This is a genomic window from Allocellulophaga tsushimaensis (genome assembly GCF_055383085.1).
In genome coordinates this window covers 3,114,258-3,171,928 of the sequence record NZ_AP039451.1, presented here as the reverse complement: position 1 = coordinate 3,171,928, position 57,671 = coordinate 3,114,258, and the positions used below count along the sequence as shown (strand labels likewise).

Annotated in this window: 51 protein-coding genes (2 of these 51 cut by a window edge); 17 read left to right on the top strand and 34 right to left on the bottom strand. The window is 31.7% G+C overall.

The features are described from left to right. Positions 1 to 1,817 carry the 3' portion of a hypothetical protein gene (locus ACZ451_RS13815; protein ID WP_464213367.1) on the top strand. It extends 115 nt beyond the left edge of the window, so the window shows 1,817 of its 1,932 coding nt (coding positions 116–1,932); its start codon lies beyond the left edge, outside the window; the stop codon is at positions 1,815 to 1,817. A gap of 90 nt (positions 1,818 to 1,907) precedes the next feature. On the opposite strand, the gene ACZ451_RS13810 is transcribed toward ACZ451_RS13815, so the two are convergent. The 3 genes from ACZ451_RS13810 to ACZ451_RS13800 all read right to left on the bottom strand — a co-directional run bounded on the left by ACZ451_RS13810 (position 1,908) and on the right by ACZ451_RS13800 (position 3,701). After that, positions 1,908 to 2,354 carry a cold-shock protein gene (locus ACZ451_RS13810; RefSeq protein WP_464213365.1) on the bottom strand — a complete coding sequence of 149 codons (447 nt, stop codon included), beginning with the start codon at positions 2,352 to 2,354 and terminating at the stop codon, positions 1,908 to 1,910. 242 nt (positions 2,355 to 2,596) lie between these two features. Next, entirely contained in the window at positions 2,597 to 3,211 is a 615-nt protein-coding gene (locus tag ACZ451_RS13805) for a hypothetical protein (protein WP_464213363.1), read from the bottom strand. 4 nt (positions 3,212 to 3,215) lie between these two features. After that, entirely contained in the window at positions 3,216 to 3,701 is a 486-nt protein-coding gene (locus ACZ451_RS13800; protein WP_464213361.1) for an RNA polymerase sigma factor, read from the bottom strand. 171 nt (positions 3,702 to 3,872) lie between these two features. Here ACZ451_RS13800 and ACZ451_RS13795 point away from each other — a divergent pair, with 171 nt between their 5' ends. Then, on the top strand, positions 3,873 to 4,016 hold the full coding sequence (locus ACZ451_RS13795; protein ID WP_464213359.1) for a hypothetical protein: 144 nt from the start codon (positions 3,873 to 3,875) through the stop codon (positions 4,014 to 4,016). Positions 4,017 to 4,025: 9 nt separating this feature from the next. Here the strand turns inward: ACZ451_RS13795 and ACZ451_RS13790 are convergent, their stop codons facing one another. From ACZ451_RS13790 to ACZ451_RS13780, 3 genes are all read right to left on the bottom strand, one after another. Continuing rightward, a complete protein-coding gene (locus ACZ451_RS13790) occupies positions 4,026 to 5,036 on the bottom strand; it encodes an XdhC family protein (RefSeq protein WP_464213357.1) in 1,011 nt (336 codons plus the stop codon). Between the two features lie 26 nt (positions 5,037 to 5,062). Next, on the bottom strand, positions 5,063 to 7,291 hold the full coding sequence (locus ACZ451_RS13785; protein WP_464213355.1) for a xanthine dehydrogenase family protein molybdopterin-binding subunit: 2,229 nt from the start codon (positions 7,289 to 7,291) through the stop codon (positions 5,063 to 5,065). Positions 7,292 to 7,379: 88 nt separating this feature from the next. Continuing rightward, entirely contained in the window at positions 7,380 to 7,841 is a 462-nt protein-coding gene (locus ACZ451_RS13780; RefSeq protein WP_464213353.1) for a (2Fe-2S)-binding protein, read from the bottom strand. Between the two features lie 172 nt (positions 7,842 to 8,013). Here ACZ451_RS13780 and ACZ451_RS13775 point away from each other — a divergent pair, with 172 nt between their 5' ends. Next, positions 8,014 to 9,096: a vWA domain-containing protein gene (locus ACZ451_RS13775; protein WP_464213351.1), complete on the top strand. Its 1,083-nt coding sequence runs from the start codon at positions 8,014 to 8,016 to the stop codon at positions 9,094 to 9,096. 150 nt (positions 9,097 to 9,246) lie between these two features. Continuing rightward, a complete protein-coding gene (locus tag ACZ451_RS13770; protein WP_464213349.1) occupies positions 9,247 to 10,071 on the top strand; it encodes an OmpA/MotB family protein in 825 nt (274 codons plus the stop codon). A 199-nt stretch (positions 10,072 to 10,270) separates the two neighbouring features. On the opposite strand, the gene ACZ451_RS13765 is transcribed toward ACZ451_RS13770, so the two are convergent. From ACZ451_RS13765 to ACZ451_RS13730, 8 genes are all read right to left on the bottom strand, one after another. After that, positions 10,271 to 12,355 carry a T9SS type A sorting domain-containing protein gene (locus ACZ451_RS13765; RefSeq protein WP_464213348.1) on the bottom strand — a complete coding sequence of 695 codons (2,085 nt, stop codon included), beginning with the start codon at positions 12,353 to 12,355 and terminating at the stop codon, positions 10,271 to 10,273. A gap of 280 nt (positions 12,356 to 12,635) precedes the next feature. Next, the gene (locus tag ACZ451_RS13760) at positions 12,636 to 15,929 is read right to left on the bottom strand and encodes a VCBS repeat-containing protein (protein ID WP_464213346.1); all 3,294 of its coding nucleotides are present in this window, start codon (positions 15,927 to 15,929) and stop codon (positions 12,636 to 12,638) included. Positions 15,930 to 16,025: 96 nt separating this feature from the next. Continuing rightward, on the bottom strand, positions 16,026 to 17,768 hold the full coding sequence (locus ACZ451_RS13755) for a RagB/SusD family nutrient uptake outer membrane protein (RefSeq protein WP_464213344.1): 1,743 nt from the start codon (positions 17,766 to 17,768) through the stop codon (positions 16,026 to 16,028). A 4-nt stretch (positions 17,769 to 17,772) separates the two neighbouring features. Then, a complete protein-coding gene (locus ACZ451_RS13750; RefSeq protein WP_464213342.1) occupies positions 17,773 to 21,273 on the bottom strand; it encodes a TonB-dependent receptor in 3,501 nt (1,166 codons plus the stop codon). A gap of 128 nt (positions 21,274 to 21,401) precedes the next feature. Then, positions 21,402 to 22,472: a FecR family protein gene (locus ACZ451_RS13745; RefSeq protein ID WP_464213340.1), complete on the bottom strand. Its 1,071-nt coding sequence runs from the start codon at positions 22,470 to 22,472 to the stop codon at positions 21,402 to 21,404. 104 nt (positions 22,473 to 22,576) lie between these two features. Continuing rightward, a complete protein-coding gene (locus ACZ451_RS13740; protein ID WP_464213338.1) occupies positions 22,577 to 23,176 on the bottom strand; it encodes an RNA polymerase sigma factor in 600 nt (199 codons plus the stop codon). 961 nt (positions 23,177 to 24,137) lie between these two features. Then, complete coding sequence (locus tag ACZ451_RS13735; protein ID WP_464213337.1) at positions 24,138 to 24,542, bottom strand: 3D domain-containing protein; 405 nt, start codon at positions 24,540 to 24,542, stop codon at positions 24,138 to 24,140. A gap of 34 nt (positions 24,543 to 24,576) precedes the next feature. Further along, positions 24,577 to 25,446 carry a pirin family protein gene (locus tag ACZ451_RS13730; RefSeq protein WP_464213336.1) on the bottom strand — a complete coding sequence of 290 codons (870 nt, stop codon included), beginning with the start codon at positions 25,444 to 25,446 and terminating at the stop codon, positions 24,577 to 24,579. Between the two features lie 58 nt (positions 25,447 to 25,504). Here ACZ451_RS13730 and ACZ451_RS13725 point away from each other — a divergent pair, with 58 nt between their 5' ends. Beyond that, positions 25,505 to 26,833: a serine hydrolase domain-containing protein gene (locus ACZ451_RS13725; protein WP_464213335.1), complete on the top strand. Its 1,329-nt coding sequence runs from the start codon at positions 25,505 to 25,507 to the stop codon at positions 26,831 to 26,833. 367 nt (positions 26,834 to 27,200) lie between these two features. On the opposite strand, the gene ACZ451_RS13720 is transcribed toward ACZ451_RS13725, so the two are convergent. The 10 genes from ACZ451_RS13720 to ACZ451_RS13675 form a co-directional block, all read right to left on the bottom strand. Beyond that, a complete protein-coding gene (locus tag ACZ451_RS13720; RefSeq protein ID WP_464213334.1) occupies positions 27,201 to 28,097 on the bottom strand; it encodes an alpha/beta hydrolase in 897 nt (298 codons plus the stop codon). Between the two features lie 38 nt (positions 28,098 to 28,135). After that, complete coding sequence (locus ACZ451_RS13715) at positions 28,136 to 28,756, bottom strand: L-threonylcarbamoyladenylate synthase (protein WP_464213333.1); 621 nt, start codon at positions 28,754 to 28,756, stop codon at positions 28,136 to 28,138. Positions 28,757 to 28,831: 75 nt separating this feature from the next. Next, a complete protein-coding gene (locus ACZ451_RS13710) occupies positions 28,832 to 29,515 on the bottom strand; it encodes a hypothetical protein (protein WP_464213332.1) in 684 nt (227 codons plus the stop codon). Positions 29,516 to 29,554: 39 nt separating this feature from the next. Continuing rightward, positions 29,555 to 30,004: a nuclear transport factor 2 family protein gene (locus ACZ451_RS13705; RefSeq protein ID WP_464213331.1), complete on the bottom strand. Its 450-nt coding sequence runs from the start codon at positions 30,002 to 30,004 to the stop codon at positions 29,555 to 29,557. Positions 30,005 to 30,015: 11 nt separating this feature from the next. Further along, positions 30,016 to 30,300 carry a DUF6958 family protein gene (locus tag ACZ451_RS13700; RefSeq protein ID WP_464213330.1) on the bottom strand — a complete coding sequence of 95 codons (285 nt, stop codon included), beginning with the start codon at positions 30,298 to 30,300 and terminating at the stop codon, positions 30,016 to 30,018. Positions 30,301 to 30,321: 21 nt separating this feature from the next. Then, positions 30,322 to 30,861 carry an SRPBCC family protein gene (locus tag ACZ451_RS13695; protein WP_464213329.1) on the bottom strand — a complete coding sequence of 180 codons (540 nt, stop codon included), beginning with the start codon at positions 30,859 to 30,861 and terminating at the stop codon, positions 30,322 to 30,324. 17 nt (positions 30,862 to 30,878) lie between these two features. Further along, entirely contained in the window at positions 30,879 to 31,331 is a 453-nt protein-coding gene (locus ACZ451_RS13690; RefSeq protein WP_464213328.1) for a DUF1569 domain-containing protein, read from the bottom strand. A gap of 85 nt (positions 31,332 to 31,416) precedes the next feature. After that, positions 31,417 to 31,983, bottom strand: a complete 567-nt coding sequence (locus ACZ451_RS13685) for a Crp/Fnr family transcriptional regulator (protein ID WP_464213327.1) — start codon at positions 31,981 to 31,983, stop codon at positions 31,417 to 31,419. Positions 31,984 to 32,036: 53 nt separating this feature from the next. After that, entirely contained in the window at positions 32,037 to 32,450 is a 414-nt protein-coding gene (locus ACZ451_RS13680; RefSeq protein ID WP_464213326.1) for a hypothetical protein, read from the bottom strand. Between the two features lie 112 nt (positions 32,451 to 32,562). Next, complete coding sequence (locus ACZ451_RS13675) at positions 32,563 to 34,890, bottom strand: ATP-dependent helicase (protein ID WP_464213324.1); 2,328 nt, start codon at positions 34,888 to 34,890, stop codon at positions 32,563 to 32,565. Between the two features lie 269 nt (positions 34,891 to 35,159). Here ACZ451_RS13675 and ACZ451_RS13670 point away from each other — a divergent pair, with 269 nt between their 5' ends. From ACZ451_RS13670 to ACZ451_RS13650, 5 genes are all read left to right on the top strand, one after another. Then, on the top strand, positions 35,160 to 35,702 hold the full coding sequence (locus tag ACZ451_RS13670) for a DsrE family protein (RefSeq protein WP_464213322.1): 543 nt from the start codon (positions 35,160 to 35,162) through the stop codon (positions 35,700 to 35,702). Between the two features lie 109 nt (positions 35,703 to 35,811). Further along, positions 35,812 to 37,083, top strand: coding sequence for an amidohydrolase (locus ACZ451_RS13665; RefSeq protein ID WP_464213320.1), 1,272 nt, complete (start codon positions 35,812 to 35,814; stop codon positions 37,081 to 37,083). Between the two features lie 438 nt (positions 37,084 to 37,521). Continuing rightward, on the top strand, positions 37,522 to 39,102 hold the full coding sequence (locus ACZ451_RS13660; RefSeq protein ID WP_464213318.1) for an FMN-binding glutamate synthase family protein: 1,581 nt from the start codon (positions 37,522 to 37,524) through the stop codon (positions 39,100 to 39,102). A 70-nt stretch (positions 39,103 to 39,172) separates the two neighbouring features. After that, positions 39,173 to 39,949 carry a hypothetical protein gene (locus tag ACZ451_RS13655; protein WP_464213317.1) on the top strand — a complete coding sequence of 259 codons (777 nt, stop codon included), beginning with the start codon at positions 39,173 to 39,175 and terminating at the stop codon, positions 39,947 to 39,949. 27 nt (positions 39,950 to 39,976) lie between these two features. Further along, the gene (locus ACZ451_RS13650) at positions 39,977 to 40,690 is read left to right on the top strand and encodes a hypothetical protein (protein ID WP_464213315.1); all 714 of its coding nucleotides are present in this window, start codon (positions 39,977 to 39,979) and stop codon (positions 40,688 to 40,690) included. A gap of 126 nt (positions 40,691 to 40,816) precedes the next feature. Here the strand turns inward: ACZ451_RS13650 and ACZ451_RS13645 are convergent, their stop codons facing one another. The 4 genes from ACZ451_RS13645 to ACZ451_RS13630 form a co-directional block, all read right to left on the bottom strand. Then, on the bottom strand, positions 40,817 to 41,338 hold the full coding sequence (locus tag ACZ451_RS13645; RefSeq protein ID WP_464213313.1) for an outer membrane beta-barrel protein: 522 nt from the start codon (positions 41,336 to 41,338) through the stop codon (positions 40,817 to 40,819). 145 nt (positions 41,339 to 41,483) lie between these two features. Further along, complete coding sequence (locus tag ACZ451_RS13640) at positions 41,484 to 42,029, bottom strand: VOC family protein (protein ID WP_464213311.1); 546 nt, start codon at positions 42,027 to 42,029, stop codon at positions 41,484 to 41,486. Positions 42,030 to 42,126: 97 nt separating this feature from the next. Further along, positions 42,127 to 43,320, bottom strand: a complete 1,194-nt coding sequence (locus ACZ451_RS13635) for a PQQ-dependent sugar dehydrogenase (RefSeq protein WP_464213309.1) — start codon at positions 43,318 to 43,320, stop codon at positions 42,127 to 42,129. A 284-nt stretch (positions 43,321 to 43,604) separates the two neighbouring features. Beyond that, positions 43,605 to 45,170, bottom strand: coding sequence for a DUF11 domain-containing protein (locus ACZ451_RS13630; RefSeq protein WP_464213307.1), 1,566 nt, complete (start codon positions 45,168 to 45,170; stop codon positions 43,605 to 43,607). A 367-nt stretch (positions 45,171 to 45,537) separates the two neighbouring features. On the opposite strand from ACZ451_RS13630, the gene ACZ451_RS13625 reads away from it, so the two are divergent. From ACZ451_RS13625 to ACZ451_RS13615, 3 genes are all read left to right on the top strand, one after another. Continuing rightward, positions 45,538 to 46,470 carry a M28 family peptidase gene (locus tag ACZ451_RS13625; protein ID WP_464213305.1) on the top strand — a complete coding sequence of 311 codons (933 nt, stop codon included), beginning with the start codon at positions 45,538 to 45,540 and terminating at the stop codon, positions 46,468 to 46,470. Between the two features lie 105 nt (positions 46,471 to 46,575). Continuing rightward, positions 46,576 to 48,204, top strand: a complete 1,629-nt coding sequence (locus ACZ451_RS13620) for an apiosidase-like domain-containing protein (RefSeq protein WP_464213303.1) — start codon at positions 46,576 to 46,578, stop codon at positions 48,202 to 48,204. Positions 48,205 to 48,231: 27 nt separating this feature from the next. After that, positions 48,232 to 49,026 (top strand): 3-keto-disaccharide hydrolase, encoded by a 795-nt coding sequence (locus ACZ451_RS13615; protein ID WP_464213301.1) that lies wholly within the window; start codon positions 48,232 to 48,234, stop codon positions 49,024 to 49,026. On the opposite strand, the gene ACZ451_RS13610 is transcribed toward ACZ451_RS13615, so the two are convergent. Further along, positions 49,027 to 49,482 (bottom strand): nuclear transport factor 2 family protein, encoded by a 456-nt coding sequence (locus ACZ451_RS13610; RefSeq protein WP_464213299.1) that lies wholly within the window; start codon positions 49,480 to 49,482, stop codon positions 49,027 to 49,029. It abuts the gene before it with no gap. 34 nt (positions 49,483 to 49,516) lie between these two features. Next, a complete protein-coding gene (locus ACZ451_RS13605) occupies positions 49,517 to 50,719 on the bottom strand; it encodes a vWA domain-containing protein (RefSeq protein ID WP_464213297.1) in 1,203 nt (400 codons plus the stop codon). A 322-nt stretch (positions 50,720 to 51,041) separates the two neighbouring features. Between ACZ451_RS13605 and panB the strand changes: the two genes are divergently transcribed. The 4 genes from panB to ACZ451_RS13585 are packed head-to-tail and all read left to right on the top strand — an operon-like array spanning position 51,042 to position 53,662. Continuing rightward, positions 51,042 to 51,860: a 3-methyl-2-oxobutanoate hydroxymethyltransferase gene (gene panB, locus ACZ451_RS13600; RefSeq protein ID WP_464213295.1), complete on the top strand. Its 819-nt coding sequence runs from the start codon at positions 51,042 to 51,044 to the stop codon at positions 51,858 to 51,860. Between the two features lie 45 nt (positions 51,861 to 51,905). Next, positions 51,906 to 52,388: a signal peptidase II gene (lspA, locus tag ACZ451_RS13595; RefSeq protein WP_464213293.1), complete on the top strand. Its 483-nt coding sequence runs from the start codon at positions 51,906 to 51,908 to the stop codon at positions 52,386 to 52,388. A gap of 59 nt (positions 52,389 to 52,447) precedes the next feature. Then, positions 52,448 to 53,104 carry an RluA family pseudouridine synthase gene (locus tag ACZ451_RS13590; RefSeq protein WP_464213291.1) on the top strand — a complete coding sequence of 219 codons (657 nt, stop codon included), beginning with the start codon at positions 52,448 to 52,450 and terminating at the stop codon, positions 53,102 to 53,104. Positions 53,105 to 53,140: 36 nt separating this feature from the next. Further along, positions 53,141 to 53,662, top strand: coding sequence for a DUF4252 domain-containing protein (locus ACZ451_RS13585; RefSeq protein ID WP_464213289.1), 522 nt, complete (start codon positions 53,141 to 53,143; stop codon positions 53,660 to 53,662). A gap of 85 nt (positions 53,663 to 53,747) precedes the next feature. Here the strand turns inward: ACZ451_RS13585 and ACZ451_RS13580 are convergent, their stop codons facing one another. From ACZ451_RS13580 to ACZ451_RS13565, 4 genes are all read right to left on the bottom strand, one after another. Beyond that, positions 53,748 to 55,277: a carotenoid oxygenase family protein gene (locus ACZ451_RS13580; protein WP_464213287.1), complete on the bottom strand. Its 1,530-nt coding sequence runs from the start codon at positions 55,275 to 55,277 to the stop codon at positions 53,748 to 53,750. 176 nt (positions 55,278 to 55,453) lie between these two features. Next, positions 55,454 to 55,924: a GNAT family N-acetyltransferase gene (locus ACZ451_RS13575; protein WP_464213285.1), complete on the bottom strand. Its 471-nt coding sequence runs from the start codon at positions 55,922 to 55,924 to the stop codon at positions 55,454 to 55,456. A gap of 375 nt (positions 55,925 to 56,299) precedes the next feature. Beyond that, a complete protein-coding gene (locus tag ACZ451_RS13570; protein WP_464213284.1) occupies positions 56,300 to 57,016 on the bottom strand; it encodes a hypothetical protein in 717 nt (238 codons plus the stop codon). Positions 57,017 to 57,370: 354 nt separating this feature from the next. After that, on the bottom strand, positions 57,371 to 57,671 hold the end of the coding sequence (locus ACZ451_RS13565) for an alpha/beta hydrolase (protein WP_464213283.1). 1,232 nt of this gene lie beyond the right edge of the window; only the last 301 of its 1,533 coding nucleotides appear in the window; the start codon falls outside the window, past its right edge; its stop codon occupies positions 57,371 to 57,373.

Here is a 57,671-nt window from a genome sequence, read left to right as displayed (position 1 = left end):
CTGAGCATTTAATTCCACAGCAAGTACTTCAAAAAAAGCATATTGGAAAAGAAAACCACCCTCTTTCAGAAAAAATTAATAGCTTTTTAGAAGATCAGAATAAGCATACTGATTTTAAACCAACGGGGCTCAATAGAAACGATTATCTAAATATTATTGAAAAGCAGGTACGTGCTATGCAGAAATACCAGAATAGCAAGGGGCGTATTATTGACCCTATAGCGAAATCAGAAAAATATTATACTACGCCATGTTTTGCTCATAGTGTTTCTGTCTTAGTTTCCTCAGGAAAAATAAAAAAAGTAGATCCTTTATTTACAAGTGGCGTAAAGGCACTGAGCGAATCATTACTTGATATGGTAAATGATCAGGTGAATGGAAATCATGGAGATTTCTATACCTGGCCGGTAATGCTAGCCTACGAGAATTTTAAACCCCACGTTACTGAAGAAACTTTAGCTTCATGGAACAAGAGTTTAAAAGCCATTGATATTTCTAAATTATATGAATTTTATAATAAAGAAAGGGCAATGAATTGGATTTTAGTGCATGCTTCAGGAGAGTTTCTTAGAGCTAAAAACAAATTCACTGATTATGAGTATTTTGAAAGAATGCTTGGCTTTCAATTGGGCAATTTCACTAAGTTAGGCATGTATAACGAAGGTGGAAACCCATTATCATACGATTTGTTTGCCAGACATTATTTAGCGGGAGTTTTACAACTCGGATATGATGGAAAGTATGCGCCAGTATTACAAGATAATTTATGGAAAGGTGCATGGACATCTTTATTTATTCAATCACCTTTTGGAGAGCTTCCAACAGGCTACAGAAGCAGTCATCACATTTGGAACGAAGCCGAACAATGTGTTTTGTTTGAAATTTATGCTTCAGCCTACTCAAATTTAGGGAAAAATGAAGAAGCTGGCGCTTTTAAAAGAGCAGCAATGCTATCTCTCAACTCCATAAAGCAATGGATAAGAGAAGATGGTTCTGGTTATATTGTAAAAAATAGATTTCCATTAGAAAAAAAGCATGGCTATGAAAGATACTCAGTACATACCTGTTATAATATGTTGGCCACTTCCATGCTAGCACAAGCTTGGCAATTTGCTAAAGATGACATTAAAGAAAAAGTAGCGCCAGCAGATTTAGGTGGCTTTGTATTACAAACAAAAAAGTTCCATAAAGTATTTGCTAATGTTAAAGGGACATATTTGGAGTACGAATTAAAAACAGATAAAAAATACAATCCAACAGGTATTGTACGGTCACATATTAAAGGGAGTAACCCGCAATTAGGACCGTCTAATGGTATAGCACCATTATTTAGTGGCAAAGGCAACTATATGGCTACAGGACCATTATGGAAAAACGAAGAAAATAAATGGGTTTCTTTAGCGGAAATTGTTCCAGAAACGTCCTCCGTTGAGATTTTAGAAGAAAGTAAGGACGCAGTTCAATTTAAAATTGAACATGAATTAACCTCTTTAGATAAAAAACCACGATTTATTACTGAAACTATTTCTATTAAGGATAATGTAATAACGGTAAACACTAGTTTTAAGGGCTTTGATGGAGAAAAGCGTATTTCTTGGCCAATGCTCGTAAATGACGGAGAAAACGATGTAGAAAGCACTATTTCAAAAAATTCAGTAAAGCTTAATCTATTTGATAAAAACATCAATTTTTCGATAGAGTCACCTAAAGAGGTTAAGATTATTTCAGCTACAAAAACTCTCGAACATGTTAACGGTTTGGTAAAAGGAATATTTGTATCCTTTCCGGGAAATAGTATTACCTATACATTAAAATAATATTACTGTACAAGAAAGCGAAGTTCACAGATTACTAAAACAAAAAAGACTGTCTATAGACAGTCTTTTACTTATTTATATTAAAATATTTTATACTTTCTTTACACGAACTGCATTCATCCCTTTCATCCCTTTTTCCAATTCAAATTGTACAGAGTTACCTTCTACAATTTCTTCTAAACAGCCATTGATGTGTACAAAGAATTTTTCTTGTGTAGCAGTATCTTTTATAAAGCCATAACCTTTTGATGCATTAAAAAACTCTACTCTGCCTTTGTGTATTGGGTCTATTTCTTCTTCCTCTCCTTCTTCTTTCTTTGGGATACCTAAAACAATACTTTCAGCATCTACTTTTACTTTATTTGCTGGATCTGGTGGTGTATCTACTAAATGTCCGTTTTCATCTACATAGACAAACTCTTCAGCCTTTTCTCCACTCGCTTTGCGAGCTTCTTTTTTCTTCTGCTTCTCCTCACGTTTTTTCAAACGCTTTTTCTCTCTTTCTTTTTTACCAAAGGTTTCTTGTGCTCTCGCCATTCATTTAAACTATTTAATTAATATATGCCATTGTGTAGTTCACAAGTAACAATTGTGTTATTGAAATTCTGAAACGAAAAATTGGTTGTTTACAATTTGGTTTATTGTATTGCCAGTTTTATTTAAGGAGTTGCAATAACGGGTGTAAATATAATTTACCACTCATTACAAAGGTAAGTATCTATTTTCAATTTAAAAAATGGATGATATACTATTGCAAACCCGATATGATTAAAATGAATTTATTCTATATTTTCTTCTTCTAAACTTTTAATTATTTTTTCTGCAGAAGTTGTAATCTTCCCATAACACCTATACCCCCATCTTACGAAAAAGAATAAACCAATTAAAGTCATCATAACATAGATATAAAATGACATTTTATACTCTATTAAAAACAAGTCTTTCCCAGAAGTAATCTTTGAAAAAACTGGCATAGTGGTAAAAAATACTCCAAAACTACCTATAACGCCTAGTTTTTGTAGTGTTATCAATGTCTTCTTTTCTTTGGTATATTTTAAAAGTGTTTTTTTAAGGCTAAAATTGGTGATGTTGAGGTTTTTAATTCTAAAAAGCGAACGCATTACCAAAGTTGGGAGCACTAGTAAATACCCCAAAACAAATATACCAGAAGCTTGCAAATACCAGGTATCTAGTTTAGGAAAGTTTGCTAAAATAAAAATAGCAGTTCCAAAACATATCAGTGTTCCAAAACCTTCATATGTTGTAAGCGTTTGAAATTTATTCTTATATTTTTGTTGCGTCATTTCCATAATAATAGTATTAGTTAACTTTTTTTGTTTTTCTAATGCAGTAGACATTTCTGTCCAGGCAGCTTGTATTTCTTCTAATTCCATCTTATTATTTTTGAATTTTATTTTTCAACTTTTGTTTTATTCTAGCTATTTTAGTACCAACATTAGTCTCTGACAAACCAGTTATAACAGCTATCTCTGCGTATTTTTTTCCTTCTAAAAAAAGCAAAACAAGTCCTTTTTCTACAGCATTAAGTGCTTTGATATGCTCATAAAGCATTTTTATTTTTTCTTCAAATTCTACATCATAATTTTCAGTTTGTTGTAATATTACTTGATCGATAGCAACTGAAAAAGGTTTCTTTTTCAGTTTTTTTAATCTAGTCATTGCTGTATTTAACGCTACACGATACATCCATGTACTTATTTTTGATTCGTTTCTAAAAGAATCAAAAGATTTCCAAAGCTGGTAAACAATATCTTGATACAAATCTTTCTGATCTTCTTGATGATCTGTATAGAGGGTCGTTATCTTAAAAATAATACCTTCATTAGCCTTAATAAGCTTTGTAAATGCTTCTTCTTTATTCATGCTAAGCAGTTCAATTTTTCTATTAGTATCTCTATTTCTAAAAAATCACAGATTTTATGATAAAAAATGTTATAATCTAGTTAAATAAAATACATTCTATTGCTTTATCTGTTTATTTTGTAACAATATTTATAAGAGAATTGCGTTGTAAATAATTAAACCTACAATGTTATGAGTTATTTGTCTCCAGAAATTGCTGCACTAGCAAAAAGAAAATCTGAAAAATCTTTAGTAAAAAGAGTAGCCTCTTGTGGCATTTTCCAAGATTATGGTGAAGAAGAAAAAAATACTACAGTAGTAAAAAATAAATCATAGTCTTATTTTTTAGCTGTGAATCCCAGATGTTTTATCTCTTAATAGCATAGGCTCTTGTTTTCTAGTCACTGCTAATATTTCTGATAGTACTGAAATCGCAATTTCTTGTGGTGTAATTGCTCCTATGTTTATACCTGCAGGTCCATAAATACCATCTAGAAAAGACATCGCTATTTCATTATCCTTTTCTAGTAATTCATTTAATAATTTTTCTCTTCTACGAATTGGCCCTAACAGTCCTATATACAAAGGTTTTGTTTCTTTTAATGCTAATAAAAAAGCTAAGTCTTTAGAAAAACTATGATTCATTAATACAATAGCCGTTTCTTGGTCTACCAAGCTAGTATTAAAATCTGTAGGTAATACATTTAAAAAATAATGTGCTCCAGGAAAATCAGCTATACTTTTCGCTTCTGATGGATTTGCTATTACTGTAATATCCCAACCCAGCATACTCGCTTGTAAAGCTAATTGTACAGCGTCATGTTCTGCTCCAATAATAATTAGTTTTAGACTTGGTACCATTACTTGTTCAAATACATCTAATTCGGTATTTAAATTATAATGAGCTTGTAATGCAAAGGAATCATCTACAAATTGGACTTTAGAACCTAATCCTATTGCTGTAATTTCTTCTTCTTTAAAAAAAGAGCTTATTTTAAATTTTGCTCTTTTCTTTATAGTATTATTAAAAATTTCAATGAAAGAAGCATTAGGCTCAAATGGTTCTAATAAGATGTACAATATACCTTCACATCCTAATCGATACCTACCATCATAGGTCATTATTTTAGGAATTCCAGTTTTAAAAACAGTATTGGATTGTAACAGTACTTCTTTTTCTACACAACCACCACTAACAGCCCCAACCGTTTTTCCATTAGACAATAACAACATTCTAACACCAGGTTTTCTATAGGATGAACCCTGTAATGCCACAATAGTTGCTAAAACAGCTTGTAGACCATTTGCATGAGCTAGAATGTAAGCATCAACAATTTTTTTAAATTCATGCGTCATGTATATATGCTTCTCCTAATAAACGATTAGCCAAGAATTTCTTTTGAAGCTACTTTAAATAATTCTGGGTTTTTCATAAAAGGTTGCTGCGTAAATCTGTTACCAGTTGCCGCTTTTAATGCATTTGCTACAGCTGCTCCTGCTGGTGGAAGTGTTGGTTCTCCTAAACCAGTTGGTGCAATATCATTTTTAATAAAATGTGTTTCTACTTTTGGGGCTTCCATCATTCTAATTAAACGATATTTATCATAATTACTAGCACTTGGAACACCATCCTCAAAAGAAAAATCACCAAACATGGCATGCCCTACTCCATCTACAACGCCTCCTTCTATTTGGTTTAATGCTCCTAATGGGTTTACCACGATACCACAATCTACTACACAGGTGACCTTTTTTACAACAGGTAAGCCTCCTTCTATTGCTACATCTGCAACTTCTGCTACATGGGTATTATGGCAATAGTATGCTGCAAATCCTTGATATATGCCTTCTTTTTTTGTACCAAAACCAGATTTTTCTACAACCAAATTAATGGCATTTTGTAATCGTTCTGGTGAATATTGAATATTTTTACTTTCTATATTTTCCTTAGCTTTTTCTAAAAGATCTAATCGTAGTTGTACCCGATCTACTTCCATAAGATCTGCCAATTCATCAAAAAAGCTTTGTTCAGCAAAGGCTAAAAAGTTGGTATGTGGCGCTCTCCATGCTCCAGTAGTGACATTACTTTGATAATTAGAAACATCTACTTGATAGTTTTCTACTGCTCCTGCAGGGAAGAAATTAGACATTGCTTTCCAAAAATTAGTATTTATAGCTGCTTCTTTTAAATAATAACCTGTTAACTTACCATCTTTAACAGCTGCTTTTATTCTATATTTTATAGAAGGCCTATAAACACCTGTGGTCATGTCATCTTCTCTTGATGAGATTAACTTTACAGGTTTTCTGATAGCATCTGAAATTTCTGCCGCTTCATATACAAAATCACCAAACAATCGTCTTCCAAAACCACCTCCCATGCGAGTCATTTCTAAATGAATGTCTTCTACATTTCTATCTAATAATTCTGCTACCATATTTGCAGCAGGTTCTGGAGTTTGTACAGGACCTACTAAATGAATTTTTTCTGAAGTTACGTCAGCATAAAAATTCATAGGTTCCATACAATTATGAGGTAAAAAAGGCGATTCATAGGTGCGTTCTAACACTTTATCTGCTTCTTTAAAGGCTTTTTGTACATTACCATCTTTACGCAAAGTTTTAAAGTCTTTACCATCCAATATTCCTGCTAACTTTTTGTTTTGAAATTCTGTGTTTTCTAATGGAGTATCTTCCTTCCAAACAGCTTTAATGGCCTTTTTAGCTTTCATAGCTGTCCAAGTATCTTTAGCTATTACAACCACTTTTTCTGATGTGCTAAGCTTTACGGTCCAATTAGCAACTCCTTTATCTAAAAGAGCTTTTGCCTTTTTTCCTATCTTAATCACATCTACGACGCCTGGTATTTTTTTAGCTTCTGTAGCATCAAACGATTCTAAAACCTGACCAAAAGCAGGAGGTCTTAAAACAGTTGCATATACCATACCTTCTGTCTTATAATCTAAACCAAAAAGAGGTTTACCAGTAATAATTTTATCGATATCTACATTCTGTGCATCAGTACCTATAATTTTATAATCTTTAGGTTCTTTTAGCGTTACATTTTCTGGAACTTCTAAAAGAGCAGCTTCTTTTACCACATCCCCATACCCTAGTGTCTCTCCTTTTGCGTTGGTTATAATACCTTCATTAACGGTACAGGTAGATGCTTCTACTCCCCAACGCGCAGCAGCAGCATTGATAAGCATTTGTTTTGCTGTAGCTCCAGTTTGGCGTAACGCATCCCATCCGAAACGTATGGATTGGCTACCACCAGCAATTTGCCTTGTATAATTTTTTGTATCGAGTACACCTTGTTTTACAAAAACATTCTCCCAAGCCACATCTAGCTCTTCCGCTATAATCATTGGCATAGCTGTTTTTACGCCTTGTCCTATTTCTGGGTTAGGAGAAAAGATGGTTACGGCGCCATTAGCAGCTATTTTTATAAAAGCATTAAAATCGTTATAATCTAGTTTAGAAATATCAACAGGTACTTTTACATTGTCTTTACAGGCTGTAAAAAGATTAAATCCAATTAATAAACCACCACTTGCTAAAGATGATGTTCTTATAAATCCTCTTCTACTAAATGAAATAGGTGTAGCCATGATTGTATTTTTTAGGTATGAATTCCTGAAAAATCAGGATAATTTTATTTTAATTTTAAAGTATTCTAATCCTTAAGATCATAAAGAACTATGACATGTTTTCAGCAGCTTTTTCAACAGCTCTGTATATTCTGTTATAAGAAGAGCATCTGCATATATTACCATGCATCGCTAATTTAATCTCATCCGAAGTCGGGTTTGGGTTTTCAGCTAAAAAAGCTGAGGCAGTCATGATTTGTCCTGCTTGGCAATACCCACATTGTGGCACATCAACCTCTTTCCAAGCTACTTGTACAGGGTGCGAACCATCTTCTGATAATCCTTCTATAGTGGTTAATGATCTTCCTTCTACCTGCGACATTTTTAAAGAACAACTACGCGTGGCAACACCATCTAAATGTATCGTACACGCACCACACTGTGCAATTCCGCATCCAAATTTTGTGCCTACTAGATTTAAATGATCTCTTAACACCCATAAAACTGGTGAATCTTCGCTAGCTTCAACGGTTGTAGCTTTTCCATTTACCTTTAGTGTATACGTTTTCATGAAGAATAAGTTTTTAGTATTGCTCTATAAAAGTAGTAATGTTTCGTTTAACTTGACTTTAAAATAAAGAAAAGTCATTTGCTTTAACATTTTTTAACAATATAGCACAATAACTACAGATACTTTTATCAATTTTCTATCGTTTTTAAATTGAACATTTAAAATATTGAAAATGAAATTTAAGTTTCTTGCCTACGCATTAGTATCAATTCTTGTCTTTTCTTGTGGAAACGCTGAAAACGATGTCTTTTTTAATCCAAATCAAGGACAAGGCCTAGGTGAAGGCCAAGTTGTAGATCCTTGTTTAAATTTAGGAGAAAATGAATTGGTTTTATCAATACAAGACCAATTTACAACTTTACCTGGTAAAGTTTCTATTTTCTTTAAAGTCTCTAATAATGATGGTGGTCCTGTACCCAATTTAACTGCAGATCAGTTTACGATTTACGAACAAGGAAGAAATGATGATTGTTTTAATACCATTTCTTCATCAGAATCTTTGGCCAGAATATCGCCTAATTCTCAAATTTTTTCTAATAATACCCTTTTAGTACTAGATTTAAGTAATAGCGTACTAAGCAGTAGTTTAGAAGAGTTAAAAACTGCTTCTGTTAGTTTTATAGAAAATGTAATGCCCAACACCAATCAGGAGTCATTTAGAATGGCCATTTACTGGTTTGATGGGGAAAACGAATTGCATTTATTAAATGCGCTCACAAATTCTCAAGAAGAACTTATTACTGCTGTTAATGGTATTACTCCAGATATTAGCAATGACCCATCTACAGATTTATTTGGAGCTGTTATAAAATCTACTGAAATAGCAGAGCAACTTTTAATTGATAGTACTTCTGATGCCATTAAAGCCGCTTCAATTGTTATATTTACAGATGGTACAGATCAAGCATCTCGTTTTACAGACACGGCAGCTTTAAATAGTGTAAATAATGCTAATCCAAACATTTCCTTTTTCACTATAGGTTTAGGCAGTGAAATTGATACTGATATATTAACAGATATTGGAAAAACCTTTAGCGTTTTCGCAAATAACAAATCAGAATTAGAGACTACATTTAGTGATATTTCAACTAGAGTATCGGAACAAGCTAATAGCTTTTATTTATTTGAATATTGCAGCCCAAAAAGGGATGGTAGTGGTGAAAATAACTTAGCGATACAAGTTAAAAACGGAAATTTACAAGGTTCTGTGCAAACTAAATTTAGTGCAAATGGTTTTCTTGGAGGATGTGAATAAAACAACAATAAAAGCAATTTAAAAAAATTACAAGCCACCTAAAAATAGGTGGTTTTTTGTTTTTTATCGATAAAAAAGATCTTTTTACCAGATATCTTCGTAAATGTTAATGAGAAAAATATCAAAACGAAATTACTAAACATTTTTACAATGAAAAAACTAGCATTAATTACATTAGCAGCAATAGCGGTAAGCTCTTGCGTATCAAAAAAGAAATATGTTGCTTTAGAATCTGATTATAATTCTACTAGAAGTGCTTTAACGAAAACACAAGTTGAAAAAGAAGAATTAGAAACTAAAATGGCTAAAATTGAAGCAAGAGTAGCCGAATACAATGAAAAAATTAACTCTTTAAAAGAAGTAAACGACACCCAATTAACTTCTATTGATGATGTTGCTGTAATGAGCAATGTTACTAAAGAAAAAATGAGAGCTACCTTACAAAAGGTAGATCCTGCTGTATTAGCAACTGCTAAAACTATGGAAGATTCTATTAATATTGCTGTTTCTCATAATCTTAAAAAATCTATAGCTGATGAGGAAGATGATATTAGTATAGATATTGATAAAACAGTAGTAATGATTAATATTTCTGATAAGTTATTATTTAATAGTGGTAGCTATAGAGTAAGTAACAAAGCTAATGATATCCTTCAAAAAATAGCAGAAGTGATTAATTCTGAGCCAAGCATGGAAGTTATGGTAGAAGGCCATACAGACTCTAGAACAATACAAACCCCAATGTTTCAGGATAACTGGGATTTAAGTGTAAAAAGAGCGACTTCAATTGTAAGAAAGCTTCAATCTGAATATAATGTTTCTCCAGAGAAACTAATTGCTGCTGGTAGAAGTAGTTATTTACCCCTTGTAGATAATGATACCAAAGAAAACATGTCTAAAAACAGAAGAACTAAGATTGTTATTATTCCTAATTTAGATAAATTCTTTGCGCTTTTAGACTCTGAAACGCTGTAAAAATCTACTCTTTTATACTAAAGAGTATCTAAAAGTATTTCTCTAGATAATGTAATTTAATTAAACTATTATCGATTACTACTTTTAAAAATACGCTAGGAATTATCAATAAATTCCACAAACAAATTAAAAACAATAAAGAGGGCGTCTGATATTTCAGACGTCCTCTTTTTTATACTAACTTTATTAGCCGTATTGATTAGTTTTTAACAACTTTAGATACACTCAGTAATTTACCCTCTTTTACTATTGAAACGATATAAATACCGCTTGCAATACCAGATAAATCTACATAGGTTTCAGATGATGAAGTATTAGCCGTTGCAACTACCCCACCACTTAAACCATTCACATTAATTGATGCTCCAATAAAACTTTTATCCATACTTACATTTATCCCATTCACAGTTGGGTTAGGAAAAATTGAAATATTTTCACTACTTGGTAAATCTCCAATAGCATTCAAATCAATACTTAGGCCATCCGGAATCCGGAATCTAACACTAGCAGTATTTGCTGTATTTACCGTTGAAACTTGAGTTACACCACCACCAGAACAAAGCGCTCTTACAACAATTGTATATTGAGTACTTGCGTTTAAGTTATTAATTGTAATTGGTGAGCTAGATCCTGATGCCCAAATAGCTCCAGTACCTGCTATGCCTGAACCTGAGTAATTTCCTGGGGCAAAAGTTCTTACTTCATATGTAGTGACCCCGCTTAAGTTGTTAAACGATAAAGTTGCACTTGTACCAGATCTGGTAACACTTAATCCAGAAACTGCTGCATTAGCACTACATGCTGTAGGAGTACCACCAGAATTACCACCATTGTTTCCTCCAGTATTACCGCCTGTACCACATTGTTCAACAAATCTCCAACCAGTTGCGGTACGCTCATACAATTTATTATCATCTTGATTTACTACAAATTGACCAGGAGAATAGCTATTTGGATTTCCGTTATATGCAGGAGCCGTTGCACAGGTATTTCCTCCGGTATTACCACCATTATTCCCTCCATTATTTCCTCCTGTAGTACATTGTTCAACACGTCTCCAATTAGTAGGAGGTGCTACACGCTCATATAAGACATTATCCTGCTGATTAACAACAAATTGACCTATAGAATAGCTACTTGTATTTCCATTAAATGCAGGAGCTGTAGCACAAGTGTTTCCGCCTGTATTACCACCATTATTTCCTCCAGTATTCCCTCCTGCACTACATTGCTCAACAAATCTCCAACCTGTTGCAGTGCGTTCATACAATTTATTATCGTCTTGATTTACTACAAATTGACCAGGAGAATAACTATTTGGGTTTCCATTATATGCAGGAGCTGTAGCGCAAGTGTTTCCTCCAATATTCCCGCCATTGTTTCCTCCTCCGGCAGGTGTATTCTCTACATATCTAGTCCAAAATTTTTGAATAGTGTTTGCTGCATTTCCAATATTGAAAATCCACCATATTTCAGCAGTATCTGAGAAATCAACTCCTCCTCTAACCGAAATCGTTGGATTTTCATAAGAAGATGTAAAATTATCACAAACCGCATCTGCTTGTCTCCAAATATCTCGAGCAGCAGTGTTAGGGTTATTAGCTCGTTTTGCATCAGCTAACCATTGTGTACTATTATTTTTATAGCCAGGCGTATTATTCGACACGTTTCCATTTGCAATTCTTTGGTAATCAGTATTATTACGAACCCATGTTAATTTAAATGGAGTAGTTTGTCGTTCATTAAAATCTAAATTGCCTGCAGGATTCCAACTATGTTGTACAACAATTACATTTTGTCTAACCCTAGCTGCACTAACACCGTTATTTTCGTCAACTACTGCTTTAAATACATCATAAGTAAAGTCAGATTGCCCGGCTTCTTGAACAAATACCTTATGACCAGCATTCAATACCTGAACAACTTTTGCCTTAACACGGTTTAAAGTAGCATTTCTTTCGTTGTGAAGATCTGACCAAAATTGATTCTTAGCTCCAAAAAGCGTTGTGTATAATCCAGGCGTAGCTGCTCCAATATACGTACCACCTTGACGGCCGTAGGCTCCAGCAACTGCATGGTAATCTATACCTGCCAAATCAGGATGTCTTAACATGCATCCTAAAGCCGCAGCTGCATGTACATCATCTTCATCTGGCCTTAGGTCAAAATTAGCCAGTAAAAAATCATTGTTCTTGTCAAAAAATTGACGTTGCGCTATCGATGTTATTGTACTCATAGCAAACAACATCAATACTAAAAAGTTTTTAAAGTTTAGTTTTTTCATCTTTAGTTGATTGTTTTTGTTAATATGATAACATAAATATAGTTATTACATCATTATTCTTAAACTTATTAAACTTTTGTTATGTATTTTTGATTATATGTTGTATGAGTAAGGTAATAATCACATATTTAGTATATCTTAATAAATATTTTACAGTAATTTCTTATTAAAAATATATTTTAATGATTGGGGTGCTTATAAAAGCAACCAACTAAAGTAAATTTAAATTGCTAAAAGAAAACGGTCTTTATATATAATCTTTTTATAAGATCTAAGTATCTTAACTGTTTATTCGAATAAATTGCAGATAATCATTATTCTTTCCTACAATAATATATGAAGTATCTTTTATGGTGATACGAGCCATATCTTTTACATCGCCATTGGCAAAAAAACCACTTTCTATAGCTGGTGTAGGTTTAAAATTTCCTTTTCCATTTCCTTTTAAAAATAGACCATTACTAGCATCATTTCGTGGCGTTTCAACTTCAGAAGCATGTAAATTACCTGCTATTAAAGCATCTAATTCTCCATCTTTATCAAAATCATCTACCAATATTTGATGAATACTTGAAATTTGGGCGCTATTAGGTAACTTATAAAGAACAAAAGTGTCTCCTCTATTTTCTATATACACGCTGGCAAAAGATTTTACTTGATAATGGAGCGATTTCTCTAGGTCATCTTCAGTATAAACGTCTTCTAAAGTTGCTGTAGAAAAAGAAGCATAATCTTTAAATTTTTTCTTTATTGATGGTACTTGTTGCGAAGAACATTCTCTTCCTCTTAATGGGTATTGTTCACCTTCGTTATAATAACTTAAAACAATATCACTTTTCTTATTCCCATCAAAATCATTAAAATAAATATCAAATGTTTCTTTATCATTAGCATTATACTTATAATTTAACCCTAAGTTACCTGCCATATAATCCATATCGCCATCTTTATCAAAATCTCCTTCTGCAATACTAAACCACCAGCCTCTAGAGTCATTTAAACCTAATAATGTTGTTACATCTTTAAATTCTCCTTTATCATTCTTAAAAACGGTAATAGGCATCCATTCACCTGTTATCATAAGATCTACCCAACCGTCATTATTATAGTCTGTCCAAATAGCATCTGTAACCATTCCTAATTGCTCTAACCTAGGAGCTAATTCTTTTGTTTTATTTATAAATTTAGCTTCTCCGTTTGCACTCACATTTTCTAAGATATAGCTATTAGCTGGCAACGGATAATTACCGGGTATGAGTCTACCACCAACAAAAAGGTCTAAATCTCCATCTTTATCAAAATCAGTAGCTTTTACCCTAGACCCACTGGTAATCATTTCTGGAAGTGCATCTAAAGATTTTTCAAAGTCACCTGCCCCATTATTAATATATAATCTATCCTGCAACTGTTTTGAGTTTGCTTCAAACTCATTACCTCCACTAACTATGTAAATATCATTATCACCATCAGCATCAGCATCAAAAATTAATACACCAATATCCTCTGCACCACTGTCTACAGAAAAAGCTTCTATGGATTGTTTTATAAAACCAGTTTTAGATTTAAAATATACAGTAGCCATATTTTGTGATGAGCCGCCTATTATAATATCATCTAATTGATCTCCATTTAAATCTCCTACTGCTAAGCATGGCCCTAGCATAGATGTTTGATAAGGTAAAAGAATTTCTTTTTCAAAATCATTATAATAATTTTCTATGTGCTTATGTTTAATATAAACAGTAGTGTCATTTTCTGTTTTAAATAGTTTTTTATTGTCAAAACTTTCTAATTTAGATTCAATAATTGCATCATTATAATCTATAGTTAAAAACTGATTTGGTTTTACATTTGTTTGAATCGCTATTTTACCATCTGGCCATTTAATTTTTAAAGTATCAATTGTATTCGATTTCCCTAAACCAAAATGTAATTGTGGCGCAACAGAAGATTGAAAACCACGTGTAAGTGTCATTTCTTGAAACTGTCTGATCTCATTTGTAATCACATATGCCTTAACTCCTATTCCAAAATTATTTTTTTCAGTTCCTTTAAATCTTAAGCTTATATAATTATTGTTATTTGAACTCTTATTTTCAAAAATTGAAGCAGAATCATCAATATTATTTGTAATAATTTCTAAATCACCATCATTATCTAAATCTACATAAACACTGCCGTTAGAGAAACCTTTATACGAAATTCCCCATTCTGAATTCATTTTAGAAAAAGTAAGGTCTTTATTGTTTTTATAAATAAAATTATCAATTTTTTCGGATGGAATAGCTAATGCCATTTCTAAAGAGTTATCCTTATTAACTTTATTTTTAATTTTGGCAAAATAATCTTTGTTATTAATTTCTCTACGGGTACCATTAGAGATAAAAATATCTTTAAACCCATCATTATCTAAATCTGCTATTAAAGGAGACCAACTCCAATCTGTAGAAGAAATTCCTGAAAGTCTTGATAGATTACTAAAATCTGGAAGTGAATTGTTTATATTTCCATTATTTATCTGAAGACTATTTTGCATATATTGATAATGGAATTCATTATTTACGGTACTCCAAAATAAATCTGGATTCATACTCGCCATATTAGCTTTTGAACGTCTGTTACTATTTGCATTCATATCTACTTGAAATACATCTAATAAACCATCATTATTAATATCAGAAATATCGACTCCCATTCCATAAAAAGAAGTGTTTTTAGTTACTTCTCTAACATGATCTGTAAACGTTCCGTCTCCATTATTTAAAAAAAAGTAATCTGGTGTACTAAAATCATTAGAAATATATAAATCTGGATAACCATCTTGATTCACATCTCCAACAGTAGCACTTAAAGTAAGTCCAAAGTTTTTTAATTTAGATTTTCCCGTTACGTTTACAAATTTGCCATTTTCGTTTGCATATAGTTTGTCCATCTCTACCCCCTTAGGGTATTGTTTTTTAACACTGTAATAATTATTTGGAGCATCAAAAGGTGTTGGTGGGTAATTAGCAACATAAACATCTAAGTCTCCATCTAAATCATAATCAAAAAAAGTAGCTTGTACCGAGTTTCCATTGTTAGCAAGACCAAATTCTTCAGCTTTTTCTGTAAAAGTAGTATCTCCATTATTTATATAAAGTTGATTCTTTTTATCTCCATACTTACCTCCAACAGAACAGTAAATATCTAATAACCCATCATTATTTACATCTGCCATTGTAGCACCCGTATACCATCTATTATCTCCTGAAACACCTGCTTTTTTTGTAATATCTTCAAATTTTAAATTCCCTTTATTTAAATATAATTTATTAGGAACCATATTTCCTGTAAAGTAAATATCAATTAATCCATCATTATTAATATCACCTACAGAAACACCACCACCCATATATATATAAGCATATGTGAAGTAATTTAAAGAATCATTTTCTGTTAAAGTATTATTGAATTTTACTCCTGTAACATCCGGTTTTAACTTATAAAACATCTTATTGCCTTGTTCTTGCTCTTTCTCAGAAGTACAAGAAAGTATAGCAATTAAGATAAGAAGTAGTACTATGAATCTTTTCATTATTTTTTTATGTATAAATTATAAAACAATAATTTAAATTAAAAAGCGAAGTGCTTATACACTCCGCTTCATTAATCATATCATAAACCTTACATTTTAGAATCCTGGATTCTGATCTAAAATACCTTGACTCAAATCTATTGCATCTATAGGAATTGGTAATAAATCCATATTACTTGTGTACGTACCAGCTTTTGTTCCGAAATTAGGAATTGTACGAGATTCATTAGCAATATATTCATTTATTACTTGAGCTGCATTACCCCATCTCCTTAAATCAAAGATACGATGACCTTCCATTGCTAATTCTAAACGACGTTCAAAACGAACAGCTTGTATTGCAAATGCTTGATCTGGAAAAGAGGCGTATGGTGCTATATTATAATTAGCTGCCGGACCAGAACCATCAAGTGCTTGTACTGGAGTCATTGTAGCTGCTCTATTTCTTACTCTATTGGTGTAGTCTAAAGCAAGTGCTAAATTATTTTCTTCAGCTGCTGCTTCAGCAGCTAATAATAATACATCTGCAAAGCGAATAACGTTATAATTTATACCAGAATGTTGTTGTCCCCATGCTCCTGTGCCTTGATTTGTGCTTAATTCGTCTGATTGATAAACATTTTTCTTAGACAGGTACGGACCAGAAATATCTTGAAAACTTGCTCTAATCCAATCTTTCCCTACATTACGTCCAAAACCATTAAAATCAATATCTCTTCTACCTACAGTATAATCTAATCTTGGATCTAAATTTCCGGCATGTGGTGTAAATGGAGTTGGTATTGGATTGCCATCTGCATCTTCTATATTATTACCTTCAGCATCCGTTTCAAACGAATTTAGACCTGCATCATTAGTCACATCTACATCATTAAAAGTATCTAGTAATGGAAGACCACTTGCATCTGTTTGGTATGCATTTACTAAATCTTGTGTAGGTTGATAAAAACCACAACAAGAATTAAAAGGTCCTCCACCAGGAAAAGCTAAAGTACCAGCACGATTACCATTTAAAGATTGTCCAGAATCTGCTGCAAATTGAATTGCAAATACAGATTCAGGTCCATTTTCGCCAGCGGCATTAAAATTATCTATATACTCAGTATTTAGAGCATAAGGGCCATTATTAATTACATCATTTAAGGTTACTAAAGCTTCAGCATAATTTCCTTGAAAGACTTGTACTTTACCCAAATAAGCTTTGGCGGTCCAAGAAGTTGGTCTTCCTGCTTCACTTTGTGTTTCTGGAAGAACTGCTATAGCTGCTTCAAAATCAGCCTCTATCTGTTCCCAAATTGGGCCTATATTAGGTTGATTAAATTCTTGATTATCAAAATTTTCTAATGAAATAAAAGGAACATTACCATAAGCTTTTTGAAGTTCAAAATTAAAATGAGCTCTCAAAAAACGGGCTTCAGCTGCTTGTTGTATAAAATCACCTTCAATTTGTGCTATTTGAGATAAAACAGCATTTGCTCTATTAACACCAGCAAAGTCTGCTCTCCAATATCCATTAAAATAAGAGTTTCCTGTTTGCCAATTATATGTTTCAATAGCAAATAAATCTGCCTGATCTCCATCTGTACTCCCTTTATGGGCATCATCAGATATAACATCTAACCACCAATTGTCACCAGTAGCAGTCCAGTCACTAGCACCTATATTATTTCTAATACCATCTAAAACAGAATAAGCACCAGTAAGTAAAAGATCTACTCCATTTTGATTTGCTAACTGTTCTGGAGATAATACTCCTACATTTTTGTCTGTTGAGAAATCATCACTACAAGACATAATCATGAGTAAGCCACTCGCTAAATAAATTAATTTCTTTTTCATTTTTTTACAATTTTAAATTAACACCTAAAGTATATATTTGCGATAAAGGGAACGTATTTAGATCTACCCCTATAGTTGTATTTTCATCACCTCCGTCTACTCTACGTGGAGGAAGTTCTGGATCTAAACCACTATATCCTGTTATGGTAAATAAGTTAGTCCCAGAAATATAAAAACGTAACTTATCTAAGCCTAATTTATCGATTACAGAATCTGGAAGGCTATATCCAATTTGTAAATTTTTCATTCTTAAATAAGAACCATCCTCAATAAAAAATGAGTTTGGTGCCGTTTCATTATTCAATACACTTCCGCTAAGTGCAGGTAATGAACCATTAGGATTAGTTGCTGAAAAAGCATCTAGAGTTCTTACACTTCTGTTTCCATTAAAAAATGTTGGGAAATCGGTAAATATTCTTTCATAGTTATAAATATCATTTCCAACTGATCCGTTCATAAATGCACTTAAATCCCATCCTTTATAGGCAAAATTTAAATTAACACCAAATGTAAAATCTGGATGTGGAGAACCAATAAATGTTCTATCATCATCATTAATAACACCATCACCTTCTACAGATAAAACATTACCATTTTCGTCTAATGTTATAACAGGTTGATCTCTATATATTAATCTACCAACACCATCAGCTGGCGTATCAAAACCTTGATCTGGTGCTGCTGCTACTTCTTCTTCAGTTCTAAAAATACCAATTACTTCTCTACCGAAAAAAGAAGATATTGGTTGCCCATTTTGAGTTCTTGTAATAGCACCTCCTCTAAAACCTCCATCTCCTGATATAAAGCTAGATAAATTAGAAACTTCATTTTTAAAAGTAGAAACATTAGCACTAATACCATAGGTTAAACCACCATTTGTTTCTTTATTATAAGCTAAGCTAAGATCCCAACCTTTATTCTCTACAGAACCTCGATTTGTAAATGGTGAATCGCCATCTAAACCAGTACTTGGGTTAATATTATTATCTCTAGCAATTAAACGATCTGTTGTAATATTAAAGCGTTCTACTGAAAATGTCAATGCATTATCTAAAAATGAAAATTCAGCCCCAATATTGGTTGTATTACTTCTTTCCCAAACGAGATCAGGGTTCCCTAATGATGATAAGAATGCGCCTGTAGTTGCTGTACCTGAACCATTAAAAGTATAATTGGCCGTACTTTCGCTTAAACCAGCTAAGTTAGATGTGAGTAAATTACCTGGTAAGCTCTGGTTACCTAACTCACCATAAGAAGCCTTTAATTTAAAACGATCAATAAAATTTACTTCCTGAAAAAAGTCTTCATCACTAACCAACCAACCAGCACTAACAGATGGAAAAGTATCAGACTGATTATCTCCTAAGAAACGTGACGATCTATCTCTACGCAATGTAGCAGTAAGGAAATATTTGTTGTTATATGAATAGTTTGCAGATCCAAAAATAGAAAAAATTGTACTAGAGTTATCAAAAGCAAAATCAACATTTGGTGTGCCTGAACCATTATTTAACAAGTAAAAATCAGGTGTTTCAAATAAGAAACCAGTTCTACTTACACCAGATCCTTTTCCTCCAGTCCTCAATGATTCTATACCAACTAAAGCATTAATAGAATGGTCACCAAAACTTTTGGTATAATTAGCAGTGTTTGTCCAAACCCACTGAAAAAAATCTTGATTGGCTTCAGAAAGTGTATTGGTTCCTCTAGCTTCTGAAAATTCTGGATCTAATGCTAAAAACCTTCTTTCATTAAGTGCATTTAAATCTCCACTTATATTCGTTTTTAAAGTTAGTCCATCGGCTATATTAACAGAAGCATAAACATCTGCAATTAAACGAAATTGTTTAAAAAAGTCGTTTCCTGCTCTATTTAATTCAGCAATAGGGTTTCTTACATTAGATAAACCTGCGGCAGCATTGTATGTACCCGCAAAATTTCCATCATCATCTCTAACGGGTACTAATGGACTACTTCTATAAGCTGTATTTATAATCTCATCATTTATAAATCTAGAGTTACTAAAAGAAACATTCACATGTTCACCTACTGTAACATATTTTCCTAATTTAGATTCTGAATTTAAACGGATAAAAGCTCTTTTAAATTGTGAGGTAACAACAACACCTTGCTGATTTAAATACCCCATAGATAGTGAATATCGTCCTTTGTCATTACCATTAGAAATTGATAATGCTACATTTTGAATTGGTGCATTATCAAATACTTCTTCAAACCAGTTTGTACCTCCAGGTTGTATTGTTGCTGCTACCGGAACTCCTAATAATGAGGTAGGAACAACTGGTTCTGCACCACTACCATACTGAGGGTGTGAAACAGCTACACCATCATTACGTAGGCTTTCAAAAAGTACTTGTCCGTGTTGTTGGGTATTTAGTAATTCAGGAAGATTAGATACTCTAGCACTCCCAGTATAAATATCTAAACTAACATCTAATTTATCTTGTCCGTACTTACCACTTTTAGTTGTAATAATGACAACACCATTAGAAGCTCTTGCTCCGTAAATAGAGGCAGCACCGTCTTTCAACACATTAAATTGTTCAATATCTCCTGCTCCGATACTATTTAATATGGAACCATCTGTAGTTTGTACCCCATCAATAATGTATAACACGTCAGCATTATTAAATGTTCCCAAACCACGTATACGAATTGTGGGTCTACTACCTGGTTGACCAGCTGTTGCTACAGAAACACCAGAAACTCTACCTTGTAGAGCCTCACCAACATTTGCTAATGGAGCTTTTACAGCCTCAGTTACATCTACAGAAGCAACAGAACCTGTTAAATCCCCTCTTGTTTGTGTTGCATAACCAAGTACTACTACTTCATCTAATTTAGAAGCGTCTTCTTCTAATTGAATATTAATTGAAGATTGACCATTAACCGGCACTTCTTTACTTGTAAAACCTACATAACTAAATACTAAAGTAGCATCAAGATCAGCTTCTATAGAAAAGTTACCATCAAAATCTGTTTGTGTACCATTAGTAGTCCCTTTTACTAATACATTTGCTCCTGGTAACGGAGCTCCATCAGAATCAGTTACAGTACCAGTAATTACTGATTGTAGTGGCAGTTTAGAATCTAAACTCTGAACTGTTTCTGCTTTAACTACTTTTTTCACAACAACTTGTCTGTCGTCTATTTTGTAAGTTAAATTAGTGTTGGCAAAAGCTAAATCTAAAATATCCGAAAGTTTTGCTTTTTTTATATTGATAGTAACTTTATGATTATTTTTTACAAGATCATCTTTATAGAAGAAAATGAATTCGCTCTTATCTTGAATTTCTTTAAATAAATCTTCAAGTTGTACTTCATTAACATTAATATTGATTTTGGTCTGTGCATACACAGAGTTAGCATAAGCAGAACTAAGACCAACAGTAATTAGTATTAAGAATATCCTCATAATAGTCATTAGATTAGGCCTCAAGGCACTTTTTACCCCTAAGGAATTAGGGTTAAGAATTTTATTCATAATTTTGTTTTTTAGTTAATATTGCCGTGAATCACGGCGATGTTTTTTTAGCCAGAAGATGGACCAACATCTTCTGGTTTTTTTAAATAGTGTTGTTTTTTAATTCATGAATTATTATTTAGTTTAAGTTAGTTAGTTAATAAGTTGCTTATTGTAATTGTTTTATTTTCTTTATTATATTCAAAATCTGTAGTTTCTTTAATGATATCAACTACATTTTCTATATTCTCTTTTAAATCTAAATAGCCAGAAAAGGTTTGTTTTGCTAATTCTTTATTATTTATGACGATGTTTACGTTATAATATCTAGATAATCTTTTCATTATATATTCCATATTATCATTCTTAAAAAGAAATACTCCTTCTCTCCAAGAAAAATAATTTTCCACATTTACTTTTTTAGAAGAGATTTTGTGCATGCTTTTATTGTAATCAGACTTTGTACCTGGAGTGATTTTAATAGTCTCATCCGTTTTAAAAAAAGAATCACTTTTATATCTAATTTGTACACTTCCACTTTTAAGTGTAGTACTAATCATATTTTCATCTGAATAGTTGCTAACATTAAAAACAGTGCCTAAGACCTCTATTTCATGATTTTCAGCCATTACTATAAATGGGTGTAACTTATCATGACTCACTTCAAATATTGCTTCTCCTTCTAAATAAACCTCTCTTTTCTTTCCACTAAAAAGTACTGGATACACTAATTTAGAACCAGAATTTAACCATACTTGACTTCCATCTGATAATTCAATTTTAGACCTTTTGCCATAGGGTACCACTATAGTATTATATACCACTTTATTATTTTTGGTAGCTGATCTATTAATGGTTTTTGAATTATTTATCGCTATTTGCTGACCTGTATTTGAATATTTAATTGTAGAATTATCTTCTGCAATATCTATATTTTCAGTATCATTTAAGATAAGTTTTATAGAATCAAAATCTTTACTGTCTACATTTTTAACATTTTTCACATACTCATCAATTGAGGGTTCATTATTGCTATGAACAAAAAATAAAATACCAAGTATTATGGATATTGATGCTGTGATTCCAAGGCTAAGTTTTCTTAGGTTTTTTCTCCGCCTTTTATATGAAAATATTGAAGTAATTATTTTACTCTTCAATTGTTCTTTTTCGTCTTCAGAAAAAGAAGTGTAATTTAATTTAGTTGGTTTTTTGTTTTCCATAATTTAAAAAGATCAAGGCAAACTTTTATTATTTTATAATAATGAACAAGTTTAACTTACCTTACTTATATAAGGAACACTTTATACTTTTATAGACACTTTTTTTAAAAAAAAATATTTTTAATCAATAAGAGGAAGAGAAAAAGAGCCAAATGCTGTCTTAAAACCTTAATGCCACGGTAAATAATTGTTCTAGAAGTTTGAACAGAAACATTCATGATCTCAGCTATTTCCTCATAAGGTCTATTTTCATTGAACCGTAAGAAAATACCTTTTTGTTGTCTTGTAGTAAGAAAATTAATTGCTTTTTTAAGTTTGAAATTTATTTCAGAAGAATTTTCAGAACTAATTATTTTTTCTTCAAGTGGTTCAGAATAACCAACTTGAGGGTTTATTTCAAATTGATAATCATCAGTAAATGAAATAGTTTTAGTTTTATATTTTCTATTAATTTTTCGTTTTAATGATTTTAATAAATAATATTTAACATTATCAGTATGTGCTATTTTCCCTCTATATTTATATAAATCTATAAACAAATCATGAATGCAGTCCATTACATACTCTTTATCATTAGACATGTACATTCCATTAGAAATTAAAATATCAATATATAAGTCATATAATTTGCCAAAGGCAATAATATCGCCTGTCCTTAACCTTTCCCATAAAGCAGTATCAATATTTTCTATATTATCTTTCAAAATTTTAACCGATTTAATTTTTATCTATACTATCTATTAACAAAAGAGTAGTCTTCCAAAATTTTGAAAGAGATATCGTGCACTAATCTCATAAATTAAAGAATTAATAAGTTCTTTAAGATTAATATAATAGGTATAAAACACATTGTAATTAGATGAAAAAATTTAGCCTATATCACAAAGTATAACTTTAGAATGTTTTTCTTAAACTTATTGAAATTATAAAATTTCAAAAGCACTATAATCCTAAGTTTTAAATGAAGTATTGTAATTATTTTTCATGAGTAATTTGAGTTTTGAGTTAATTTATTATAATATAATCGAATTGTATTTTAACACGTATATTACGTTATAAAAGTGTAAAAAACACCCTTCTATATTGTAATATTAAGAAAATTTTATGAAAAAAATAAAAATTTAACGTAAATATCTATTCAAGATTGTATCCAACTTTATTTTATGAATTGTAATTATCCCATCATATTATTTTGAATTTATGAATTTTTGTATGTAAATTTTAACATATTCATATATCATAGAAAACAAAAGGAAGTTACCGGTAGTTATTGTACTTGTATTGATATTTTTATCTTTAAAAATTTCTTTTTCATAATAAATTAGCTCAATAAAAATGAAAATCCTATAAAATAAAAATAGCTTTAATAACAAAATGTAGTAACTATTTAGCTTATTTTTTTTGACTTTTAAAAAAGCTTTGTAATGAAATAGTAGGGTTTAGAGACTAATTAGGTGTTATCTATTTGTAAGATCACATTATTTAAGATTCCTACTTAAAAAAATAATATGAAAGTCATAGATGAAATTATTCAGAAAAGTGCTCTTGGAATGTTTCCTAAAATTTATAGGACCTTCATTTTATTAGTATTCTACAGTATTATTTTTTGTCTTTGCATGATGCTATATATGCTTTTATTTCAACATCATGCATCACGTATAGGGTTCAGTTTTTAATTGGAACCATACTATCTTTTGCTTTTGCATAGTATATAGTAAGTTTGCGCTTTCCCCATTTGATAGCGCTATCCTTATCTATACCCATATAAACATCTATCCGATTTTTCCAACGTTTGTTCATCTTATCTTTTACTAAAAAAGTATCTGGAAATGTATCTATCCGTACCATGGTATTATATGTTAAGCCTTTTGAAAGTAGATCTCTTGATACCGCAATAATTTTCATATCTGCATGCAATGTATCGCCCCAAGCAGCTATGTTTGGATCTATTGTTGTTGTTTGCTCTGGTAAAGAATTGTATGCTGTAGCTGTTACAGACAGCGGAATCCAATTATAAAGCTCTTTAGGTTCTTTTTTATCTCTTGCACAGCTAAATAAAAATAGAAGCATCAAAACGATAGAAAGCTTAATAAGGTTCTCTATTTTAAGGCAAAGGAACATAAGAATCGTCATTATCCATCATTGGAAATGTTTTATTTTTCCAGTCGGCTTTAGCCTTTTCAATTTTTTCTTTGGCTGTAGAAACAAAATTCCAATAAATATGTCGTTTTTCCGAAAAAGGTATTCCGCCAAATAATAATAAATGAGAATTAGGATTTATAATTGTTTTACAGGTATCTTCTACTTTAGAAACAACGATATTCCCTTTTTGTATTTCTTCCCCACATGCATTAATACTTCCTTTTACAATACAAATTCCTATCTCGCCTTTTAGATGATCTTTAGTATTGAGGTGAAAAGCGTCTGTATTTTTAACTTCAATCATAAACAATTCTGAATGTACTGGTACTGGTGATTTTCTACCATATCCATTTCCTGCGATCAATTTAAATGTTGCGGATTCCTGTTTCCAAGAAGGGAGGTCATTGTTTTTAAAATGATGAAACTCTGGTGCAATATCTTCTAATGCTTTTGGTAAAGCAATCCAAATCTGATATCCATGAGCTGTAAAAGAAGTTCCATTTCTTAAATGCTCTGGTGTTCTTTCGGAATGGCTTACTCCTTTACCAGCAACCATCCAATTAACATCACCTGGTTTTATAACCTGTTTAGTCCCTATGCTATCCTCATGTAGTATCTCACCTTCTAACATAAAAGTAAGGGTAGAAAGTCCAATATGTGGATGCTGATCTACATCCAAATAATGGTTAGGACCTAATATAGTTGGCCCCATATGATCTATAAATATAAAAGGACCTATCATTCTTTTCTTTCTAAAAGGGATAAGTCTCCCTACTATAAAATCGCCTATATCTCTAGTTCTTTCTTCTATAATTAAACCTATATTTGACATCAAAAATTATTTATATTTATAGTTTTAAATATACAATAAATACAAGTCTTAATTTGCTATGAAATTGTTCAAAAAAATATTGCTATTTGTATTAGTTATAGTAGTAATTACCGCTTTTTACAATTACCCTAAACTAAACCTTATTTCTGGTTTTGCGTCTAAAAATATGGCCTCTAATGTCTTTATTGCAAAAAGAAGTGCCGAATCTGTAACAGAAAACGATAATAATATTCCTTTAATAAAACTTGCTAAAACAGTTGTTTCTGAAAAAAGTGTAGTAGCAAATGTTTTTGGTTTAATGGATAGAAAAACAATAAACAGAGGTGGTCTTGGTTGTGTTTTAGTAAACAACGATTATAATGAAGAAACACCATTTTATGCGCCAGAAAGAAATCGGATAAAAAATAATTTACCTTTTCCATATGGTAATAATGGCATTATAGATACCATTTTACCAAATGTTGATTACACACAGTTACAGAAATCCATAGCTTACGCTTTTAGCGATCCTGATACTCAGAAAACAAGAACTGTTTTAATAGTGCATAAAGACCAGATTATTGGAGAAAAATATGCAGAAGGCTTTACAAAAGACACCCCTATTTTGGGTTGGTCCATGACTAAAAGTATAACTGCTACACTTTATGGAATACTACAAAAAGCTAAAAAAATTAACATAGATAATTATGCCCCAGTAAATTCTTGGTTAGTAGATGACAGAAAAAACATTACTATAAATCACTTATTAAGAATGCAAAGCGGTTTAGAATGGGATGAAGATTATAAAAGTATTTCTGATGTAACCAAAATGCTTTTTTTAGCTTCTGATATGACTAAAGCGCAAGAAGAAAAAAGGGCTATTGCAAAACCTAGAGAGATTTGGAACTATTCCTCAGGCACTTCTAATCTACTAATGGGCATTTTAAGAAAGCAATTTATATATCACGAACACTATTTAAATTTCCCATATAATACCTTAATAGATAAAATAGGCATGCATTCTATGCTCTTAGAAGCCGACTTAGAAAGTAATTATGTTGGTTCTTCGTATGCATGGGCAACAACAAGAGATTGGGCTAAATTTGGCTTACTGTATTTACACCGAGGAAATTGGAACGGAGAACAGATTTTTAACTCCTCTTGGGTAGATTATGTAACAAAGCCTACTGAAAACTCTAATGGGGTGTATGGAGCGCATTTTTGGTTAAATGCTGGGGGTAAGTATCCAGATGCGCCTAGGGATTTGTATTCTGCAAATGGTTTCCAAGGGCAACGCGTATTTATTATCCCATCTAAAGACTTAGTTATTGTACGTACAGGTTTGGCAGGAGAGGATGGTTTTGATTTTAATTCCTTTTTAAAAAGTATCTGTGATGCTATTCAATAAAGTATTGATAATTAGATGAGAAAGTGTTTAATACACCGTATTCATTTTTCACTTTTAAAGATTATTTTTCATTTTTAATTTCTGAAAAATACTTAAAACCAGCATTTTATGGTATTATTTAATAGTTATAAAAGTATTTTTTCATTTTTAAAAGCTTATTTTCAGTCTAAGCTATTTTTAGGATTCTATAACTCTTTTTATGCCGTTACTTTGTAGCTCAATATAAATTGATTGCTAAAAAATTGTTATGAAAAAAATAATATACTTTATTTTACCGCTTACTTCTTTTATAGTATCAAGCATACTATTTGTTGTATTATTAGCGATGCATGTATGCAATAATTAGGTATGCTATAACTGAAGAACTTTATATTTTGCTATTGTTTAAGATAAATTTTACAATCGCATCATAATATGCTTTACCGCCTACTGCTCCTACATTGTTATGGCCAGCATCTTGAACTGGGTACCATATTTTATTTTTAGTTTTTAAATTCTTAAACAATTGTTCTCCATAATTAAATGAGATCCTTTCATCAGCAGTACCGTGTGCCATAAAAATGGGTTGTTCTATATGCATAACAGATTGGATCGGTTTTACTTTAGATGGGTTAAAATTTGCAATTTTAGCTGCTCTACTGAGCGCGTAGTTAGACATGAAACGAATTCCTACGCCTTTCATTAATGCTTTTTTATAATCAAAAACAATCTGATTTAAATCAGTAAACGTACTTTCTATAATACCAAATTGTATTCTTGTGTCTAATTCCAAAGCTTGTATAGCAACAGCACCACCTAAAGATACTCTAAAAATTCCTATAGGGATATTACTATTTTTGGTTTTAATAAAATCTACAATACGCTTAATATCATTTTTCTCATAATACCCATAAGTACAATACTCCCCACCACTTTTACCATGAGCTCTACTGTCAAAAATAAGCGTAGCTATTCCGCTTTTAGATAAATTTGTTGCCATAGGTATAAAACTTTCTTTACAGTTCCCTATACCATGTGCTATAATAATTACACTTTTTACAACAGTATTTTTTGGTGTTATATAATATGATGCTAATTTTATACTATCAGTTGTAACTATAGTTACTGCTTCACTATTCACTAAATTTGTATCTGGTTGTATATCCATATTCCATTTTCCCAATTTAACAATTGCATATGGAGCCACATGGTGTAATCCATAAAACCCTAAAGAAATTAGTATCAGCACTAAAACGCTTAAAAAAATCAAAATCTTTTTTTTCATGTTAATAAAACTATATTCTTTTTTGTGGTTTGGTTGTATTATAAAATAGCTACACTTCCTTTTCCTTCTCTAATTACAACAGGTTCTCCTTCCGAAAGATCTATTACTGTAGAAGCTATATTATCACCATAACCACCATCAATAACAATATCTACTAGGTTTTGCCATTTTTCATAAATCAGTTCAGGATCAGTTGTATACTCAATAACCTCATCTTCATCATGTATAGAGGTAGAAACAATAGGGTTTCCCAGTTCTTCTACTAAAGCCTTTGCGATACTATTATCCGGAACACGAATTCCTACGGTTTTTTTCTTCTTAAATGCTTTGGGTAAATTATTATTACCTGATAAAATAAACGTATAAGCTCCAGGCAACGCTCGCTTTAAAATCTTAAAGTTTGGTGTTGAAATTTGTCTGGTATAATCAGATAGATTGCTTAAATCTGCACAAATAAAAGACCATTTAGCCTTATCTAATTTTATACCCTTTATTCTCGCTATTTTTTCAAGAGCTTTAGTATTTCTAATATCACAACCCAAACCATAAACTGTATCAGTAGGATAAATAACTAAACCTCCTTTCTGCAGTACATCTACTACTTTCTTTATTTCTTTAGGATTAGGGTTTTCTGGATATATTTTAATAAAATCTGCCAAATGAATATCATATTTACTACTAAGATAGTGTAATTTATACGCTTTAAATAACAACTAACTCATGTAAATATGCAATTATTCCTTTTTTTTTAAAATTTTATAGATCACACAAAAATGAGCAAAAAGAGCAATAGGTACTATAAAAGTGGGAAGCCATATAAAAGGAAAATAAAATATAGCCACATTAGGCTGTTGAAATGCGAATTGCTGGATTGGTAAAGGCGCAGAAAGTATTGCATTTAAAATGATAAAAAATAACAAACCCAAGCAAATAATATTCCAACAAAGAATCCATACATTATTTAGCTTCTTTTTTACAAAAGCACAATAGACTATTGGTGCTGTAAGTCCAGCAAGGATATCAAAATTACGACCAGAGAACGTCATTAATTCTGGAACGGCCTTCCAAAGAAAAAGCCAATACAATATAATTTCTACAGGAACTCTAACAATGTGGAGCAATATTAAAAATTTATGATCTAGACTAAGTATCCATACTTTCCCTTTTTTAAAACTAAAAAGACTAATTATAACTACCAAAGTAAAAGGCAATGCAATAGCAAATTTTATGGGCTTATCATAAACATCAAGGTAAAAACCAGAATAACTTAGTATTCCCTGTACTAAAAGCCATAGAATTAATACCACTAATACCTTATTAGCATAATTAGTAGCTTTCCAAAATAGAAATAATGTTGCAAGTGTTGTTACACAAAAAACAATAGTAATATACAAAGGCACTCCGAGCGAATCTGCCATAGGTAAACCAAATAAAATTAGACACTAGAATTTTAAAATTTACTCCATTTCAAAATCATCAAAATAGCTATAATCTTTAGTAATTAAGCCGTCTTCAATGGTGAAAATAGTGCAGATTGGCAATTTAAACGTAGAACCATCAGGAGCAGTACCTCTTGAGATAAATTCAACTACAATATGGTTTTTACCAGAAGGGTAGGTAGCAATAACTTCATCCTTAATATCTGGAAAAATAGCATTAAGTTCCGTATACTTCTCTACAATTTGTTGTCGTGTCTGTTTAACAATTCCTTCTCCTAAGCTGGGGTCTTTAAAATCAGCAGTTTCCGTATACATATTAGCCATTTTAGACCATTCATGATTGTTAAAATGGTTAAAATAATCTTTTACCAAAACAACAAGTTCAGCATTAGTTTCTTCAGTTATTTGAGTTGTTTTTTGATGACAAGAAATAATTAAAAAGAATAATACGTAGCATACATTTTTCATTTTTTCCGAAATTAATTTTTGGTTCTTATTTTATGTGGACTTGTTTTAGGGATTCGCTCTATAATTTGATGTGCTTCTAAATCTAATTTAACTGTTACTACATACCACCCCACTTTACCATCAAAAGAACTTTTAAGTTTTTTAACGGCTAATGTATTTAGATCTTGGTATGTAATTTCTTTGTGTTCCTTAAGGGTTTTAAGTATAAAATCTTTAATAACAGTATACTTAGAAAGCGCTATATTAACTCCTTTTTTACCTTCGGGATGTAGCGTCAAAATTTTATCATTTCCCATAATAAATTAACGGAATTGCAATTATTTCTCTAATTCTTCTTTTAAATTTGTTAAGCCAGTAGAAAAATCATTCCCTATCATTCCTTCAATATCCATAACTAAAAGCATTAAATTCATAGGGTAATCCATATGACCTTCAAAGCCCCATTTAACTTTGGTTTCATTAGCAGAGACTTCTTCTGTTGTTACATAAGCTTTATCAGTAGCTTCAAAAGGTTCAAAAAAACGGAGTTCTGTTTCCATGCGCTCTCCATCTTTTATTGCTATAATCTCTTGTTCCCCTACTCCTACATCTTTATTATCGCTTTTCCAAGCAGAAACAAATCCTACAGTACCATCTACACCTTTATAGGTTTTTTCCATATTAGGATCCATAGCCGCCCAAGTACTATAATGATCCTGATTTTTTAAATGTCTTAAATAGTCAAAAACTTCTTGTTTAGGTTTTTGAATCATAATTTCTTTCTCTACTGTGTAATCCTTTTTCGTAAATGCAGCTAGGACTAAAGGAATAAGTATTAGAATTATTAGAATTAATACAACTCTTTTTACAATTTTCATGACTTTGTTTTTTAAGATTAGCTATTAAACTGTGTTAAATGATGATCAAGATGCTTATAGAATAGGGTATTCCATTCAGAAGCCGATAATTTTCCAAAAGAATGTGATTCTCTGTTATCAAAATGGTCTTTTCCAAGCTCTTGTGTTTTATGTAGATACGCAATAAGGCGTTTCTTCTCCGTATCAAAATCTTTCTCAGTAGCAATTAGAAATTCGGGAGCGGTACGACTGTTCTTTTTGTATGGCTTTGGACCAACAACACTATTTTTAACAAATAGTTTTAGCATCAACTTTGTAAAGCCATTTGGTTTAGGATGTTTATCTTCATAAGCCATTTCATAAGCAACATTACAATGCGCTAACATTTGTGCTACATTCATTTTCCCCCAAAGTGGTGTGGTTGTAGGCTTTAATTTTTCAATACGCTGGATAACTTCCTCAGTGTCAGTTTGGTTAAATATATTTTTCATATAAAGTTGTATATTGGTTTGTTACTTTTCCAAAATTAATAGATTATACTTAGACAAAACTTGCCATAGGGCAAGAAAACATCTTTTATAATTTTATGGCCTCTTTTCGTATTCTACTTAAAGAAGTAGCTGTAATACCCAAATAAGTCGCTATATATTTTAGTGGAGCATGCTTTATAACTGTTGGTTTTTCTTTGATTAATTTTAAATAACGAGTAGTAGCATCTTCCGTAATTATAGAAACCGAGCGCTGTTTAAATTCAAACAAACTGTTTGCCATCCAAGCACGTCCCCATTCGGAAAAACCTGGTATCGTATGAAACAGTTCTTGAAACGTATCAAAATCCAATTTCCAAGCAACACAATCTGTTATAGCTTCTATATTTTCTGAAGTAGGGATTCTTTGAAACAATGAAGAAACTTCTATTACAATTTCATCTTCAGTAAAAAAATTAGTGCTTATAGCCTCACCGTTATAATCATGAACATAAGAGCGCATTACCCCACATTCTAAGATAAGGTATTCATTTGCAATCTGCCCTTCTTTTATCAGATAATCGCCTTTTGCATAGTGCACTTTTTCATGCGCATTCAAAATACTTTTTACCTCATCAGCAGATAATAATGGATGTTCATATATGTTGGTTAACACTGGCTTAGCTTTTAAAAAAAAGTATTACAATATAATAAAACTTCATTAAAATACTAATAAGCCCTTGAAATAATAAGTATCATTACCAATCCAAAACCAATAATTGCCGCTATCAAATTTAGAGTATTAAGACTGGTTGATCCTAATTTATGATAAGACTTCACATCTTTTACTTTATTCATTAGGAACAAAAGGAAAAAAGGAATAAGTAGAAATAAGTAATATAACCATTCTATAGGTTCTAAAGGAATTTCTGATTCCAGAAAAAAAATAAAAAGATTTAATAGTAAAAAATAGAAATACGAAGAAACTAAAATCCAACCCATTTTGTTAGGTACAAAAAGACCTATAAGTAATGGCATTAATAGTAATATTGTTATGAAAGAATTTGATATTTTAAGTGTTCTATAAACAGAAGCAAAACTATAACTTTCTAAAAAACACATCGCATCATAAAGCTTTTTCAAGCTAAGAATATTTGATGTTAAAATAAATACAAAATAACAAAACAAAAATCCATAAAAAACAAACCTATAATTAACTTTAGAAAAATTCATTTTTTAGATTTTGAATACAAACTCAACCAATTACCTCTAGCTTCGCAAAACGCAAAAGCAACTTCTTTACATCACCATTCTGAAATTTTATTTCTGCTTTTTTATCATTTCCAACACCTTCTATTTTTAATACTTTTCCATGACCAAACCGGGTATGGTTTACCATAGCTCCAGCAGCTAAATTAGGATCTACTGTATTTGTATTCCCAACAGGTTTTGCTAATTCTGGTTTTAGCTTACGAAGTTTGCGCAGCTGATTTTCATTGGGTTTAATACTATTTGGAGGGGTACTATTGGTAGGTTTTACTTGTCTTAATTTACTCTTATCTACTTCTCCCCATATATCATTATCTAGTAGAGATTTATAACGGTAATTACTTGTAACTGGCGTTAAGTTCTCTATGTATTTTTCATCTATTTCTTCTAAAAACCTACTGGGTTCAGCATCTATTAATTTCCCCCAACGATACCTGTTTTGTGTATAGGTTAAATACGCTTGCTTTTCTGCTCTTGTTAATGCAACATAAAACAGCCGGCGTTCTTCTTCTAGTTCACTACGGGTATTCATACTCATCCCAGAAGGGAACAAATCTTCTTCCATGCCTACAATATATACATGTGGAAATTCTAAGCCTTTAGCCAAATGTATGGTCATTAAAGCCACTCTATCATCATCACCAGTATCATTATCTAAATCTGTTGCCAAGGCTACATCTTCTAAAAACTCACTGATATTACCTGTAGCATCTGCAATTTCTTGTTGGCCTTCAACAAAATCTTTAATTCCGTTTAAAAGCTCCTCAATATTATCCATACGCGCAATACCTTCAGGAGTTCCATCTTTTTTAAACTCCAAAAGTATTCCTGTTTTTTTAGCAACATGCTCAGATAGGGTAAACGCATCAGCCGTTTCGTTCATGATCTGAAAACTCTTAATCATGGTGGTGAAATCTTGCAATTTACGGGTAGTACCTGCGTTTATTTTTAAATTGATTTTATCTAAGTTTTCAATCACCTCAAAAATAGACCTACCATAATGGTTTGCTGCAACGGTAAGCTTTTCCATAGTACTCTGACCTATACCACGGGCTGGAAAATTAATAATTCGCTTTAGTGCTTCTTCATCTTTTGGATTAATCACCAAACGCAAATAAGACAATACATCTTTAATTTCTTTACGTTGGTAAAATGATAAGCCTCCATAAATGCGATACGGAATATCGCGTTTCCGTAAGGCATCTTCTATAGCTCTAGATTGCGAATTGGTACGGTATAACACTGCAAATTCTCCATTAGACATCTGGTTTTGCATTCTACTCTCAAAAATAGAACCCGCAACAAACCTACCTTCTTCTGCATCTGTAGCACTCCGGTGTATTTTTATGGGAGGGCCATCATCATTAGAAGTCCAAACTACTTTTTCTAATTGATTTTTATTTTTCTCAATAATAGAATTTGCAGCATTTACAATATTTTTAGTAGACCGGTAATTCTGTTCTAAGCGATACATAACAACGTTATCATAATCTTTCTGAAAATTAAGAATATTACTAATGTTAGCCCCTCGGAACGAATAAATACTCTGTGCATCATCACCAACAACGCATATATTTTGAAATTTGTCTGATAATGCTTTTACAATTAAATATTGCGAGTGGTTGGTATCTTGATACTCATCTACTAAAATATACCTGAAACGATCTTGGTATTTGGCTAAAACTTCTGGAAAACGATTCAAAAGCTCATTGGTACGCAATAAAAGATCATCAAAATCCATAGCTCCTGCTTTAAAACAACGATCTACATAATTCTGATAAATATCACCCATTCTTGGGCGTTTAGACATGGCATCCGCCTCTACCAAATCTGGATTATTAAAATAAGCTTTTACGGTAATTAAGCTGTTTTTATAGGATGAGATTCTATTTTGAACTTGTTTGTATTTATAAATATCTTTATCTAGCCCCATTTCCTTAATTATGGAGGCAATCAAACGTTGCGAATCTTGTGTGTCGTATATGGTAAAGTTGCTGGGGAAACCTAGTTTATTTCCATCATAGCGCAACAACTTTGCAAAAACAGAATGAAAAGTGCCCATCATTAAGTTTTTAGATTCAGAAGCACCAACAATAGCAGAAATACGCCCTTTCATTTCCCGAGCCGCTTTATTGGTAAAAGTCAACGAAAGAATATTAAAGGCATCTACCCCTTGACTCATTAAATACGCAATTCTATAGGTTAAAACCCTAGTTTTACCAGAACCAGCCCCAGCAATTACAATTAAAGGACCGTCTTTATGTAACGTAGGAGCTCTTTGCGCTTCATTTAATTCATTTATATACTTCTCCAACAGCTATTTTATTTTAATTTAAACAAACGTGAATTTAATGATAATAGACCTGATTCTAAAAACATCATTTTAATAATTATGAACAATACGAATAGATTTTGTTGAATTTGAATATATTTGGTATGATTGTATGTAAAATATGATAAACGAGCTTGATATATTAAATTTTAAATGTTTTTTAAAACTTAGCAACTCTCACTTATACTTACAAACTAGTTTGTCTTAAGACAAACAATTAAACTAGCGTTAGTGAATAAACTTAATCTAATATGAGACAAATCTACTTTTTATTTTTTTTAAGTTTGATGGTGCTCAGTCAAAATACTATAGCGCAAAGCCCTGAAAAAGGCCCTATTATTAATGGGTATGGTCCTGTTTTTAAAATAGATAATGCAGCTATTAAAGCAGATGTCACAAAAGAATACAGAGTCGTTTTTGATGTTGTAAATACTCCTGAATCTGATGATAAAATAAGTCATTGGATAGAAACTGCTGCACGTTTTCTAAACATGCACGCCCAAGGTGGTGTTCCTAAAGAAAATATGAAAGTAGCTTTAGTTTTTCATAGTAAAGCAACAAAAGATATCTTAAATGATAAAGCATACCAGAAAAAATATGGAACTAAAAACCCTAACGCTGGTTTATTAAAAGCATTAATAGAAGCAGATGTACAACTTATATTATGTGGGCAATCTGCCGCTTATCACAAAATTGCTAAAGAAGATATTGCTCCTAATATTCAAGTTTCACTTTCTGCTATGACGGCTTTAATTCATTTACAAGATGATAATTATAGATTGATTAAGTTTTAAATGTGAAGCTTTTTTTTAGAACTTGATCTTCTTATATTTAAATTTAAATAAACTAGTTTGTCATAAGACAAAACAATTAAAATAGCGCAAGCAAATAAACACTATACAGATGAAAAAAATACTCTTATCCTTATCCCTATTAACTGGCTTTATAGCTATAGCACAAGGCCCAAATTTAGAAAAAGATTATAAAAAAGTTGAAGATAAAGTAATTGATTGGCGCAGAGATTTTCATCAAAACCCTGAATTATCTAATCGGGAATTTAAAACGGCCGAAAAAATAGCAAAGCACCTAAAGTCATTAGGCATTAAAGTACAAACTGGCGTTGCAATCACTGGAGTTGTTGGTATTTTAGAAGGAAAAAAGCCAGGGAAAGTTATTGCATTACGTGCAGATATTGATGCTTTACCCGTAACAGAACGAAACGATTTACCTTTTAAATCTACTGTTAAAACTGAGTTTTTAGGGAAGAAAACTGGGGTAATGCACGCTTGTGGACATGACACACATACTGCAATTTTAATGGGTGTTGCCGAAGTTTTATCTAAAAATAAAGATAAGATTAAAGGAACCGTAAAATTTATATTTCAACCTGCTGAAGAAGGAGCTCCTCCAGGAGAAGAAGGTGGCGCTTCTTTAATGATTAAAGAAAATGTATTAGAAAACCCTAAAGTAGATGCTATTTTTGGACTTCATATCAATTCTGGAACAGATGTTGGCACCATCCGTTATAAGTCTGGAGGTACTATGGCTGCCGCGCAACGTTTTGTCATCAATGTAAAAGGAAAACAAACACATGGTTCTGCACCATGGGCTGGTGTAGATCCTATTCTAATCAGTGCAAAAATTATTGATGGCCTACAAACCATTATTAGTAGAGAAGCAGAATTAACAAATGAAGCAGCCGTAATTACCGTTGGTAAAATTACTAGTGGCGTACGTTTTAATATTATTCCAGAAAGTGCGGAGCTTATTGGTACTATTAGAACTCTAGATTATGACATGCAAGATTTAATTAATCGCAGAATGGAAGAAATGGTTCCTGCTCTTGCAAAAGCATATGGTGGGGAAGCTACAATTGATATTCAAAGCACTACTGAAATTACCTATAACGATCCTGATTTAGTAGTACAAATGCTCCCTACCATGCAGCGAGTGGCTGGAGCAGAAAATGTACAAATACAAAAGGCAATTACGGGAGCAGAAGATTTCTCATATTTTCAGAAAAAAGTGCCTGGTTTCTATTTCTTTTTAGGGGGAAAAACACCAGGGTCGGAAGCTTTTCCACACCACACACCAGATTTTAAAATAGATGATAGTGGTTTGCTTTTAGGTGTAAAAACCTTAACAGAAATGAGTTTGGATTATTTGAATAAGTGAGTAATGAGTAATGAGTAATGAGTAAAAATAATTTTTTTCAACTCTTAATCTTACTTTAAACTCTTAACTTTTATAAACTTATAAACTAGCAAAGCGAATAAACTCATAAACTATTAGTCCCATAAACTCCTACACTTTTGTTATAAACTTATAAACTAGCGAAGCGAATAAACTTTTAATATGATAAGTCATCAGTTCGAGTGTTTTTTTGTAATGAAATGTAGAAAAAATGTATCGAGAACCCATTCTTGCTAATGTAGGTTCTCGATAAACAAAATTTAAAGAAGAAAATATTTTAAATTTAGCACTCGAACTGACGTAAAAACTTAATTTATACATAATAAAATAAACTCATAAACTAGCGGAGCGAATAAACTCATAAACTAAATTGCCTTATGGCAATCAAATAAACAAGCATAGCACATAAACTTTTATATAATGATTAACTTTCTTACAAGTCTCCCATGGTGGGTATGGGCTTTACTATTTTTAGCTATCGTGGCGATAAGAGATGTATTTTTTCAAAAAAGCCATACCATTACTCATAATTTTCCTATAGTAGGCCATATGCGGTATTGGTTAGAGAGTATTGGTCCAGAAATGCGTCAGTATTTTGTAGCTAATAATAGAGAAGAACTTCCTTTTAATAGAATAGAACGTGGTTGGATCTATGCTTCCGCTAAAAAAGAAAATAACTACGAAGGTTTTGGTACGGATAGAGATATCTATGCACATCAGCATATTTTTATTAAAAATCAGATGATGGCTTATAAAGTAGATGAAAATCATCCAAATACAGAAGACAAAAGTTTTTTACCTTGTGCAAAGGTCATGGGTGCTTATAATCAGCGTAGAAAACCATTTCGCCCAGCATCCGCTATTAATGTTTCGGCAATGAGTTTTGGATCGCTTTCTGCTGCTGCAGTAGAAGCTTTAAATAAAGGTGTTTCAAAATCTGATGCCTACCATAACACTGGAGAGGGTGGTTTATCTCCCTACCACAAGCAAGGTGGAGATGTTGTTTTTCATTTTGGTACAGGTTATTTTGGTGTCCGAACTAAAGACGGGAATTTTTCTATGGAAAAAATGCAGGCCTTAGTAGCGCAAAACCCTTGTATAAAAGCCATTGAAATAAAATTATCGCAGGGCGCAAAACCTGGTAAAGGAGGAGTTTTACCAGGTGCTAAAATTACTCCAGAATTGGCAGAAATTCGCGGTGTAGAAGTTGGTAAAGATGTGCTCTCCCCTGCTACGCATAAAGCTTTTAGTACGATACCAGAATTGCTGCAATTGATAGAAGAAATTGCAGAAAAAACCGGACTCCCAGTAGGGATTAAAGGTGCTATTGGAAAATTAGACCAATGGGAAGAATTGGCAGATTTAATGCTAAAAACAGGGAAAGGACCCGATTTTATTACCGTAGATGGTGGCGAAGGTGGTACTGGAGCTGCGCCACCCAGTTTTGCAGATCATGTATCCTTACCATGGGTCTATGGTTTTTCTAGTTTGTATAAAGTATTTCAGAATAGAAATTTAACCGAACGCATTGTTTTTATAGGCAGTGGCAAATTAGGCTTTCCCGCAAAAGCGGCAATGGCATTTGCTATGGGGGTAGATTGTATTAATGTAGCCCGAGAAGCCATGATGAGTATTGGTTGTATCCAAGCACAAATATGCCATACCAATCGTTGCCCTGCTGGGATTGCCACTCAGAAAAAATGGACTCAAAAAGGGATTAATATTCCCTTAAAATCAGAACGACTTGCGCAATACTTTAAAACCTTTAGAAAAGAACTTATAGAAGTCACCCATGCCGCTGGTTATGAACATCCTTGCCAATTTAAAATGTGTGATATTCAGGTAAATGTAGATGATATTGATTTTAATAGGGATTTGAAAAAAAGCTATGGGTATGAAAAAACTCCAGTCCCTTTTGAAAGTATGCAAAAACTAAAAGACTGCATGCATATAGGTGGGAAATATTGTACTGTTGAAAAACGAACTGCTACTGCCAATTAAAAATTTATAAAAAAGAGCCCAAACCAGACTGAAATATTAAATTTGTTGTTTAAAATAAAAATATTAAAAAATGAAACATACTTTACTTGCATTATTCCTTTTAGCCAGTATTTCATATATCCAAGCACAGAAAAAAGCAGAATTATTACTCCAAATAGATAGCTTAAAAACAGAATTAGCTGAGGTAAAGACTGAATTAGCCACTGCTCAAAAAAATGTAAAAGTAAGTAAAACTGAATCGGAAGCCTATAAAACCCAAGCCAATGAATTGCAAAAAATAAACAATGGTTTAATGACAAATTTGTCTAAAATGACCAATTCATCTATGGAAAAATCTAACAATATAGGACAAACATTAGAAAGTCTTAGAGCTAAGGAGAAAAAGCTAAAATTATTTAGAGATGAATTTAGTAAGAACGATTCTATTATGTTAGCAGTCTTAACAAATTTTAAACAAGCATTAGGAAATAACGAAGAAATTAGTGTTTATGAAGGTGCAGTTGTTGTAAAATTAAATCAAACTGCTCGCGAAGCAATAACTGCTACCGATAGTATTGGTATGGCTCCTGCAGTAGGTTTCCTAGAAAAAGTAGCTTTAGTGTTAGCAAATAATCCAAATATGTCAATTACAGTGGAAGGATATACGAATACTGGTGAATTAGATCAGGCGGCGAATCAAGCAATAACAGTAGTTACAATACTTGAGCAAAAATTTGGGATCGACCCAAATCGTTTTACAGTATCAGGAAAAGACGGTGGGTTTATAGAATCTATTTTAATTAATGTACATCCAAAATATGAGGCTTTTTATTTTAAAGTTCGTGAGGAATTGAAGGAGAAGAGATAATTATTTTATATTTCAAAAAGGAAATAATTGAAAACTAAAAAAAACCTAAACATTAAGAATTGGAAAAAATATTTGTTTGAATTTCTTTCAGTTTTCTTCGCTATTAGTTTCGCATTTATTTTAGAAAGATGGAATGAAGACAGAAAAAACATACTTGCCGAAAATAAAATCTTAAATGAGATTTATAATGGATTAGAACGTGATAGCCTAGATTTGGACTATGATGAACAATACTACAAAACAACATTTGATGGACTCAAATATTTTAATAAAATAATTGACGGTCATATCATAAAAACAGATTCATTAGTTAATTTTTATTATTTTATAACTCGTGATGTTTTAGTTGTTCAAAATAAATCAGGCTATGAATCATTAAAATCAAAAGGCTTAGAAACCATAGCAAACGACTCTTTGCGAAGTAAAATAATAAACCTTTACGAGGTTGATTATGATTTATCCGAAAAATTTAATGAACAGTTTCAAGAAAATAAATTTTCAGAAAATTACTTTCATAAAATAAATGATGTAATAGCACCAAATTTTGAATACGACTCTTTAGGAAATATTAAAGGAATTAAATTACCGTTGATTATTGAGGAAAAACAACGAAAATTATTAAAAAGTTATTTTTGGAAAATAGCAATAACTAAAGGGGAACGATTTCGAACTAACAAATCTCAAAAAGAAAAAATAGGTAAATTAAGAAAGTCCATAAAAAAGTACCTCGATGATAATTAAGTGTAAAAATTATTTGTGAAAAAGTTAAGTTAAAACCAGTGAAACATTACTGGGTTTTTAGCTAATATATTTAAATAACATATCTAGCATAATTAATCAAAAAAACACTTATTATAGATTTTATTTTTACCGCCCTCTAAGCCCTTTTCCAGAATCAAAAGTATACAGTAATCCAATAGTAATCGTAGTCCAACTCGCATTTTCAAATTGTATGGCAGTGTAAGATACATTTATTTCTGTTTGGGCACTCATTAAATAGCCAATAGTAGGTCTGTAGTATAATCCACTTTGCTCAGTATCATTTAAGCTAAAACCGTAGCCTAATTTGCCTCCAAAAGAAAAAGAATTAGAAGTCCAGACACGAACATCAGCTGCTACATTTGAAAATTGTAAACTTGGTAAATCTAAGTCGCTCGTGCCTTCTTTAAAAGTTTCTGGGAAAGCGTGAATAATCCCAACACTTGCGCCCAGATCTAATACTTCATTTACACCAAAAGAATACCCTATATCTGCTCCTACTACAACGCCTGTTACGGCATTAAAATCATTGTGGGGCAGACCTGCCTGAATGCCTATTTTAAAACCTTCTTGTGCTGATACTAGTGTAGAAATACTTAAGAAAAGAAATATAATGATACTATTTTTCATGATTATGGTTTGGTTTAGGTTATTCAACTAACGCAAAACCATCATAATTCGCATAAATTATTTGCTTTTTGTTGTTAAACGCATCAAAATAGTCTAGAAACAACGTTTTTATGTTGTAGCTTTTATAAAGGAAAAAGTAGCTTCCTTACTCTTTTTTATAATTTTCTATTAATTCTATAAAAACGCCAAGGGCTTTGGCGCTATCAGCATAAGCATATTCACCACCATTCCAACCACCTTGTTGGAGTACTGGCATTTTTTGTTGCTCAAAAACTTCTACGTAGTGCTCCCCTATTCCTGCTACTTCAAAAGCAATATGATGAACTCCTTCTCCTTTTTCATGTAAAAAAGTTTTCCAATGACTAGCTGCTTCCCCTACTGGTTCTATTAGCTCTACTTTAATATTTTCTAAAGTGATAAATGCTAATTTTGCCTTAGCATCTGATGCTTTTCCCAAATACTGCGTTGGGTTATCCTGATGTCCTTTTGCTAGGTTTATTTTTGGTTTACTTTCTAAACCTAGTACCGCAACCCAATTTTCTAATGTAGCTTCTATATCATGAACTACAATCCCAATATGTAACATGTTATGATCTGGCACTACGCTATCTGGAGTTTGCGTTTCTCCAACTTTAAAAGCTACTAAAGCTACGGCTAGAAATAAAAAGAATAGTATGCATACTTTTTTCATATCACAATTGTTTAAAATTAAATAGGTGATGTTTTCTATTTAAAGGAATATTCTGGAAGAATCCTATCGACCAAAAAAATATTCTAAAAGCTGTTACTTAATTTTCTTTACTGTAAGAAACTCTGTAAATAGCATCTGCAAAATCATCAGAAATTAATAAAGACCCATCTTTTAGCTGTAAAATATCAACTGGTCTTCCAAACCGCTCTTGCGTTTCTTCATTTAACCAACCTTCTATAAAAGGCTCGTAAGAAACTGCTTTATTATTTGCTACAGATACTGAAGAAATTTTATAGCCAACTTTAGAAGAACGGTTCCAAGAGCCGTGTTCTGCAATAAAAGCCATTCCTTTATATTTTTCAGGAAACATATCTCCTGTATAAAATTTTACGCCCAAAGGCGCAACATGTGCTCCTAGTTTTTGCTCTGGAGCAATAAAGTCTGTACTAGGGTATTTGTGTCCATATTCTGGGTCTTTAACGGTACCACCATGCCAATAAGGATAGCCAAAATGTTGCCCTACAGCTGTAACTTTATTTAACTCACAAGGCGGAATACTATCTCCTAGCATATCTCTACCATTATCTGTAAACCACATTTCTTTAGTTTCTGGATGCCAGGTAAATCCAACTGAATTCCGAACTCCTCTTGCAAAAATTTCTCTACCAGTACCATCTGGATTCATCCGCGTAATTGTAGCAAAACGTTCATCTTCAAGAGAGCGTTCACAGATATTACAGGGTGCTCCTACTGGTATATATAATTTTCCATCTGGTCCAAAAGCAATATATTTCCAACCATGATGAAATTCCGTTGGGTAGTCGTCATAAATTACTTCAGGTGTTCCAGGATTAGCTAGCTTATTTTCAATATCGCTATATTTTAATAATCTATTTACTTCAGCCACATAAAGTGCTCCATCTTTAAATGCTACGCCATTAGGCACTTTTAAAGTAGTATCTAATTCAATTATTTTATCCGCTCTAAAATCATGGTCTAAATCTTGTAAGGCATATAATTTATTTTGCCCTCTAGAGCCCACAAAAATAGTCCCATCATCACTCATTGTCATAGATCTTGCTCCATCAATACCTTCTACAAAAGTTTCAATTTTAAAGCCTTTAGGCAATTTTAGGTTTTTTAAGGGTAAACTAGAAATAAATGCTTCTTTAGGAGTTTTATTAGGTGTAGGTTCTTTTTTTTCATCTTTACATGAAGAAATCACTAAAAGTAAAACAAGAAATAATACGCTTTTTTGTAAAGTAGACTGTAATTGCATGTTTGTGAGCATTTTTAGATTGTGATTGCAAAATTAATCCAAAAACTTAAGACCAGTAAATTTTGTTTTTGACCTGATATAATAATGAGAATTCTAAATAATAATTTACGAAAAAATAATTTTAACGAAAATAAAAATCAATATGATATTACTTTGAGGAAAGAGACCTAGCTACCATGAAAAAGAAATAACCAAAAAGTAGGCCGCAGAACAATGGCTTGTTAGCCATTTTAAGAAAGCTTTCTTTTAAGTTTTAAAATGATAAGAATTTTTAAAACATGTTTACCTGTAAACTTTTAATTGTTTATTCTATAGGTAATTCTTCGGTTCGTAATCATAATACCTGCTACTATCGTAGCCGCAACATTTGCTACATTATTCCCAAAAGCATTGTCTCTAGAACCTGCAAATACCGAAGCAATATTGGAGAAAGTAGTATTAGGAGTACCATTTACAGTACCTCTAATTAATATGGTTTCTGTAACTCCATTTGATATTATGGAATAGCTTAAAGAACCTGTCCATGGGTTCCATGTTGTTCCTCCGTCTATAGAAAATTCTGGGGAATTAATTTGTGCAGGCACAACATCATTTACAACTACATTAAAAGCAATATCTGGTCCATTATTTGTAACATCAATTGTATAGGTAAGTAATCCTCCAGTAGCAATTGTTGGAGAAGATACCGTTTTAGTAGCCGATACGTCTGCCAGTAATCGAAGCTCTCCACAGCTTGCGTTTGTACCTGAACAGTCTTCATCACCAGCAGGTAAATCACTATTTCCACTAGCACACCATACAATAGATACATCCCAAAACCCAGCATTTTGAATATCTCCGTTGGTTATATTAACAAAGCCATTACCCAATATGCCTTGGTTAGAAGAATCGTTTTGAAAAGATCCATTCTGTAGTTCAACGCAACTATTAAAATGAAACAAAGTTCCTTCATTTTTAAAATTCCCATTAGTGCTAGTAAGTACGGAATTTGATGTACTTATGGTTCCTCCTGGTTTTATTTCGATATTATCAGATGTCTCTAAGGTGCCATTATCTAAAATTAAAGATCCTTCATCGTCAACTAATAGACTGAGGCTACCAGGCATAATAACATCGTGGTTTATCACTACAGTATCTCCGTTATTTATTTCATCTGAAGGACGACAGCCACATGGTGTTACGCCAAGATCTGTAGACCATATACTATTATCATTCCAATTGCCATTAGCTATGGTTGTATATGTAGTCCCCGTAACAAATGTAATGCTTAGTTCTGGAGCATTTGCAGCACTCCCATCAAAAGAAAATGCAGATCTAAGTCCACTCCCTTGAAACAAAAAAGTAATTGCATTTCCATTAGACCAACCAGGGCGGCTAATAAGTTCTTTAATAATGGGAGATAAGTTTGGAGTACGTTGTGCTGCACCACTTTCGCCAATAGTATTCCATGATACTATATTAGACCAAGCTAAAATAGCACTGGTACTTGGTCTAGTAGATACATTAAAATCGGTTGCTGAAAATGTAGCAGCATTATCTGTTGCCTCTCCACTAATTAAAAGCGTTGTATTAGCAGATTCTGTATTACTTGCTGTAAATTGTATACTAGCATTTAATATACTAGCACCTTGAGGAACTGTAATATTAGTATAGCGTAAACCAATGATTTGACTTGTGCTTCCATCAACAATCATTTCTAAATCGGCATCAGTAACAGTAACAACACCAGTTGCTAAGCTTTCCTCTGCATCATCACTACTCGTTACTATTTGACGATTAATAGTGGTTTGACTGATTAATAATAATGGTAAAAACAAAAAAAAGATCACTATTGTGTAGTGATTATCTAATTTGATCATCATTAATGTTTAAATTTTGGCGTTTTAAAATTAGTATATAAGGTTCAATCAAAATAAAATTTGTTGTGTGTTATCATAAATTAGAGGTAAACTGATAGATATGAGCAATTTGCATCATTTTTTAATGAAAATTAATTGAAAATATTTTTTTGCAAAAGAAAATTCTTACCATTTAAATTACTGAATATGATGTTTTTAGCTAAAAAGGACTCCATTTGATAATAATGCTACATCAAAAAAACATCACGTGTATTTATTTAAGTTAAAACAAGGCTTAAATCATTAAATTTTCAGTAAAGAAAAAGTATTCATTATATTGTAATAAAATTCTAAAAAATAGAACATTTAATATCTACGAATTCCATCTAAAATGATAAAAAAAACTTCTATTTTAATTGTTATTATTATACTAAAGAGTTCATTTTGCACAGCCCAAGTACAGTCAGACACTACTTTAATTAAAACACATCTAACAAAAATCACCAAAACAGCTAAGGCTAGGAATTATAAGAATCTAGAAAGTTTAAATAATATAGCTGCATATATTTTAGGAGTATTTCAAGAAAATACAAAACAAGCATACTACCAAAATTTTAAGGTAAAGGGAAATACTTATAAAAATGTAATCTGTTCTTTTGGCGATCCTACTAATCCAAAAATTATTATTGGCGCACATTATGATGTTTGTGGAGATCAAGAAGGAGCAGATGATAATGCTAGTGGAGTGGCAGGCTTATTAGAGCTAGCAAGGTTATTAAAAAATAACACTAAGGCATTAAAATATCACATAGAGTTAGTGGCTTACACTTTAGAAGAGCCTCCTTTTTTTAATACGCAACAAATGGGGAGTTATATACATGCTACATCATTAAAAGAAAATCATACTCCTGTTTTTGGGATGATAAGCCTTGAGATGATTGGGTATTATTCTGATAAAAAAGACTCACAACAATATCCAATTCCTGCTTTGTCTGATCTGTATGGTACAAAAGGAGATTTTATAACAGTAATAAGTCCTCATAAAAAAGGGATGTTCGAAAAAGCGTTTTCTACCAAATTTAATGCGTTAGACCATATTAAAACAGTACTTTTTAGTAGTCCTGTCCCAATAAAAAGCACACAACTATCAGATCATTTAAATTATTGGAATATGGGGTATGATGCTGTAATGATTACGGATACCGCTTTCTTGAGAAATAAAAATTACCATACAAAAGCAGATACTATGGAAAAATTAGATCTTTTAAAAATAGCTAAAGTTATAGACAGTGTTTACGAAACAATCATAATCTTACAAGACTAAATTAAGAACATTTATGATAGGATAAAACCGATTTCTAACGTATTATATTTCATTTTTTTTAGAAATTGCTAATACATTATAAAACCCATTTATACAGACTATTAAATGAAATACTTTTTCTCTTTTTTTCTTTTTCAACTAATTTTCCAAACTTCTTTAGCACAATACCAAGAATATCAGTACAAAACCAATCTAAAACAGACCATTAAACAATGGGAAGTTATAGATATTAGCATACAAGCAAAAGCTATTCTTGATCCATTTATGGATCAAAGTATAGTGGTTTTTACGCATGTTAGTGGTAAAACATTAGAACTTCCGCTAATCTACAATGGTAAAAATAAAAAAAGAAGCCATTGGCTTATTCGGTTTTCTGCTGCTGAAACTGGTACTTGGTCTTTTGTAACTAAAAGTAAGCATCGTTCTCTAAATTATAAAAAAGGTAAAATTACAGTTGTAAACAATGTAAAACATAAAGGAGGGCTTAGCTTATCTAATACCGATAAAAGAAATTTGTATTTTGAGTCTGGTGAGCGTTACACTCCCATTGCTTTTGAATGTGATTGGCTGTATGCCTTAGATTATCATAATGACAAAAGCTTACCTAAAACCAATCATTTACTAGACCTTATTAAAGAAAATGGTTTTAACCAAATTGTAATGAATGTTTTTTCTTATGATGTAAGTTGGAAAAAAGATGAAAAGTTAGCAATGCATCCCGAGCATGAATTTGGAGGACCAGATGATATTTTTCCTTTCTTAGGAACAAACAAAAATCCAGATTTTGAACATCTAAATATAGATTTTTTCAAAAAGTACGATCGTACTATACTTGCAATGCACAATAGGGAATTATTTGCGCATATTATGATTTATGTTTGGAATAAGCTTGTAGCTTGGCCAGATATGCAATCTAAAGCAGATAATATGTATTATGATTATGTGATAAAAAGATACCAGGCATTTCCAAATGTTTTATGGGATGTTTCTAAAGAAGCCTTGTATTATGGGAGAGCAGATGAAGCTTATATTTCTGAACGTATAACTCGTATTAGAGAAAAAGATGCCTACAAACGTTTAGTTACAGTACACGATTATGGTTTTTGTAAAAAACATGCGGATGAGGTAGATTATATCTCTTCGCAAGATTGGAGTCATAATATTTACAATAAAACATTAGAAGCCTATAATACTTTTAAAAGTAAACCCATTTTTAATATAGAACATGGAGGCTATGAAACTGCTGATTATACGGTTTTTACAGGAGATTATACCAATGCAGAAACCTGTTTAAGGCGTAATTATATGTGTTTGTTTGCGGGTGCAGGCACCACTTATTATTGGCAAGGAACTTCTTGGAATGTATTGGTATACAATCCGTTTGAACAAGCTGCTGAAAGTTACAAGCCAAAATTTGAATATTTTAAGCACTTAAATACCTTTTGGAAGCAATTTACAGGCAAGAATTTAAAACCAAGTCCATGGCTCAATAGTAGTGGTTATGCACTTGCTAATGAAGACGGACTTACGCTACACTATATTCCAAAAGAAAATTTTCAATTAAAATTAGGCTGGCTAACGAGACCAGAGGAAGGGAAAACAAAAACTTTTTATTGGTTTAATACTCAAACAGGCGAAACAACTCCTATAAAAGAGGCTAAAGAAAAAAGCTATACAAATCCGTGGCGTTATAAAGCTGATGCCATTTTTGTAGCTAAAGCAACTAAAAACTAAAGCAGAATAGTACTTTAAGAATTTAATATGAAAAGAATTACGATTTTAACTATTGCTATAAGCACTTTAGCCACTTTATCATTCTCCTTAAAAGAGATACATGATGATAAAAATACTTGGAAAACATTATTTAATGGTAAAAATCTTGAGGGTTGGATACCCAAAATATACCATCATGAAGTTGGTGATAATTATGCGGATACCTTTAGGGTTGTAAAAGGCGTAATACAAGTAAATTACGATAAGTATACCGATGGATTTGGAGAACGTTTTGGGCATTTATTTTACGAAAAACCATTTTCTTCTTTTCATTTAAAATTTAAGTATCGTTTTACGGATCAATGGATGAGTGAAGCCCCTATTTTTACCTATAGAAATAGTGGTGTGATGTTTCATTCTCAGGCTCCTGAAACCATTTTAAAAGAACAAAATTGGCCTATTTCTGTAGAATACCAATTATTAGCAGAAGAAAAAGAAGGAGAAGCAAGACCCACTGGGAATATGTGTTCTCCGTCTACAGAAGTTTTTTATAAAGGTGAAATGGATCCACGTCATTGTATTCCATCCAATTCTAAAACATACCAATGGGATAAATGGGTTAAAGCAGATCTTATTGTATACGGTGACTCTCTTGTAATTCATAAAGTAAATGGAAAAGAAGTGTTACGCTATACAAAACCTCAAATTGGAGGAGATGTTGTAAAAGGACATAACCCAGCTGATAAAATTGATGGAAAACCACTCACTGAGGGTTATATTGCATTACAAGCGGAAGGTCAAGGCGTAGAATTTAAAAACATTAAGATAAAAGAACTTAAATAATTACTCACAGCCTTCTTTTCGCCTCGTATCAATTAAATAAATAATTTTCCAACCCTTATCAGTTTTAAGGAGTTGAAAAGAGTTAACACCACAATGACTAAAAGCGTCATTAAAATAAAATTGATACGATACCCAAGCATTTGCCATCTTCCCATCTATTTTAATATCAAAATGGGTTAGTTTTTCTTTAAATGATGTTGTCTCAGGGATACTAGCAATTGCTTTTAAAAAAGCATGAAAATCATCTGTCTTTACTTCATCTTCGCCATTTTTATTTTTAGCAATAGTTTGTAAAATAATTGAAGGAGAAACGGTTTCCTTAATCAAAGTAGAATCTTGCTGATGAAAACCTACAAAAAAATCTTCAATAGTTTTTTGAACATTATGTTGCTCACTATGTTGCGCATAACTTGTAACATGTAATGCAATAAAAAATAGAATAAGTAAATGTTTCATCAGTAGTGTTTTTTATCAAATTTAAAATAAAATATCACTCAGAATACTTTGTAACGAGCCTTACCAATAAATTATTTAATTTTTCTACTTGGTATTCTCCCACACTTGCTTCTAAATGATCATTACCAATACCACTATCATTAGTAATAAAAACATAAGTGCCATTTGTGGCAACAGCAAAAAAGCGCATTAAAAATTCCGTTTCTTTATCAATACCACTTGCGGTTATCGGAATTATTTTTATTCCCATTTTTGCAGCTTTTTCAATAGTATTATGAAGATTATCTATAACTTGATTGTTATGGTGAGGGGGTGCATCTAGTAATAAAAATGCAATTTTTGTTTTAGTGCTATTAGACCATTGCAATTCGGTTAATGCATTATCTAATGCAGTATGTACTGCTTCAGGAAAATCGCCACCACCATCTGCGCTTTGTGCTTTAATAAAATTTAATGTACTAGTAACATCTGTAGTGAAACCTGAATTACGCACCACATAGTCATCTCCTTCATCTCTGTAAAAAACTGATGATGTTGCAATTGTTGTATTAGGTCTATTTTCTTTTACTTTAGTGATCACATCTAGGAGATCTTTCTTTAAAAACTCTAATTCATCAGACATAGATCCTGTAGCATCTACAATAAAAGAAAGCTCTATTGTATTATTTTTTTCATTTACACCTGTATATACGATCTCATTTATACCTTCTGAAAAAGGAATAACTGGTCCATTTCTAAATTGCCCATCTACATAAAGGGAATACGAGGTGTAATCTATATTATTTTCTTGCTGTCTGGTTCCGGCAAAAAGTTCTGCTTTTCCAAAATTATCTGTTTTAGCTTCCCATACCACATTACCTTGCTTTTGTAATCCTACACTAATATTACTAACCGCATTTCCTTGGCTATCTTTAAGTACTACTGCTACTCTGTTTTCAGTATAAAAACTCCAATAATTTGGCATTTGCTTAAAATCCTCTACTCTTAAAAGATTTGTCCAGAAAGACCATTGGTCTAAATCATTCCATTCCGCAGCAGTTATTAACCCAGCTTCTTCTTGGCTTTGATTACCTTGTCCCTCAGTACCATTATCTACAGATGAACTACCTTCAGAATCTTCAGCAAAAGAATCTGTGCTAGGTTCTTCAGATAAAGAATCACTTGCTGCATCAATACCAGAAGAACATGAAGTAATAAAAAATAAACATATTGCTAAAAAACCTAAATACTTTGTCATCTTGTTATTTCTTTGAGTTGTATTTAAGATGTAAAATATAGCAATTGGTTGCGTAATTAATAGTAGCTATTATGATAAATAAAAAGCAATAAACCTCAGTACAAGCCCTGAAGTTGATATAAGTCATCGACAAAAGAGTCGAGGGTATTCAACCAAAACCTTGTTAAAAAAGTAGGATGAATTTTAACTTACAATTTTGAGTACGTCATGAAGATTTCTAAAGATTGAGTTTCACTAAAAAACATTTATTAAAGTTTTAATGCTACAGTACTTTTTTGGTGAAACTATTTCGTTATTTTTAACCAATTAAATTTCATACAGTATGTCTGTTGCAAAAAAAGAATACAAAAGAGTTACCGTAAAGTCTCTTGTAGACATGAAACAAAACGGTGAAAAAATATCTATGCTTACTGCCTATGATTATTCTATGGCTAAAATAGTTGATGCTGCTAATGTAGATGTTATTTTAGTAGGAGATTCCGCTAGTAATGTTATGGCGGGCCATGAAACGACTTTGCCCATTACACTAGATCAGATGATATACCATGCATCTTCTGTTATAAGAGCAGTGGAAAGAGCATTAGTAGTGGTTGATATTCCCTTTGGCAGCTACCAATCGGATTCTAAAGAAGCCCTCCGTTCTGCAATACGAATCATGAAAGAAAGTGGTGGGCATGCCGTAAAAGTAGAAGGTGGTATAGAAATAAAAGAATCTATTAGTCGTATTTTAAATGCAGGAATTCCTGTTATGGGACATTTAGGATTAACACCGCAATCTATTTACAAATTTGGTACCTATACCGTACGTGCTAAAGAAAAAGAAGAAGCAGAAAAATTAATCAAGGATGCCTTAATGCTAGAAGAAACTGGGTGTTTTGCTATCGTTTTAGAAAAAATACCTGCTGCATTAGCCAAACAAGTAGCAGAAAGCGTTAGCATTCCTGTAATTGGTATTGGTGCAGGTAATGGTGTAGACGGGCAAGTGTTGGTTACTCATGATTTAATTGGTATGACCAAAGAGTTTAATCCAAGGTTTTTACGCAGATATATGAATCTATATGAAGAAATGAGTAATGCTATTGGAAACTATGTTTCTGATGTAAAAAGTAAAGATTTCCCTAGTGATGAAGAACAGTATTAATTGAATTTGTACTGTATTTATTATTTTAATTCTTGACCAAAAATTATGCTAAAAAAAATTGCGCTCATTTTACTTATTCTCCTAAATATTGGTTGTGATCAAATCACAAAAAATATGATCAGAGACAAAGTAGTTCCTGGAGAACAAACCCATCTTATACAAGATGTTTTTATTATGACTAATGTAGAAAATACGGGTGCAATGCTAGGTTTTGGACAAGACTTCTCTCCTATTATAAAACTAATATTATTACAAATTCTTCCCGTTTTAGTACTTGTAGGTTTATTTATCAGAATCATTAGAAAACAAGAAATTAGCATTTGGCTTATTGTAATTTTCTCATTTGTTATTGGTGGTGGAATAGGAAATTTAATTGACCGGATTTTTATTGGTTCAGTAACTGATTTCTTTATTTTAAAACTTGGTTTTTTTAAAACTGGGGTTTTTAATATGGCTGATGTTTCCGTTACTACTGGTGTATTATGCATTCTGGCCATGATCCTTATGAGAAAGAATATTGAAATATAAGTTATAGCCCTATCAAACAACATAAAAATATTTATTCTACATCAAAAAATCTTCAAGTCTTGTATGAAGATAATCACCTTATTGCAATCAATAAGCGCCCTGGTGATATCGTACAAGGAGACAAAACAGGAGATGTTCCTTTAAGCGAAATAGTAAAAGAATATATTAAACACAAATATAACAAACCGGGTAATGTTTATTTAGGGGTTGCACATCGTTTAGATAGGCCAACTTCTGGCATTGTTGTTTTTGCAAAAACCTCTAAGGCTTTACCACGGTTAAATAAATTATTTGCCGAAAAAGCTGCTCAAAAAACCTATTGGGCTGTAGTTAAAAAAAGCCCTCCAAAAGCGTATGATACGCTTATACATTGGTTAAAACGAAATACCAAACAAAATAAATCTTACGCAAATACTAAAGAAGTTCCAGAGAGCAAAAAAGCTATTTTAACCTATACTAGGTTAAAGAAGCTAGATCATTATTTTTTACTAGAAATAGATTTACAAACAGGAAGGCATCACCAAATAAGAGCGCAATTATCTGCTATTGGCTGTGCTATTAAAGGCGATTTAAAGTATGGAGCGGATAGAAGCAATAAAGATGGTAGTATTCATTTACATGCCCGTAAATTAGCTTTTATGCATCCAGTGAAAAAAGAACCAATACAAATTGTTGCCCCTCCTCCAAATGAAGCTATTTGGAATGCTTGCTCTTAATTTTTTAGTATTTTTAGGCAAAATCCTAACCATACCATGAAAAATTTACTTTTTATTCTGTCTTTCACCCTATTTGTTTCTTGTAGCAGTTATCATAGTATTGATACTTTTTATAATACACATAAAAATGACAATAAGGTAACCGCTGTACGAGTACCAAGATTTATGTTATCCTTACTCAGTAGTATTTCTCCAGAAGTACAGGCATTAATAGGCAATACTAAAGATTTAAGATACATGCAGTTCCCAAGTGCTACTCCAGAAAAAACTACATTTTTAAACAATCAGATGAATACTATTACGGGAAACTCATTTATAGAAATATTCCGAAAAAATGATGAGTTAAAACGAAATGTAGTTTCTATACGGGAGAAAAAAGATGTTGTTAAAGAAATTTTGATTTATAATAATAATGGTGTAAACGGCTCTTTTCTCTATTTTAATGGCAATTTTGATCCTGTAAAAGTGAAAGAAATGGCCAAAAATCAGCAATTTGATAACTTGACTACAAATTTCATCAATCAGTATAATGTAAATACACCAGGGATACGTAACTAGGGAATCTTTCTTACGTTTTTATGCATTCTAATTTTAGTTTGTATCTATTTGATTTGAATATATTTGATATACCACCTCTAGATATTTATACATTATGATACGGAGTACTTTTTACTATCTCATCTAATTCTACCCAAGTGGTATGGAATCCAATAGGTATTTTTTTGGGTAATAACAGTTTACAGATAGGACCTTTAGTAATTTTTTGTGCATCAAAAATTTCTATATAACATTTGCCTTCAGGTTTAGAGAAATCATGAACAAAAGTAATTATCCACCCGCAGTCTTCTTCATTTTTAAAATTGGGATTACGAACAAATCTAACTTCACCATTATATATTTTATCTGGATAATTATAGTGCTGATAGGTATTTGTAGTATGGTCAAATTTTGAAAAACCACTAAAATTAAAGGTACTTGTCCTAGAAATATGTGGCAGGTATGAAAATCTATGTTTTAAGCCTTCAAATTGCGAATTAATTGTAGGAAACTCGCTTCCTATAGGAAAGTGTTTTTTTTGACTTTCTCCAATTTCGTTTTCTATAGTTCCTGTTTCTATATTTAAAACCCATTTATGTAAGTAACCATCAAAGACATCCGTAATTTCATTATCTTTTTTTCTCTTTATTTCTAGATAAGGTTTTCTTAAAGCATATAAAATTATAGTATTTCCCTCCTCATAGGCATTTATAATGTGTATAATGTAGCATCCAGATGGATCATCAAACCATAGAACATCTATATTTTCTTTAGTTACAGGAGCCTTCTGAGGCGCAAAATCAGTACGCAAAACACCAAACCTAGCAGGTTTTTTCTTTCTGTATTTTAGCCCTAAAGGAGACATTTCAGCAGGCATATCTATTACGATAACATAGTTCTCAGTAACGGCAATATCGTGTAACAAATGTCTACCAGATATGGCAATTTTTTTGGTATCTATAATAGAACTATCCTTGCTAATAGCAGAAATGTATATATGCGGTTTTGAAAATCTTTTCCATGAATTAATGAAATCCATTACAAATAATTTATGGTCCTTTGGACATTCTTTTGGATGCGCACTTATTCCGTGTGTAACACCTTTATTTTGATTTTTTTCAGAACCAAAATTATAGGCTTTAACGGTTTCTAATGTCTCTATATTAATCTTATAGGCAGTATCACACATCAACCAAAGTGAAAACAAGGTATTATGATGATATACTAAATCTGTATTACTTGTATTCGGAAATGGATTTTTTCCAAAAAAAACAAATTGAAGAACTCTAATAAAACTTTTAAATAGATTATTTGTATTTATAGGACCATTTAAGCCACCATATAGCGCTTTATTTTTTAAACTTTCTTCTTTAAATTTTTTAGTTTGGATAAACTTTCCCTTATAATATGCATTTCCATTATGGAATTTTATCCCTTGTATAAAACCATCTCCATCAAACCAATGATACTTATTTGCTGGAAGAAATTGAGGGTTTGAGCTATTCCTTAAAAAATAGCCGTTCAGTTCTTGTGGTACAGCTCCATAGATTAGTTTGGTAGGTTCCCAATCTGTAGACTCTTCAGCTAAGCTTAAAGGTTTGTACTCATTATTAAGATATGGACTATTTTTTTTCATTAATATTAAATAGATAATAATGATTTCTTATAAGGTTTATTTACAGTTTAATATACATTATTTTTATTTTAAACACAGAATTTTCCTATACTATTTGGAGTATGGTTTAGTTTCAAATTTATAATAATTAGCTTTATATAGGGCTAATCTCAGTCTTTATAACAATCAATTAGTTACTATAAAGAATTATTTACTGCTTTCACTTTAAAATTAAAGTGGTCTACCTTTTCTGATTTTCCAAAGGCAGATTCATAAAACTTAACTGCTTGTTCATCTTCCGAGTGTGCTTCAACAAAAATTGTTTCAATTCCATGATTAGCAGCATAATCTTTTAAATAGTTAATTAGTGCTTTTCCTATCCCTTGATGATGTAGTTCTGTTTTAACCGCTATATCATAGATATATAGTTCACTCTTATCCGTATAATATTGCTTTAATTCATATGCAGTGAGTCCTCCAACAATATTATTTTCCTTGATTGCTGCAAGTGCATAAAAATCAGGTTTATGCAATAGCTTTTTTAATTCTTTTTTTGAAGCTATTTTGTTAGCTTCATCAAAAACCACATTGAATAGTGTTATAAGTTCTATGAATTGCTCAATATCATTTTCTTGAATTCTTAAAATTCTGACACTGTTTTTCATCATAGTATTCATTTACATATGGTAAAATAGGCCATTGCTTAAAGTTTTTACTTTATTATAGCTCTAAACCATCAACATTTTCTATACGTTGGTTACTAATTTTTACTTTTGTGAACAATTAAATGTATCTCTTAAGTTACTATAATCATATATAATATGGATGATGCTATTTTCTCATTGCCATTATCATATCATTGCCATGTTCTTTAACAGAAACCACTAGCTTGTTTTTTTGAAACTATAATTCTATGTTATTTTGAGCATAGCGGAAAGACTTGATACCATTTTTTCTTCATTGCATTCTTAGCATCATTAGAATTGACAAAATTTTATTCTAAATGCAAAACGGGTTATAGTAGTGTTATAATTTCAATTCTATTATAAAATAGTAAATTCTCCAGTGTAACTACCACTTATTCTTTTACCTGACTCTAAACTTAAATCATAAGTAATTGTATATGTACTACCATCTACCTGTTCAAATATTACTGAACCAGAACCTTCTCCATTATCAACTGGATTTACGTTAAAGTCAAAATTGTCGTCATTATTGGTATCTTCTACAATATAAAGGTGAGAAAGAAAAGATCTATTCTCGATTCCTTCTGTACAAGTACCTACAAAGCAATGATCAAAATCTCCAAACGTGAATGCATCAGCACCAAGGCTTTGTAATTCTACTGATATAGTGTATTGTCCATTTGTATAGGTATCACCAGAAACAAATTCTCCATCGCTTAATACAACGAAATACTCATAGATATTGTTAGAATAGACATTGTTTTCGCTACCAATATCAAAAATTTGAGCCGATCTGATATTTAGTGTATCACTTCCTAGAGCTACAGAACTCATAGAATCATTTGGAGGATTATCAGTAGCGTCTGTATCAGTCATTTCATCATTATTAGGATTATCTGTAGAGTCCGTATCAGTCATTTCATCATTAGTAGGATTATCTGCAGAGTCCGTATCAGTCATTTCATCATTACTAGGATTATTTGTCGCGTCTGTATCGGTAGTTTCATCATTACTGCAAGATAAAATGCTAAAACAGATAATTGCTATTTTTACTAATTTTAATAAACTTTTCATTTTTTTAAATACTATTAGGTTATCCATTTTTTAAATTCAATATATGTATATTTATCATCCTATAAAAAAAATTAACATATTTTCCATGTCGAAAGTATGTAACTTTAATCAATTATAGATTTTTACTTCGTATTTCTACTTAATCTACTAAGGGTCTTTTAAATAAGAATTAGATAGTTCTTCTTGAAATTTTTTCGGTTGTTCTATTTTTTAGCTCTTTTAAATCAATGTCAACAATTATGTAAGGAAAGTGAGACAAAGATTTATCCAATTCAGGTTTGAGTCTAAACAGCCTAAATTCAATACCGATGATAGAAGGAATGTATTTTTTATATATTTTGATGCGTATTGGCTCTATTCTTTAAGCTGTTTTAACCTGTTCATGGCGTTTTGGTTTTTAGGATTCAATTCCAAGGACTTTTCAAAGTTAGTTATCGCATTTTTGAAATCCTTATTGTACAAATAAACTTCAGCCAAACTATCATATAAGTTTGCAGATTTTGGGTAGATATGCAAAGCCAATAGAAGAACATTAATTCCTTGTTTTATTTTTTTAGAATTAAAAGGCAATCCTAATCCAAGTGTATTTAACATACTTTCTTGTAGTTGTAGATTAGGATGTTTCACAATTGTTCTTTTATATAATGGAATTAAA

Excerpts from the sequence above, each read along its gene's own strand:
- ACZ451_RS13810 (WP_464213365.1), bottom strand. The coding sequence starts at position 2,354 with ATGGCGAGAGCACAAGAAACCTTTGGTAAAAAAGAAAGAGAGAAAAAG.
- ACZ451_RS13805 (WP_464213363.1), bottom strand. The coding sequence starts at position 3,211 with ATGGAATTAGAAGAAATACAAGCTGCCTGGACAGAAATGTCTACTGCA.
- ACZ451_RS13800 (WP_464213361.1), bottom strand. The coding sequence starts at position 3,701 with ATGAATAAAGAAGAAGCATTTACAAAGCTTATTAAGGCTAATGAAGGT.
- ACZ451_RS13795 (WP_464213359.1), top strand. The coding sequence starts at position 3,873 with ATGAGTTATTTGTCTCCAGAAATTGCTGCACTAGCAAAAAGAAAATCT.
- ACZ451_RS13790 (WP_464213357.1), bottom strand. The coding sequence starts at position 5,036 with ATGACGCATGAATTTAAAAAAATTGTTGATGCTTACATTCTAGCTCAT.
- ACZ451_RS13785 (WP_464213355.1), bottom strand. The coding sequence starts at position 7,291 with ATGGCTACACCTATTTCATTTAGTAGAAGAGGATTTATAAGAACATCA.
- ACZ451_RS13780 (WP_464213353.1), bottom strand. The coding sequence starts at position 7,841 with ATGAAAACGTATACACTAAAGGTAAATGGAAAAGCTACAACCGTTGAA.
- ACZ451_RS13775 (WP_464213351.1), top strand. The coding sequence starts at position 8,014 with ATGAAATTTAAGTTTCTTGCCTACGCATTAGTATCAATTCTTGTCTTT.
- ACZ451_RS13770 (WP_464213349.1), top strand. The coding sequence starts at position 9,247 with ATGAAAAAACTAGCATTAATTACATTAGCAGCAATAGCGGTAAGCTCT.
- ACZ451_RS13765 (WP_464213348.1), bottom strand. The coding sequence starts at position 12,355 with ATGAAAAAACTAAACTTTAAAAACTTTTTAGTATTGATGTTGTTTGCT.
- ACZ451_RS13760 (WP_464213346.1), bottom strand. The coding sequence starts at position 15,929 with ATGAAAAGATTCATAGTACTACTTCTTATCTTAATTGCTATACTTTCT.
- ACZ451_RS13755 (WP_464213344.1), bottom strand. The coding sequence starts at position 17,768 with ATGAAAAAGAAATTAATTTATTTAGCGAGTGGCTTACTCATGATTATG.
- ACZ451_RS13750 (WP_464213342.1), bottom strand. The coding sequence starts at position 21,273 with ATGAATAAAATTCTTAACCCTAATTCCTTAGGGGTAAAAAGTGCCTTG.
- ACZ451_RS13745 (WP_464213340.1), bottom strand. The coding sequence starts at position 22,472 with ATGGAAAACAAAAAACCAACTAAATTAAATTACACTTCTTTTTCTGAA.
- ACZ451_RS13735 (WP_464213337.1), bottom strand. The coding sequence starts at position 24,542 with ATGCTTCTATTTTTATTTAGCTGTGCAAGAGATAAAAAAGAACCTAAA.
- ACZ451_RS13730 (WP_464213336.1), bottom strand. The coding sequence starts at position 25,446 with ATGTCAAATATAGGTTTAATTATAGAAGAAAGAACTAGAGATATAGGC.
- ACZ451_RS13725 (WP_464213335.1), top strand. The coding sequence starts at position 25,505 with ATGAAATTGTTCAAAAAAATATTGCTATTTGTATTAGTTATAGTAGTA.
- ACZ451_RS13720 (WP_464213334.1), bottom strand. The coding sequence starts at position 28,097 with ATGAAAAAAAAGATTTTGATTTTTTTAAGCGTTTTAGTGCTGATACTA.
- ACZ451_RS13710 (WP_464213332.1), bottom strand. The coding sequence starts at position 29,515 with ATGGCAGATTCGCTCGGAGTGCCTTTGTATATTACTATTGTTTTTTGT.
- ACZ451_RS13705 (WP_464213331.1), bottom strand. The coding sequence starts at position 30,004 with ATGAAAAATGTATGCTACGTATTATTCTTTTTAATTATTTCTTGTCAT.
- ACZ451_RS13700 (WP_464213330.1), bottom strand. The coding sequence starts at position 30,300 with ATGGGAAATGATAAAATTTTGACGCTACATCCCGAAGGTAAAAAAGGA.
- ACZ451_RS13695 (WP_464213329.1), bottom strand. The coding sequence starts at position 30,861 with ATGAAAATTGTAAAAAGAGTTGTATTAATTCTAATAATTCTAATACTT.
- ACZ451_RS13690 (WP_464213328.1), bottom strand. The coding sequence starts at position 31,331 with ATGAAAAATATATTTAACCAAACTGACACTGAGGAAGTTATCCAGCGT.
- ACZ451_RS13670 (WP_464213322.1), top strand. The coding sequence starts at position 35,160 with ATGAGACAAATCTACTTTTTATTTTTTTTAAGTTTGATGGTGCTCAGT.
- ACZ451_RS13665 (WP_464213320.1), top strand. The coding sequence starts at position 35,812 with ATGAAAAAAATACTCTTATCCTTATCCCTATTAACTGGCTTTATAGCT.
- ACZ451_RS13660 (WP_464213318.1), top strand. The coding sequence starts at position 37,522 with ATGATTAACTTTCTTACAAGTCTCCCATGGTGGGTATGGGCTTTACTA.
- ACZ451_RS13655 (WP_464213317.1), top strand. The coding sequence starts at position 39,173 with ATGAAACATACTTTACTTGCATTATTCCTTTTAGCCAGTATTTCATAT.
- ACZ451_RS13645 (WP_464213313.1), bottom strand. The coding sequence starts at position 41,338 with ATGAAAAATAGTATCATTATATTTCTTTTCTTAAGTATTTCTACACTA.
- ACZ451_RS13640 (WP_464213311.1), bottom strand. The coding sequence starts at position 42,029 with ATGAAAAAAGTATGCATACTATTCTTTTTATTTCTAGCCGTAGCTTTA.
- ACZ451_RS13635 (WP_464213309.1), bottom strand. The coding sequence starts at position 43,320 with ATGCTCACAAACATGCAATTACAGTCTACTTTACAAAAAAGCGTATTA.
- ACZ451_RS13630 (WP_464213307.1), bottom strand. The coding sequence starts at position 45,170 with ATGATGATCAAATTAGATAATCACTACACAATAGTGATCTTTTTTTTG.
- ACZ451_RS13625 (WP_464213305.1), top strand. The coding sequence starts at position 45,538 with ATGATAAAAAAAACTTCTATTTTAATTGTTATTATTATACTAAAGAGT.
- ACZ451_RS13620 (WP_464213303.1), top strand. The coding sequence starts at position 46,576 with ATGAAATACTTTTTCTCTTTTTTTCTTTTTCAACTAATTTTCCAAACT.
- ACZ451_RS13615 (WP_464213301.1), top strand. The coding sequence starts at position 48,232 with ATGAAAAGAATTACGATTTTAACTATTGCTATAAGCACTTTAGCCACT.
- ACZ451_RS13610 (WP_464213299.1), bottom strand. The coding sequence starts at position 49,482 with ATGAAACATTTACTTATTCTATTTTTTATTGCATTACATGTTACAAGT.
- ACZ451_RS13605 (WP_464213297.1), bottom strand. The coding sequence starts at position 50,719 with ATGACAAAGTATTTAGGTTTTTTAGCAATATGTTTATTTTTTATTACT.
- panB (WP_464213295.1), top strand. The coding sequence starts at position 51,042 with ATGTCTGTTGCAAAAAAAGAATACAAAAGAGTTACCGTAAAGTCTCTT.
- lspA (WP_464213293.1), top strand. The coding sequence starts at position 51,906 with ATGCTAAAAAAAATTGCGCTCATTTTACTTATTCTCCTAAATATTGGT.
- ACZ451_RS13585 (WP_464213289.1), top strand. The coding sequence starts at position 53,141 with ATGAAAAATTTACTTTTTATTCTGTCTTTCACCCTATTTGTTTCTTGT.
- ACZ451_RS13580 (WP_464213287.1), bottom strand. The coding sequence starts at position 55,277 with ATGAAAAAAAATAGTCCATATCTTAATAATGAGTACAAACCTTTAAGC.
- ACZ451_RS13575 (WP_464213285.1), bottom strand. The coding sequence starts at position 55,924 with ATGATGAAAAACAGTGTCAGAATTTTAAGAATTCAAGAAAATGATATT.
- ACZ451_RS13570 (WP_464213284.1), bottom strand. The coding sequence starts at position 57,016 with ATGAAAAGTTTATTAAAATTAGTAAAAATAGCAATTATCTGTTTTAGC.